The sequence below is a fragment of the uncultured Clostridium sp. genome, from assembly GCF_963515715.1.
Taxonomy (GTDB): domain Bacteria; phylum Bacillota; class Clostridia; order Clostridiales; family Clostridiaceae; genus Clostridium_AW.
Window position 1 is genome coordinate 1 of sequence record NZ_CAUPZS010000025.1, and the last position, 57,671, is coordinate 57,671.

Sequence of the window (57,671 nt, forward strand, 5' to 3'; positions counted from 1 at the left end):
GTAGATAATCTAAATTTTAATTAATTAGACTGTCTACTTTGGAAGTATCATATCACTTTGAAACGTCTTTTAACCTTCCATTATTAACAGTGTTATCATTTAAATAGTTATCAAGTGGCTCATTAGCTAATAATCTTTGTCCAAACTGTCCTGCTAACATAAAAGTACGAGCAATTCCAGTTGCGCCAATAGCATCGAGTTTATCTGAATCAAAAAGTATTTTTGCTTCTATTGTTTTGGGCTCATTTCCCGTTCTAAATCTATGTGTAATAATGCAATGTTTTATCTTTTCAATTTTTTCTTCTTCATATCTCAAGCTTCTTAATATATCTTCTGCCATTTCAGCACCTAAAACAGCATGGTCAATTTCTCCACTGTTATCTCGACTTTCTTTTACTCTTGCGATATCATGCAGCAATGCTGAAGGAATAAGGATTTCTAAATCAACATCTTTCTCATATTTTGCAAGTAATAGACAAAGGTTATAAACTCTAAATACATGGTCTAAATTATGAGCAGAACAGGTTAATTCATCTTGAACAATTTCTATAATTTTTTTATATTTTATATCAATACTCATTTCTATTCTCCCGTTTATTAAAATGCCTTATTAATAGTTCTTTTCTATTTTAAGGAATATCTTTATTTGATCTGCTCCCAATCTTCTCTTAAAACTCCCATTAAAATATCATCGTAATATTTTCCATCCCTATATAATTCTTGTCTTAAAACACCTTCTACTTTAAAGCCACATTTTTTATAACTTTTCATGGCTCTTTCATTAAAGGAAAATACATTTAACTTAATTTTATTTAAATTCATCTGCTCAAATATAAATTTCACAAGGATTCTTATGGCATCTGTGCCATAGCCTTTTCCCCAATAATCCTTGTCCCCAATAAATATTCCAATCACTGCCACACTATTCTTCCAATCTATAGAATTAATACCACATCCACCGATGTATTTACTATCTTCTAAAGTCTCTATTGCAAAACTATATTCATCCTTTGTAGAAGAAAGACTTTCAACCCATTTCTCCTCATCTTCTAATGTTATAGGATAAGGTATCCCTGGATTTAAAAGTCTTTTTACTTCTGGATCATTAACATAATTTTGTGCAGCTTTTATATCCTCTTTTCTGTATTCTCTTAATCTTACTTTTTCACCGGTATACATTGTAATCTGCCCCCTTTTTATTAGTTCATAGTTAATCAAGAAATCTTAATTAAAAAAACTCCCCATTCCCACCCTCACTAAAGTCTATAATTAGTACATGGTAGTTACATTTACATTCTATTTGTACTCATGTCACATTTATGGGCCTAATTTGTTAACTGTGGATTCGAACCACCGGCATCGCCCCTATGCCTGCCACTATCCAACTTTCCCTGTTGGCGGGTTTGTACTCACCTTATAAATTTTAGCTACCTTCTTAAAAGTTATTCTATACTTTTATTAATAATCCCCTAGCTAACTATTTCTAATATTCCTATATGTTAATATATAACTATTCTATCTTTATTTATTATAGCAAATCTATATTCCAGTTCATTCCTTGAATCTTTGTATCCAGCAATCTAAATTCTTTTGATAATTCATCTATTTTCTTTTGAGTTTCGCTAACATTTATTGTGCTAGAAAATTTCACTTCTGATCTACTGTATCTGTCTTGTCTTACTGTAGCGGCCTCCACTAGATGAGTAAGTATAAGTCTTTTATCCCAAATTCTTTCTCTTTCTACTAAGGCATCTGCTAAAGTAATATTATCATTGAACTTTGTTTGTGAATTTGTCTTATTTATTCTTTTTATTATATCTGTCACTTCATATAAGCATCTATCTAGCTCCTGAAGTAATAACTCAGGAGATTCCATAGGCTCGTCCCCTTCTTGAACTTTAGCATTATTCGTAAGCCTATTTTTAATTTGCTCTATTCTTTTTTGATAATCTGATCTTAAAATTAAAGCTTCAGCAAGCTTCATAATATCACCCCTATTTTAACTTTTATTCCCAAGAACTTTTCACTTACATAAACTTTAAGTATTATATAAATTTCAACTATATTAACATTATTTTGAAAGAGAGTCAACTAGTTTGCTTATTCTATCCTTTACATGGTCAGGTAGCTCTTGTTTTGATGCTCTCTTTAATAGATCCATATGTTTTATGCCCTGTTTTAATAAATGATTTTCTATAATTTCCACCTTGTAATCCCTATTAGGAATTAGCTGATATGCAACATACCAATCCTCTAATGAGGTTAATGGAATGTTTATTCCATTTAAATCCATGGATGATGTTATTGAATTTTCATCAAAAATATATTCATACTGTCCATTTTCATGATTGATTATAAAACCACCCATAATGTCCACATATACATTATTTACTTTATATTCACCAAAATATCTTGTAAGATATGTAGTAGTTTTCCCTTTTTCTTCCCCTACTCCTAAATCTTTAAATATATTATCTACTTTTTCCTTATCCTCTAAGTCTATTAAAATATCTATATCATTAGGATTATCTACTAAGCCATAATGATTTAACAATATAGAAGCTCCTACTGCCCACTTCACTCCTTCGTGGTTAAGCTTTTCTCCTATGTATCTTAATGTTTCAAACATCATGTTATTCAAACCTTCCATTACATAACCTCTTTTCCAATAATGTTAAATAAACTCCCTCTTTAATTTCTATATCTTCTACTTTTTCAAATCCATTTTTTATATAAAGATTTACCGCCGGCTTATTTTCTTTTCCAGTAGTAACTATTATTTTACTGACGTCTTTCTGATTAGTTTGTATAAAATTTAATAACTTTTCTCCAATACCCATTCTAAAAAAATTAGGATGTATTGCAACTCTGTGGATATCTAAAATTTCTTCTTCAATCTTATATGAAATTATCCCTGCTAAAATATTATCTATATAGTATCCATAAAAAGTCTCTTCACTTTCTCTTATTGTTTCTATAGTATCTTTTAATGTTGGTATATCGTAAAACCCTATAATCTCCGCCTCTACCAAGTAAGAAACCTTTTGTATATCTAATATTTTTTCTATTATATATTTATCCTCTATATCTAATTTTCTAATCATTTTATTAATTTCCTTTACTAATATTTTACCAATATTCTACCATAAAAATATATGACTGTCCCCATCAATAAATATTAATGCCCATCCCCTAAAAACGTATAAGACTGTATGACTGTCCCTATTTAAATTAGTTGACTTCTCTTTAATTATTTAATTTTATTCCTTTGTTTATAAATTCCTTTAGGAAAGTTTTATCTCTTTCTTTTATAAATTTGCCCATATAATTATAGGGCTCGTCCTTTTCTAAAGAATTAATTGCTTCTTCTATACTCATCCACTTTAATTTAAAACCATTATTTACTTCTTCTTCAGTATAATTAGGTTTTCCTATTTCTCCTTTCACTTTTGAATAGTAGCAATAGGATATCTGAAGCTGTTTAAATTCATCTCTATATTCTATAATGATACCAACTTCCCCCAAGACTTCTATATCTGTCCCCACTTCTTCTTCTACTTCTCTTTTTAATGCTTCTATTATATTTTCCTCTTCTTCTATTCCTCCACCAGGTAACTTGTGATAGTCATCTTTTGATACATATAGTATTGCTATTTTACCTGATTCGTCAAATAAAATTGTTCTTGCTGCTTTTCTAATCTTATAATTTATATCATCTATTTTTTCACTTATTCCGATGTGTTTTTCGTAAATTTCTTTTAATAAATTCATTTTAAAATTCCTTTCTAATGCAATGTTTATACTCTTTTATTCTTAATTTAATTATATATGTATTAAAGCTGTTGATAAATAAGATTTTATCAACAGCTTAATTAGTTAACTTCTAAAATAATATAAATGTAGATATTACAGTAACAATGAGAGCCCCTAGCATTGGAATCAGTGTACGCTTTGCTACTTCAAAAGGTGAAACTTCTGAAATACCTGAAACCCCAACAATTACACTGGTTATAGGGGACATACTTCTAGCAATTCCTGCTGCTAATTGCATAGGCATCAACATTATAACAGAAGGTATTCCCGCTTTTACCGCTACTTCTGGTGCAAGAGAAGCAAATGCAAAGAAAGGTGCATTACCAGATCCCATTATAATTGCACATACGGTAATTATTAAAACCATTATTACTACCATAGCATTTGTGCCGAATCCTGAAGATTGCGCCGAAGAAATAATTACATCAATTGCTCCTATGGTTTTTAACCCGTGAGCAAAAGTTTGTCCTGCAACAATAAGGCTTACAACCTTGGCAAATTGAACTCCCATTTCATCGAAAAACACCTGTATGCTTGCAAAAACCTTTTTTACATCTCTATATCTTATTAATTCAAAAATCATACTTAAAGCTGTGCTCATAAGCATTGCAGTTACAACATCTAACTTTATGGTAGCTATAAGAAACTGGCTAAATATCAATAATATTATTAATGGTATTAGTGGAAGTATTGCATATATTTTAGGAACTTTTTTCCCCTCTTCTGATGCAGCCATTTCTGATTGTACAATTATATGCCCACTTTTTTTATCAAACCATTTTTGCACAAAATAATGTAATATAGATATAGTTATTACCACCGCTATTGCTACAGGTATTTGATATTTAACAAAATATAGAGATGCATTTAATTTTGCAATGTCTGCCGCAAGTATTGAATTCCCTGAAGCTGGCCCTAGGTCAAGACATGCACTTGTCCCTATCATAGCTGTAGCCGCTAATGGGCTTACTCCTAGGCTTACCAAAATTGGATACATAGTTACCATAAGTAATATGCCTAGCCCAGTAGCACTTGGTATGAATATATTTAAAAATTGTCCTACAGCGTATCCTAGAGCTAACACAAGATATGGAGCATTTAGTTTTCTAAGTGGCCTTATGGCGATCTTTACAAGTGCCTCACTAGCTCCAATACTACTCATGTATTTTGCGAATCCACCTACAGCCATTATGCTTAACCCTATACCTGCATTATTACTACTAAAAGTACTTCGTATATATTCAAACATATCGAACCAAACAAAACCTGTGGAAGACTTTTGTGGCATGATCTCTCCTGTTTTAAAGATTATACTTAGTGACATAAGTAAAATACCACCCAAAAATAGTACCGTTTGTGTTTTGTAACTTTTGAATATAAGGTATCCTATTAGCAATGTGACTAGTAGCGCTGCTACAACCTTTAACATATAACTCCCCCCATTTTCACTTTATCTTTATCTTTATCTTCATTTTTATCTAATTTCTAATAGTGGATTTATTAAATCTTTAATTCCCACCAAAGCTAATGCAGATAAGAAAATTTTTTGAGGTCCAAAATATGCTTCCTTTGGGTCAAACCATTCTTCTAGAGAGTGAATTTTTCCTGATTTTCCTCCTCTACCAACAGCCACCCCTGGAATTCCCATGCTTATTGGTACATTAGCATCACTACTTCCTGGGTTTGATAGTTCAGGAACCAATCCTATAACTTCTGTTGAAGCACAGATAGCTTGAATAATTGTAGATTCTTTTAGTTGAGTTCCTGCTGGTCTATTTCCAATGAGCTCAATTTCTACAGATATTTTTTTCTCTGAATCCCATCTATTATTCTCTTCCTCTGCGCCCTCTTTAATTTTATCAATCATTTGTTTTTCAAGCTTTATAATCTCCTCTTCACTATTTGAGCGAATATCTATCAACATGCTGGCCTCAGCTGCTATAGAATTTACTGAAGTTCCTCCATTCACAGTACCTACAGTAAAAGTTGTTTTTGGATTTTGTGGACATTCTAAATCAGATATTTTAGCTATTGCTCTTCCCATAGCATGAATTGCACTAGCTGTTCCAAACTCTGCATAGCTATGTCCTCCTGGCCCTTTATAAGTAATTTTGTATCTATGGCTTCCTGTTGCTAAATATATTATGGAAGAAACTCCTGTTCCATCTATTGATATAAAACCATCTATATCCTTATTCTCTTTAAATAGATGTTTTGTCCCTTTTAAGTCTCCTGTGCCCTCTTCACATACATTGGCAACAAAAATAATATCCCCTATAGTTTCAATGCCTGTATGATTAAAAGCTCTGATCAAAGATAAAATTTCAGCAAGGCCTCTTGTGTCGTCTGCTATTCCTGGAGCATAAAGTTTATCCTCCTTCTCCACTACTTTAGTATCAACAGTTTCAGGAAATACTGTATCCAAATGAGCTGCAATTACAAGCTTAGGGCCATGTCCTCCTCCTAATCTTTTCGCAATAACATTCCCCACTTCATCTAAATAGACTTCTTTTAATCCAAGTTCTTTCATTCTTTTCATCATTTCTTGTGAGCGTTTGCTTTCTTTGAAGGATGGCGCTGATATTTCACAAATTTCCTTCTGTTCTTTTATAGTATTTTCATGATCTTTTTTTATAAAATCCATACCTTTATTTACTTTTTCATTCTTCATAATATCTTCCAGTGCACTCTTTACAACCCCAGAAACATAATAATTATTCCCCTTATTCATTCTTCTCCCCCTCTATTTTTTATTTTATATAATCCATCCCTTCCATGATCAAATTTACTATCTACTAAATCTATTCAACCAAATTTTGTAAATCCCTTTTTATATACAAATATTATTTATTTTTACAAAACAAATGAATACATGCTTAATCTATTTGTTATTCTAATAAAATGCTTTTTCTTAACTTTTTAACTATTCTGTATAACCGTCTCCTTTTCAAGTTTTTAAATTTAGGTATAAATTAAGGGACAGTTATTAAATTACTTAATAACTGTCCCCTATTTTATACTATTACTTTTCTATTAAACACTCTGCAATTTGAATTGTGTTTAGTGCTGCACCTTTTCTAATGTTGTCTGCTACAACCCATAAATTTAATCCATTATCTAAGCTAAAGTCCCTTCTGATTCTGCCCACATATACTCCATCTTTTCCTGAAGCATCAAGAGGCATAGGATATACTAGGTTGTTTACATCATCTTCTAGTATAATTCCTTCAGCATTTTTATAAAGTTCAAATACATCTTCTAACTCAAAACTATTATTTAATTCTATATTTATGCTTTCACTATGAGCATTTAAAACTGGAACTCTTACAGTAGTTGCTGTTATTTTTATTGAGTCATCATGAAGTATCTTTCTTGTTTCATTTACCATCTTTATTTCTTCTTTTGTATATCCATTGTCTAAGAAAGAATCAATATGAGGAAGTAAATTTCCTGCTATTGGGTAAGGGAATTTTTTAGGTGCTTCCCCTTTATAACCTTCAACTAAATCGTTGTATCCAGATGCTCCAGCTCCTGATACTGCTTGATAAGTTGAGTAAACTATTCTCTTAATTCCATATTTATCATGTAAAGGCTTTAAAGCTACCACTGCTTGAATAGTTGAGCAGTTTGGATTAGCAATTATTCCTTTATGCTTTTTCGCATCTTCTGGATTTACTTCTGGAACTACTAATGGAACTTCTGGATCCATTCTCCAAGCACTACTATTGTCAATTGCTACTGCACCATATCTTGCAAATATAGGTGCATATTCTAAACTGATACTTCCACCCGCTGAGAATAAGGCGAAATCTATTTTTTTATTTTTTATGTTATCTTCCTTTAGTTCTTCAACGGTATAATTAGCTCCACTAAAGGTCATTTCTTTACCAGCTGATCTAGCTGAAGCAAATAGATATAGTTCATTAACGGGAAAATTTCTTTCTTCTAGTATTTCTAGAAATTTTCTTCCTACCATTCCAGTACATCCTACAAGGGCAACATTATATTTCATAATAAATTCCTCCTAAAAACTTATTTTTGTTATAAATTTAATTCTCTTGCTAAGGCAGCTACAGCTTTCTGCTTGTCCTTTGAATCTATAGTATATGATATGCTTATTTCTGAAGTAGTTACCTGTTTAAATTCTATATCATTATTCGAAAATATGCAAAATACTTTTGCAGCCACTCCCGATTGTTTCATCATACCTATGCCAATTACAGATATCTTCGTTATGTTTTCTTCTTTATAAACCTCAATGGATCTGATTTCCTTTTTTAATTCTTTAGTTATTTCATCAATGGTGTATATATCTTCTTTAGAAGTTGTAAATGACAGATTTACATATCCATCTAAAGGTGCTGTTTGGCTAATCATATCAATATTTACGTTATGTTTTGCTATTCTATCAAATATAGTTGCTATGTTTTTAGCTTTATAAGGCACATTATTAATAGTCACCATCAAAACATCATCGCTAGCAGTAAGTCCTGTAATCATTCTATCTTCCATAGTTTCATCATACTCCTTTATATATGTTCCTAGCTTTTCCCCATTATTTAACGCTACATAAATAGGTACGTTATATTTGCAAGCTATCTCAACGGCTCTTGCCTCCATTACTCCCGCCCCCAAGCTTGCCATTTCCATCATTTCTTCATAACTTATAGTATCTAATTTCTTAGCATTTGGATACATTCTTGGATCTACATTATATATGCCATCAACGTCAGTGTATATTTCACAAGTGCAGTTAAGCTTGGCTGCTAAAGCTACAGCACTTGTATCTGACCCTCCCCTTCCTAGGGTTGTTATATCTCCATTTTCATCTATTCCTTGAAATCCAGCTACAATTACTATTTTTCCATCTTCTAAATGTTTTTTTACATTTTCAATATTAATATCTTTAATACGGTTTTTAGTATGGGCACCTTCTGTGGTTATTCCCGCTTGAAATCCTGTAAGAGATATAGAAGGATGTCCTAATTCCTGAAGTGCCATGGATAATAATGCAATTGATATTTGCTCACCTGTGGACATCAACATGTCTAACTCTCTTTTATTTGGGTTTTGCGAAATCTCTTTTGCCATTCCTATAAGTTGGTCTGTGCTCTTTCCCATAGCAGATACTACAACTACTACCCCATCTCCACTTTCTTTTCGTTCTATTATCCTCTTTGCAACAGCCATTATCTTATCGATTGTGCCTACCGATGATCCACCATACTTTTGTACGATTAAAGCCAAGTTAATTACCTCCTTTTAAATTCCCAAAATTCTTTGTATTTTAAATATTAAAAAAACAGCCATAAGCAAAAGGGCTTATGACTGTATAATAGTATACTAAAACCTTTTGCCCCAACATGGCAAGCACCTCTTTAAAAAATTGGGCAATTCTTTAAAGACAGTACTATACTTATTCAGCATAGTCCCAACACATTTTCATTTATGTGCTTCGGCGATTACCCCCCTCCCTTATATAATAAATATAGGGTACTAATAGCAACCGCGCCTCTATACCACGTTGTTTATAAAAATATTTAATTTTTAAATTAAGATAAAACAAAAACAGTCATAAGCAAAAGGAGCTATGACTGTTATATAACAATAAAACCTTTTGCCCCAACATGATAAGCACCTTTTTAAAAAGTCGGGCAACCTTTTAAAGAGAGTACTATACTTATTTAGCATAGTCCCAACACATTTCCATTCATGTGTTTCGGCGATTACTCCCCTCCTTTATATAATAAATATAAAGTACTAATAGCAATCGCGGCCTCTGTACCATGTTGTTTATTCCGTTATTTATTTTTATACTTTTAATATCGTTATTAAAATATTAGCAGATGCACAATATTAAGTCAACTATTATTTACTTTTTATGTAGTTTTATTACTTTTTATATATTTACATAGGAAACTTTATTTCCACACCATTGAAGAAATTTCTCAAAATCTTTATAACTTATTGTTATAGTTGCTGTATTTACATTAGGATGAAAGCTAATATCTTCTAGGCTAGCTATATCTTTGTCTAACAACACTTGAACTTCTTTTTCGTCATCATTTATTAATCCAAAAGGAGTTACAGAGCCTGGCGTTAGACCCAAATATTTGTTTAATCTTTCTTCTGATGCAAAACTTAAACTTGTACTTTCTATTTGTTCTGAAAGTTTTTTTAAATCTACCTTTTTCCACTCTTGTATGACTAAAAGATAGTGTATATTTCCCTTCCTGTTTCTAACAAATAAATTTTTGCAATGATCTCCTTTAATGTCTATATCTAGTTTATCTGCCTCTTCAATAGTAAAAACTGCCTCATGCTCGTATCTTGTATATGGTATATTTAATTTAGATAAAACATCATATACCCTTTTTTCCTGTTCTTTAATCATACCCATATCCTCCGTTGTAATTATAATTTAGTCTTTTAATTAAAAGTGTGTTCTGTCATCCCTAATTTGATTTTTATCATCTATACTACACTATTATTTATAAAACTTCAACGAATTTATGGAATATTCTATGATTATTTTTGGAGACCTAGCATATCTTCAACCCTATCATTCATATATCTATATGCATCCTCAATTCCTTGATTATAAAATTCTCCTGCTAATTCCTCTACTATAAAATTTAGTACTAAGGTGGCCGCTAAGTCACCCATTTCTTCATCTCTTTCTTCTAAAAAATATTCTTTTATTGACTCTATCATTTCTTTTTTCTTGTCTTTGTCTAATACTATTTTCTTCATAAAATTATCTCCTTTACATTATAAACATATAAAACTAGCATTTTACATATAATGATTTGTTATTACTTTTTAAAGTTTTAAATCTTTTCAATTTCTACACACCAGTAGAACCAAACCCTCCAGCATTTCTCTCAGTTTCAATTAATTCTTCAACCTTTATAACATCCACTGGTATAACTGGTTTTATCACCATTTGAGCAATTTTCATACCTACCTCTACCTTGAATGGTTCTTTACCATGATTAATAAGTATTACTCCCACTTCACCACGGTAACCTTCATCTATAGTTCCTGGAGTATTTAAAACAGTTATTCCATTTTTTAAAGCTAGTCCACTTCTAGGTCTAACTTGTGCTTCCGTATATGCTGGAAGTTGTATACTTATTCCTGTTGAAACTAACTTACTTTCTCCCGGGTTGATTGTCAATTCAGAGGTTGAAAAAATATCTAACCCTGCATCTCCTATATGAGCATATTGTGGCAACTTTGCATCTTTATTTAATAATTTTACTTTCAATGTATATTTCATCTTATTGTTTCCTCCCTTATTTCAACTGTAAATTAAATTTTAATAATTATAATATAAACTTTTTTTATTATATTTTACTTTATTAAATGACTGTCCCTCAATAATTTACCAATAACTGTCCCTTAATTTTGTAATTTTATGTACTTGTCCACAATTCTTGCCTTCATCATCTTGCTTAATCCTTAAACATAGATAATTGTACAGGCTTAATTTGTTTATAGAAATTCATTTTTGTCATTATATTTTCTTTATAACATAGCTCTTTAAATTTACTATAAAGTCCTTCATAATTGGGAGCAGGACAAAAATATGAATTTTTATAATTATTCACATACCTTTCCTTAAGTCCTGGAAAGTTTCTATTTAGATGTTGAAAATAATATTCTCTTTGTCCTTCTCTTATAGTCATTCCAAACCAGGCTATTATATATTTTGCTCCTGCATCTTTTCCTCTTTTAACTATTTCTTCAATGTTATCATAGTTATCAGTAATATAGGGAAGTACAGGAGCCAACATTATTCCTGTATAAATCCCATCTTTCGAAAGTTTTTCTATTGCCTTAAACCTCTTTGAAGGAGAAGGAGCATTAGGCTCTATAATTGAAGCTAAACTATCGTTAGCCGTTGTTATAGTTATAGATGCCGCAGCATATACCTTATTTATTTCTTTTATAATATCACTGTCCCTTGCAATTAAATCTCCTTTAGTAATAATGTGAATAGGAAATTTGTACAGATTTATAACCTCTAAAGCTTTTCTTGTGATACACAATTCTTTTTCAATTGGCATGTAAGGATCATTCATACTTCCTGTGCCTATGGTTCCTATATTTTTTTTAGATTTTAATTCTTTTTGTAATAATTTTATTGCATTTTTCTTTATTAAAATATCCGAAAAATTTTCTATACCATAGCAGTTGCTCCTTGAATCACAATAAATACAACCATGTTGGCAGCCACGATATAAATTCATATTATAGCTCAGCCCAAAATATTTATCAGGTCCATTTTTTATTGTAGAAAGTATAGTTTTAGCTTCTATATTTTTAATCATTTATCTTTCACCCATAATATATTATATAATACTTTATAACTGTCCCCCAATATTAACTTTATTTAGCTCATCTAAAAATTCGTTAAATCCTATTATTTTTGAGAATCCTAATAAAAATCTCCCACTATTAAATAACCTTTTATCCTCTGTAACCAAAATATAATTTTCATTATTTTGGCAAATGCAAATTAATTCATAGTCATTCCTAGATATTTTATTACCATCTATAGTGTAAAAAAGCTTATACTCATCTTGAATTTTGCAGTAATCTTCACTAATTATATGATCTAGTAACTCTATAAATTTATTAGTCAATACAGGAACTCCATTGAAATCTTTAAATTCTTTTTGTGATAATTCTCCTGCTACATTATGAGATATCTTAAAATCTATACCCTCAGCTCTTTCCATATCTTCTAATATTTCTGGACATTCATTCCATATTTTTATGATAATATTGGAATCTAAAATATACACTTTATTAATCATATATTTTCCCCTTCTATGTTTATCTACTACTATATCATTTATATCATTTGCTTTTTATAATATATAAAATACATTATATTATAAAATTCATTAGGGTATTTTATGTATTCCTATTGCTAATATATTTCACACATGCAACACAGAAAAATATCTTTTATTACTATAATATAATGGTAAACTATACTCTAATTTTTAATATATATCTGTAATAACTCTAAAAGAGGATCCCTTAGTGTTTACCTTAGGCTTTATAAATAACTATCCCTTAGTTTTTATTGATTTCTATGGTTGTCCATTGATATATAAAAATAAATATATATCAATTCCTTCTAATGTATTTATATAATGATTTTTAATTTATAGCATTACTTTAAAGCTCCATTTATTTTTTCCATAGCATAATTAGCCTGGGCTAATTGAAAAACTTTATTTCCACCTTTATATGAAATTTTTATTCCTTCACATAATTCTTTAAAAAATACTCTATCAAATAAGGACCATTTATTAATTTCATTAGATATATCTATATCTTTCATATCATCCCTTTTAATTATTATACTTTCATTCTTTAGATTGTCTCTAAATGGATTGAACTTTATTTCTTCCTTTGAAATATATAAAGCCCCAAAGGTTGGTCCATCTAATTTTTTAAGGTTGCATATAAACATCAATGAATCTGTCTTTTTATCATAATTCTTTAAATCCTCATAAAATTTATCAACTTTCATTTTTGTTTCTTTATATAGATATCCTGGTTTTAGAAAATATATCAGTGCACTGACTGCAATTAATATTATAAAATCTATAACTACATTATTTTTCCCTGTAGTTATCAACGTTCGTATAAAGCACAGAACTCCCCATAATAATATCCACTTTATTCTTAAACTCTTGAAATAAATTTTGATAAATTCATTATCTTTTCTTTGATTAATATTGTAATGCATATTTTTCAACTCCCATTTATAAAGCAGAATCCTATTAAATATTTCCATGATATTCCCTATCATAGGTCACTTATACAAATAGACCTGAAGATTAAAACTGCCAAACTTAATTATATTCATCATTTAACGGCTTTGTAGCATCTGAATTTCTAATGACTAAAATATATTGAAAATAATCAGTAGTAACGCCATCTACTGGCTTACCATGGCCAAATGGCCACATTAATTCTTTATTAAATGGTGAGCCTTCACCGTTTAATTTATATATACTGTAATCTTTTTTCACTAAATCATTAAATAAATTTTTGATAGATTCATTATCATTCATTTTCCCTACTGAGTAGGTTCTATCATTGTTTTTTTTCATAACTTTACAATCTTCATAAGCATATACTATGGATAAAATCTTATCTTTTAATGGGGAACCTTCTTCATTCATAGCTGCTGCAATCCATTTAACATCTAATTGTTCTTTCTGAAATACATGGTTTAATCCCCACTGCCCGTAATATTTTCCTTTCGATGATTCTTCATATACTTTTTTAAAATTTTCATACATTCTTTTATCTCTAACCTTGTTAAAATACATAGAATCTTTATTATCTGCATAAGCTTCAAAAACATATAAAATATTATCATTTACAAGCTTAAATCCGGAAAAATCTTCTCTTAAATAATTTATATATATTTCTTCTTTTTCTTCCATATCCTTTTGAAGTCTTTCACAATAAGCTTTCAACTTATTACCATCTATATTCTTTTCCTGGTATATTTGCTTTAGCTCATTTAAAATACTGCTTAATTCCTTAGGTATTTCCTCATTAGGAAGTATTGAAGTCATATAACATAAAGCATTTATAGGTTGATGCTCTATGTCCATTCCTATAACCTGAATTCTTTTATCTTTAGGTAAGCTTTGATTATATTTATATAACTCTTTCCAATGATTGAAATTATCTTTATTCCATTCAAATGTGCCTTTAAGTGGTTCATAAATTTTTTTTAGAATGTTAATATCTCCCGCAGCTAAATATTTATTTAAAAAATACCCATCACTGTAGGGAAGCTCACATAAATAATATTTAAAATCTGTTTTTTCTTTAAGGTATTTTAAAAATTTCATTTTTAGCTTTCCATTTGCCTCTACTCCGTGGCTTTCTCCTGTAAAAAACACCTCTTTATCTTTCAAATCATCATCAATAATACTTAAATCTGAAAATCCATCCTCATTTTCTAAGTTGATTGCTTGATAATTAGACTTTAAATATTTATAAGTCTCCTTATTACTAGTATCTACTTGAGTATTTCTACTACAACCAGTAAATAAGGTTGTAGTGACTGCTAATATTAATACAAGAAATTTATAAATTTTCAAACTTTCTCCCTCCCCATTATTCATTACAGCTATGTTATATTTTCCATAATTAAATTTTACATTAATTTTCCATATTAAGCAAATATGCCTATAATCTTATCTCTACCCCACACAGTGGGCTTTCACCGTCAAACTGTCTCCCATGCTGGACGCAAAATAATAGGGAATAGAGTTAATCTCTATTCCCTATAAATAATCTAGTGCTTTGGATTTTTGCTTACAATTTCTATAGCCTTTGTTAATGCCCCTAATACATCAGCTTTAAACTGAATGCTTAATTCATTTGTTTTTGCAAATATATTTCCCTCTTCCGTCACAACATATAACGGTTTTAAACTATTTAACGTTATAGCTTTTATGTCATCAATACATTTTTCACATTTACAAATATCACTATATTTATCTAGAACAGTGGGCAGAAGATTTTCCACCATGATCTCCATATAGTTTTTAATCATCTTATCACTCTCTTTCGGCTATTGAATTTACAACTTTATATATTCTACGCTATTACCAAAAATCCTTTGTATTTTCTATTATTTTACTATGACTGTCCCTTAATATATGTATACTATAAAACAAATCTTGTCCTACTTCCTTCCTTTGTAGTAGAAACTTCTAATCTAGAATCTATTCTTTCCTTAAGCTCTGGAACATGAGATATTATACCTACAAGTCTACCGCCCTTCTGTAAATCTATCAATGTCTGTATAGCATTGTCTAAAGACTCAGGGTCTAATGTTCCAAAACCTTCGTCTACAAACATGGTATCTAGGCTAATCCCCCCTGCATAAGACTGTACTACATCAGCTAATCCTAATGCCAAGGATAAAGATGCTTTAAAACTTTCTCCGCCGGATAGAGTTTTGACATGACGAGCCTTTCCAGTATAGTTATCAAAAACTTCAAGTTCAAGTCCCTCTTGTTTTCTTCCTTTACCTTTTTCTTCTTTTCTTCTAAGAATAAATCTTCCAGCGGCCATCTTCCTTAACCTTACATTAGCTGCATCTATTATTTCATCAAAATAAGCCGCTAATACGTATCTTTCAAAAGTTATTCTTTCTGCATTATCTCCATTGGCTATTTTAGCTAATTCTCCAATTGTGCTATATTTTTTTTCTTCATCTTTTATTATTTCATTTAAATCTTCAACTTCTTTTAAAACTCTTTTATTGTTATTTAATCTTGCAAAAATATGGTTGTTTTTCTTCATTAATGATGTTTCATTAAGTGCTAATTCCTCTAAGGTAACTTTTAATTCATCAATACTTATAATGTTTAACCCTTCCGTATCTTTCACAGCCTTTTCATATCTGTCCCTTAATGATTTTAAATTCTGGTAATGCAATTGAATATCGCTTTCTAAGTTTTTTATATCCCATTCATCCATCTTAAGTTGAGAATATTGATTATAATCTTCAAATCCATACTCTTTAATCTTATTTATTAATTGTTTTTCCCAAATTTTTATCTCTTCTATAGTTTCTTCTAAATTTTTTTCTTTAGCTTCTTTATCTGCTTTTGATGATGCATAATCTTCTAAGGCTTTATTATAAGAACTTTGAGCGCTCTTATATGCTTCCTGAAGGTGCATAAATTTCTCTTCGCATTCTCTTATTTTCAATAGGAGCATAGAGGTAGAACGTATTTCTACTGGTATTTCATTTTCAATGCTTATAAGAAGTTCTTCTTCACTTCTTACCTTTCCATATTGTAGTGTAAATTCCCCTTCAGCATTTTCTATTGATCTTTCTTTTTCAACAATTTCTTTTTGAAGGTTTAAAATTGTCTCTTCTAAAACCGTTATATTTTTAATATCTTCTTTAAGACTGTCCCTTTGCTCATTTAAATTCTTTAATTTTAAATTAATTTCCTTTCCTTTAGATATTACATAATTTAAAATATCACTATATTCTATATTGTTAAGTTCATAATTTAAATACGGATTTAATTTATTCTTTTGTTTTACTATTATATCTTTATTGCTCTTTATTACGCCATTTAAATCCGAGAGTTCCTTTAACATCTCATCTCTTTTCTTCATTAAATTATCATACTGAGCTTTGGTTTCTTTTAGTTCTTCTTCTGTTGGTACCCCATCTATTAAATTTGCTAATTTAGGATGATGTATAGATCCGCATACTGGACACTCTTTACCTTCTTTTAAATCAATAGCTAAAATACCAGCTTGTCCTTTTCTAAAGTTATCTTCCATGGCTTCATATTTAATCTTAAAATCATTGTACTCTATCTCAAATTTATTATAACTGTCCCTACAACTATTGTGCTTAGCGAGAAACTTTTCATAATCTGTAATATAGCTATAGAATGCTCTCATTTCATCATAAACTAATTTATTTTCAGATATAATTTTATCTATCTTTTCTAATTCAGTTTGAGATTTTTGTAGTTGAATTAAATTGCTATTTGCTTTTTCTAATTTAATTCTATTATCACTAACCAATTTTTTATTTTTTTTCATTATTTCTTCTTTATTTTCAAGATTCTTTTTTAATTCTACTATGGATACTTTTTTTTCTTCATATGTTTTAACTCTGTGGATAAAATTCTTTAGAGTTGTTATTTCATCTGAAATTCTTTTTCTTTCCTCTTCTCTAGATTCTTCTATTTCTAATTTTTGTTTGTAGATAATTATGTTGTTTTCAGTTTGCTTCAATTTATTTTCAGCACTACAGTATTGGGATTGCTTTTCTTTTAAATTATTTTGTCTATCATTTAGCGAGTCTTCTACTATTTTTACTTCTAGACTCTTTCTTCCTTTATTGAGGATATCTTGTTTTTTCTCATACTCTAGTGCTTTTTTTATATGTAAACTATATTCTTTATATATTTCTTCTTTATCATATATTTTTTTATTAATTTCTTCTCCTTCAATAATTTTCTTTTGGAGGTTACTACTATCTAATTTCAATAAATTAATTTCATTATTAACCTTTTCTTGCTCTAATAAATCATTATTAATAATTTCATTTACCTTAGATATAATTTCTATTATATTTAAATCTTCAGCATTTATAAGCTTTACTAATAGTTCTTCATCCCCACATTCAATATTCTTTATATAAGTGTCCCTTTTTATTTTTATATTGCTGATGCCCTTATATAAACTTTTTTTGTGCTCATCTAAAATTCTTTGAATGCTCTCAAAAGCTTCTGTTCCAAATATCTTCCTAAATATTAGTTCCCTTTCCGAACTATCTGATTCTAATAGTTTCCTAAATTCCCCTTGTGGTAACATAACTATTTGTTTAAATTGATTTTTATTTATGCCTAATATTTCATTTATTTTTTCATCTACATTATTAATTTTGCTAACACTGTCCCCATTAGGTAGTTCCAAAAATGCTTCTGCGCTTTTAGTTATAAATCCATCCCCTCTGGATTTTTTGTGTTCCTGCTGAGGATATCTTGTAACTTTATACTTTTTACCTTTAAGTTGAAATTCTAACTCTACATAAGTATATAAATCTATGTGAGCAAAATCACTTCTAAGACTGTCCCTATCTCTACTACTTCCTGAGGCTTCTCCAAAAAGCGCATAACTTATGGCATCAAATACAGTGGTTTTCCCTGCCCCTGTTGGACCAGTTATTAAAAATATATTTTTATCCTTAAGTACCGTAAAATCTATAGTTTGCACATCAGCATATGGACCAAATGCACTCATTGTTAATTTTAGAGGTCTCACTTTATTCCCTCCTTTTTATCAACTGTTCCAATTATTTCTTTTATAATATTTAATTTTTCTTCGTTGAGTTCCTTGCCTGCTATAGAGCCATAAAATTCTTTAAATAGCTCTAATTTTGATTTACTTTTGTATCCTAAAGTGGCTGAGGTTCTACTTTCATCCTTATTAGATAATGTTTCTCTATTCAATCCCATTATATTAGGATAAACAGCTCTTAACTTTGATATGGGATCAATTAATTCCCCTTCATCAGTTAATATAGCAAATATGTAATCTTCAACATTAGTCCCTTTATATATTTCAGGATTTATAAGTTCTTCTAAGGGTCCTTTTATAACCCTCATATCTCTTTTAGGAATCAGTTCTTTTAGTTCTACAGATACTTGTCCATCTTTATCTAAGTTTATAATAGTTAATGACTTTTTATGTTCTACTTCTGATAAAGAATATTTTAGTAAAGCACCTGAATATCTAATTCTATCGTCTTTTACCTTTTGTGGTCTATGTAAGTGTCCTAAAGCAGTGTAATTAAAACAACTGAAACATTCAGCATTTATTATATCTGTCCCTCCGATGCTTAAAGGCCTTTCAGAATCACTAATTTCAAGTCCCGCTCTTATATACTCTTCAGTTTCTTCATTATTTTCTTCTTTTATATAGCTAACATATCCATGGGTTACCATTATGTTTTTTTCATTTTCATTTAAATCAACTTTAATCATATCCACTATCTTTTTCATAGCATCATCATGATTTGATATACTATCATCTTGCAAAAAGATCTTTAACTCTCTTGGGTCTATATATGGGATTAAGTAAAAATTTACATTTCCATACTCATCTTTCAAGGTTACTTTAGTAATATTTTTATTAAAAACTCCTGCTATATGTAATCCATTTTTAGTTAAAAGATTACTACCAAAAGACAATCTCTCCGCACTATCATGATTGCCTGCAATAGCTAAAATTGGCGTCTTTAAGTCAACTAATATATTAGTAAAAACTCTGTCCAATAGCTCCACCGCTTCAACTGGTGGAATGCTTCTATCATAAATATCCCCTGCTATAATCAATGCATCTGGCCTTTCATCTTCTATGGTCTTTATCAATTGTTCTAATATAAATTCTTGGTCTTCTATCATACTAAACTCATTTACAATTTTACCTATATGCCAATCTCCCGTATGAATTATTTTCATTCTCCCACCTCCATAATTTAATTATATAACAACTTACATAATTTGTAATTTGAGGACAGTTATAATTTCTTAATCATTATTTTGGGACAGTCATTGCCATTAACAGCTATCATTAGAGTAATTTCAAAGTACATAATTAAAAAAAATAATTATAGTACATATATATTATAGCTTATAAAAATATAAAAAAGTTAGGGACAGTTATATTACTAGTAAAATTACATTAAAGAATATTTATGTAATATATGGCAATGATTATGGATAAGTAGAATAATTAAAGATATAAATATTCAAGTTTATGAGTATACTTAGGCTTAAGAAATGATTCAAAAGGAATATTAGATGAGGATTTTATCATGCAACTATTTAGTAGTAATGTAAAAAATACTCGCGAAAAATACAAAAGATTTATTTATCTTTGTGACGACAAAAAATTAAAATATGAAGAGGAATATGAAAATACAAAAAAAGAATATAGTAGTGACCGTGAAATAATAACAAGAGATTTGAATCCTAAAGAAATATTAAAATTTATTTCTAATGAAATTGGAGTAGAATGTATTAGCTTTTTAAAGAGTAATAATTCTAATATAATTCATGCTAGAGCTGTTTCAGCTGTACTATTAAGAGGACTTTGTAATTTAACATGTTCTGATATTGCACGAATTTTAGCAGATATACCATTATATATGGTGTCAAAATTGTGCCATATCGGTGTTAAAATTCTTTATGAGCATGAACAATTTAAAAATACATTAAATAAATTTATACCATCATACTCATCATAATTTTTTAAACATTATTATAATTTTGTTAATTTTTTATCAATTACAATTAAAAAACAACAACCCATTGTTACACTTTTGGAAAATGCATACATAAATTATAAATTTTTTATATACTTCAGATAATAGTCACAATTATTTATTAGATAATGTTTCGAAACTTATTTTTTCTAGCTCTTTTATTAAAGTTTCTTGTACTTTATTAAGATAATAATGTATTCTACAACTATCAGTATTATTAGCATTGCAAAAATCACTATCGTTTAGACAACGGTTAATTGCAATAGGCCCATCTACTGCTTCAATAACTTGCCTTAAGTTTATATCTTCTCTTCTTTTATTTAAGGCATATCCTCCATTTACTCCTCTGTAAGATTTTATTATTTCTGCTTTAATGAGCTTTCTTAATAACTTTAGCAAAAACCTTAAAGGCATACTTCCTCTTTCTGCTATAGTTTTTGCATCTAGTTTCACTCCTTCTCCTTCTTTTGCTAATATACAAATAGCTCTAACGGCATAATCTGCTTCTTGAGTTATATTCATAATTCATCACCCTATATAATATTTTTTAAACATAATTATTTACATTTAAAATTGCGTATTCTTCTTCATATTATTATCTAATATAGTAATTGTCAATACTTGCGAACAATGATTGTTAAAAATATATTTATTATTTCTAAAAAGTTTTAGAATTTAAATAATTTATTTATATATATATTAATATTAAAAACCAATAAAAACACAACATATTGTGTGCAAGATAATGATATAATACAATATATGCCTAAAATTGAACTTTGATATTTTCAATATATATTATATACTAAAAAGGTATTATTAATAAGGGGGTATCTTAATTGGAATATTTTAATGAAATTGATTCAATACATAAGTTAATTAAAAGATATTATACTAAAGACTTAGAAAAAAACAGCAATCTAACAGTATATGATTTATTTAAATGGAAAAAAGTAGATGTATTTTTAAAGGATCATAAAAGTGGAAAAGTTTTAGTAGATATGAAGGAATTAGAGTTTCCTGATCATTATTCTCAAAACGCTTGCGATATTATAGCTTCAAAATATTTTAGAAAAGCCGGAGTTCCAAATGAATGTGGGTATGAAAACAGCATGAAAATGGTAGCTCATAGAATGGTTAACTTTTGGTGTGAAGCCTTATTAGATGAGGGTGTTATAAAGTCAGATAAAGAAAAGCAAATTTTCTATGATGAAATGGTTTATGCTCTACTTGCTCAAATGTATGCTCCTAACTCTCCACAATGGTTCAATACAGGTTTAGCTCAAAGCTATGATATAAAGGGCAGTAAGCAGGGAAATTATTATTACAATGAAAAACTAAATAAAGTTGTTGAAACTGAAGATAATTACTCTCGTACTCAAGCATCAGCTTGCTTTATTCTTTCTATAGAGGATAAACTTTTAGGCTCTCATTCAATCTCTGAACAGTACGTAACGGAAACAAAACTTTTTAAAGGTGGTTCAGGGACAGGTAGCAATTTTTCTTCCATAAGAGCTAAAGGAGAAAGACTCTCAGGAGGCGGTGTATCATCAGGTTTAATGAGCTTTTTAAAGGGTCTAGATAGAAATGCTGGAGCTATAAAATCCGGTGGAACCACAAGAAGAGCTGCTAAAATGGTTTGCCTTGATGTAGACCATCCTGAAATAATGGATTTCATAACTTGGAAAGCTCATGAAGAAGAAAAAGTTAGGGCTTTAGGTAAAATGGGATACGATATAGACATAGATGGTGAAGCATACGAAACCGTTTCAGGACAAAATAGCAATAATTCTATAAGATTTTCACATGAATTTATGAAAAAAGTTGAAAATATATCGAAGAATCCTGAAGAAACTATTGAGTTAACTGGTCGTGTTGATAGCTCATTCAATAAGACAGTAAAAGTTAGTACAATATGGGATGCCTTCAACAATAGCGCTTGGCAATGTGCAGATCCAGCTCCACAGTTTACAGATACTTTCAACGCTTGGCATACTTGCCCTGCTGGAGAAGATGGAGAATATAATGCAAATCACAATAGAATTAATTCAACAAATCCTTGTGGAGAATATGCATTTTTAGATGATAGTTCATGTAATCTTGCTTCTATAAATGTATTTAAATTTTATGATGATGATAAAAAAGCTATAGATTTATATGGATATACCCATGTTATAGGAATGGTACAGTTAATTTTAGAAGCTTCAATACATTGGGGCCAATTTCCAACGGAAGATATTGCAAGAAAAACTTACATGTTTAGAGCAACAGGTCTTGGCTTAAGTAACTTAGCTTCATTATTGATGGTTTTAGGTTATCCTTATGATTCAGAGGAAGCTAGAAATATATCTTCTGCTCTAATCGGGATATTAACTGGATATTCTTACTTTATATCATCACTTATGGCCAAAGAAGTGGGGACGTTTATTAAATACGATATCAATAAAGTACATATGTTAAAAGTAGTAAGAAACCATGCTAGAGTGGCTGGAGCAATACCTTTATTCAGTGACTTTAGTAACAAATCTGAAGATGAGGTATCTGACTTTGAAGGGCTTAATTATAAACCTCTAATGGTGGATCACAAAATTCTTGAGAAAGAATCTTTTTCTAATATAAGTAACCTTCTAAAAGAATGTTGGAGTGAAGCTTTACATTATGGCGAAGAATTCGGATATAGAAATGCTCAAGTTTCTGTAGTAGCACCTACTGGAACCATATCTTTTGCTATGGATTGCGGTGCAACTTCCATCGAACCATTTTTTAGTCATATAGTTTATAAAAAACTTTCTGGCGGTGGAATGATGACAGTTATAAACCCTGTTATCAAAATGGCTTTAAATAACCTAGGATATACTAAAGAACAGATAAAGGACATAATGGATTATGTTTTAGAAAAGGAACCTATAGATAGGGATGGTTATAAATACGAAAAACTATTGGATGGAAAAATTGAAGGAGCTCCTCATTTAAAGGAAGAGCATATATCAATATTTGATACAGCGAATAAATGCGGTAGTGGGGAAAGATTTATAGCACCAATGGGCCATGTTCTTATGGTAGCTTCCATAACTCCTTTAATTTCAGGAGCAATTTCTAAAACTGTAAATCTTCCAAAAGAAGCTACTATAGAAGAATTTAAAGATGTTGTTTTAACCTCTTGGAAACTTGGAATAAAGGGCATCACCCTATATAGAGATGGTTCAAAAGCAAGTCAACCTTTAAATACAAGTTTAAATTCTGATAAGGATCTTAAACTAGAAGATTTAACATATGATCAACTTTTAGCAAAAGCAAAGGAACTTCAAAAGGGAGTTAAATACTCTAGAAGAGATAAACCAGTAGGAATTAGAAGAGGAACCACCCATCCTGCTCAAATAAATGACGTAAAAATATATACTACAGTAAATAGAAGAGAAAGCGGGGAAATATCTGAAATATACATTACTACAGATAGAGAAGGAACAACAATAATGGGGCTATTGAACTCCTTGTCAAAGGCATTATCCGTCATGCTGCAGCATCATGTAGCTCCTCAAGATATTGCAAGAATGCTAAGGGGACAGAAATATGAACCTTATGGATTTGTTCAAAAACATCCATACATTAAATATGTAAGCTCAATATCTGATCTTATAAGTAAAGTTATAGATATTGAACTAGGTGATTTCTCTAAATGCCAAGTTAAACCTGAAAATTATGATATAAATACAAATAGAACAAATATTGTTTCTACATCGGATATAATTGAAGACCAGATAAGTACCAATAATGTTCATCAAACCTTTGATGGTAAAAAAATTGAAGGTGATAGAGTTTACGGAAGCACTTGCCCTAATTGCTCAAGCAGTAGAATGGTGAGAAATGGAACTTGCATGGTTTGTCTAGATTGCGGTTCAACAACTGGATGTAGTTAAGAATTATAACTAAAATTTAAAGACTCCACAACCTAAAATACTAGGCGTGGAGCCTTTTTTATCATATTAAATTTTATAATTAATATCCTCTTTTTATATTATCTAGTACTCTATAAATACCTATTGAAAGTTCGTTCCATGTTACATTTGACTTTGGTCTCAATTTATTATTTTTAACTTCTAATATTCCTAATCCTTTAGCTATAGCCATATATCCTAATTCATTACTCTTAATGTCCTTTACATCTGATACATTTAGAGAGAAAACATCTTTTGAATTGGCAAGTTTGTCATAACCTAAAAATTTAACCAATGTTTTTGCCATTTCAGCCCTTGTTACCTTTTCCTTAATATCAAATTTTCCCTCTTTGTTTTCTAAAATTCCATAATAAACTGCTAATTGAAGATACTTATAATTGACATCATTACTACTTACTCCACTTTCAAACTTCAAATTCATGGAATCCTTTAATAAATTTGGTCTATAACCTTTAGCATTAACAAGCATTTTTATAAAGTCCATTTTTGTTATCTCTTTTTCAGCTTGGAAATTTGTAGTGTCTATTATTCCATTGTTAGCTAATATAGTTAATTCCTTTTCATAAGGATTTCCCTTTATTTTCTCCATATATATATCTATATTTTCATCTATATCTTCACCTGATGCATTTAAAAGCTTACCTGTAAAAGCATCTACTCTCAATCCCGCAAAATTATACCTATAACTGTCCCCCATAGTGTAGATTAATTTTGTTTCCCATTGTGGTTTAGTATAGTCCTTAGATTTATTTATTTTTCTATATGATAATTGAGGTTTATCTTTACTGAATAATATATTTTTACCTTCCTCTTTTTGTACTAAATTTACAGGGGAATCAAATTTCATATTTTCATTCCAATTCACACTATATTCATATAACTGTCCCTTGTTTGCTCCTATCCATACATTAATGCCATTTTCATGGAAAGGTATGCCATTAACTACTCTAGGGAAATTAAAGTAATATCTTTTATCCTCTTGTTTTATTAAATCATCAATACTACTTTGATTAGTTATAGCTTTAGTGTTAATTTCATTAAACTTTTCTGGCGAGTACTTTGCTACAGAATCTATAGCTATTTTATATGCCTCTTCCCAACTAATATTAGCTTCTAATTTTTCATTTTCCTTATAATAATTTTTATAAAGATTAATTATATTTTCTGTTAAGGCATCAATAGTAATATTTCCGCCATCATATCCCTTATTTCCTTCAACCTTTTTATTGAAATCAATTGACCATGCATTAAAATTTCCATATATTTTATCTTCATTTTCATAATATCTAATATTTCCTATTTCATAACCGTCCCCATATAATTCTTTAATCGTAGACTTAGCTATTTCTAATGCTCTTTTTTCACTTATTTCTTTATCTAGAGGTTTTTTTATCTTAAGTTTTGAATTAATTTCCTTTCTTTCAGCCTGTGTTAAATCCTTTTCTATACTTTTATATAGATCTTTGTTCATAAATTTACCTTCATTAGCATCTAACATAGCATCATATGGGAGATTTATCATGTATACTAATTTAGTTCTTGTTGAGTCTTCTTCAATATCATACTTATCTCTATAAGTTATATATTTTAAATCTACCTGGCTGTCTTTTCTAAAAATATCTTCTGCTTCTTTTATTGATAAATACTTACCAGGTACAGCTAACTTAACTCCTTCTTCCCAACTTGAATAGTAGCTTATAACTTCACCTTTAACTCCATCTACTTCTACCACTAAACCATCGTCATTATACGGTATATCATTTATCTGTCTTGCAAACCTATAGCTATAAGAAGTGTTGATACTACCCTTTCCATAGATAGAGTACATAGATTCTTTTGTGTATTTTGTTTCTTTAAATTGTTCCGGATTTATCCTTTTTAAAAATTCCTGCGCCTTCTTTTTTCCTTCCTCTTCAGTAATCTTTGAAATACCGCTATTCTCCCCTTCTACGTCATATCTATTAGAAGCCCTTAAAACTTTTCCTGTATTTGCGTTAATAGATACATCCATATAAATATTGCTACTCATGCTATTTTTTCTCCAAGATATATCCCAAGAATAATTTTTATCTTCTCCATCATTGGAAAGTGCTACATAAACCTGATACTCTTTCTCATCAACTGTTTTATTAAAATAATCTTTAATTATTTTCTTAGATAAATCTTTAGCTTTTTCTTTTGATAATTTCACATCTTTTTCTGCAGATACGTTAGTTCCTATAGTTTCTATAGGAACAGTTATTGGATTTAGTTCTTTTTTTAAACTCATGGCTGAAACCGATGAAAGATTAGTGATCACAATTGATGAACTAATAACTAAAGAAATTATTTTTTTATTTTTCATATATTTTCCTCCGATACTTATATTTGTTAAGTTGTCATTATTAATTAATACGTTAAACTTTTCTAATCGTTATTATCCATCGGTAAAATATACATGTTCATGTAAAATTTTCAGAGATATAGCTATTCCCATAATTCAATTGCCAATAACTGTCCCTAAATCACAAATAATCAAATAACTGTCCCTACATATACTAAATAAGTAATTTCCATATATATATAAATAAAAAAACTCCGTTCCTTAATTTGAAATTAATTGTAAGAATTAAAATGATTGATAAGGAACAGAGATATATGTCATTTTATATTATTAAACTTAGGCTTTATTGGGGTTGTATATTGTCTGGAAGTAATAAAAAGTTTAAGTTTTTAAGACTATTTTTATAGGATATATCATTTGCTATATCTTTTGCTTCCTTTAAACTTCTTGCTTTAAAGGTAAAATGTCCACCTTCTTTATTATAGAAACCTCCCCCAATTAAATATCTTGAATTTCTATCTACTTCTTGCACATCTTGTCCATTTACATTATAGTATATTTTTATAAATAATTTATTATTCATAAAGTATACCTCCTTCTTATTACCTCTACTTTAGTTCTCTATAATAAATATATTCTCTCGTTATCATAATTATTACATTTTTTATTATAACGAACACATGTTCTATTGTCAACTAAAAAATAATTTATGCTACTAATCTAGCATAAATTATTAATTACAAAAATCCTAAAAACATAAACAACCCTAAAACATAAATAGTCCTAAACTAAACACCAACATAACTCTTTAATAGACTATTTCTTTTTAAATTAGAAAAATAAATCTCTTAATCTAGTAATTCTTTCATAAGCCTTCTTTACATATTCTTCAGGAGAACCTTCCTTATCTTTATCTCCCGCACATATTTCCATGCTTAAATAATTATTATAATCCTTTGGGAAATCTTCTTTAACTTTATTCCAATTTATATTTCCATCAAAGGGAGTCCAATGCCTATCTTTTAATCCATCATTATCAGATATATGAGTAGCAAACAATCTATTTCCATAAATCTTTAATAGATTTATTTCTCTATTTAAGGATATCTCGTTATGTGAAGTATCAAAACACAACCCAAGGTTTGGAGAATCTAAATTGCTCAAAATATAGTGAATTAAAGCATTGTTATCAGTATTTTCTATAGCAATCTTAACTCCATATTCTTCTCCAATTTTTACAATCTCATTTAAACTTTTAATTCCCGTATTAGTAGGTTCCTTTATTTCAAAACCTTCAGATATATGCATAACCATTGTTGGTATATTAAATTTACTACAATCCTTTATCCATTGTATATGCTTATTCACAACCTCTCTTCTGATAATCTCATCACTACTCCAAAGATTATTACTGCCACAGAAGGGAGCATGAATATTTTCGATGTAGAGACCTAAACTTTCTGCTAATTCAGGAATTTGTTCTTTTTTGGATACAGTAAGACCTTCTTCATCTTCCCACCAAATAGACACTCCAGTAAATCCAGAATCTTTAATTATTTTTAATCTCTCTTCAATAGGCATTATATATCCAAACCATGAGAATATACCTATTTTATCTTTTGTCATTTTTACCATCCCTTTACTTAAGTGTATCTTTTATTACTCTTTGAGCATTCTTATATAATATCTTCTCCATTTCATCAAAAGAAAATCCCTCTTTTTCTAAAACAAAAATCAATTTATCCATTTGTGATATATCTTCTATTTCTACTGGACTACTTATTCCATCAAAATCCGATCCTAAAGCAATGCAATCTATTCCACCCACATTTCTTATATGCTTAATATGAGCGACCATGTCCTTAATCATTCCTATATTATTTACATGGTTGTCCCCTGATATATGACTGTCCCCTGACATTCTCTCTCTTAAGAATTGGCTGTAAAAGTTTATTCCCATTACTCCGCCTTTTTCTGAAAGTACTTTAATCATAGTATCGGTCAAATTTCTTCTGTGGGGTGTAATTTCTCTAGAATTTGAATGGGACGCCACAAAAGGAGCTTTTGTCCTATCGGCAACTTCATAAAAGCCTCTGTCTGATAGGTGAGACACATCAATTAACATTCCTAACCTGTTCATTTCATCAACTAAATCCGTTCCAAAGAAAGTCAATCCCTTGTCCACATATTCATCTTTAGAGCTAGGAAATCCTATTTCATTAGGATAATTCCACGTTAAAGTAATAAGCCTTACTCCATTTTCAAAAAAGTAATATAGGTTTTCCATATTACCTTTTAAAGCTTCTCCTCCTTCTATGGTTAAAAATGCAGATATTTTTCCTTTATCTTTATTTTCTTGCATCTCCTTAGAGTTTCTTGCTAAGGATATGTGGCTACTATATTTATTTATCTCGGAATAGAACCTGTCCATTAGTTTTATACAACTTTCCTTTGCATCATCACACTGACCTTTATCTATAAAAAGAGCGAAGAATTGAGCTAGAGAACCTCCTCTTTTCAATTTTTCAATATCTATCGAAAAATTATTTTTATATAGGTCCCCTTCCTTCTTTTCTTCTAATAAATATATAGTGTCACAATGCAAATCAATTATATTCAATATTATCACCTCAAATACTAATATATTACAATATATTAAAAATATCCATACATTAAAATAAAGAAATCCCTGATTTAGGGATTTCTTTGGAATTTCTTTTATAATTAGAAATTATCTTTTATGAAATTATTCAATTCTTCTAATTTACATGTATGAGATTTTAAATTATGTTTTTCAAAAGCTGCTGTATATTTTAATCCACTTCCTGTGACAATACAAGCTACTCTATCATCTTCTTTTAAATATCCCTGTTGCCTTAATTTTTTAACAGCAGCTAATGGAACACAAGACTCTGGCTGAGCAAATATGCCCTTCTCTGCCATTTCCTTTTGAGCTATTATTATTTTTTCATCAGAAACTGCAATACAAGTTCCACCATTTTCTTTTAACATTTTCAATACAGCATTGCCGCTTGGTGGAAATGGATTTTCTATACCATGAGCTATAGTATCAGGGTTTTCAACTCTTTCAACTTTATCTTTACCTTCTATAAAAGCATTATAAATTGGTGAACATCCTGCTGCTTGAGCTACAATCATCTTTGGCACTCTATCGATTATTCCTGCTTCTTTGAATTCTAAAAATCCTTTATATATACCTCTAACGTTTCCTCCTGCACTTGTTGGCACAACTACATAATCTGGTACGTCAAAGTTTAATTGCTCACACATTTCAAAGGCAGCTGTTTTATAACCTTCAACTCTATAGGTAACGTCTGAGTTTATAAAATAAATACCTTGCTTTCTTCCTATATTTAAGCTTTCATAATAAAGTTTACCATAGTCACCATCTACCTTAATTAAATTAGCTCCATATATTGCAATAGGGTTTAATTTTTCTGCCGGTATATTTTTTCCCACAAAAATAAAGGTATCAAATCCAGCTCTTTTACCATAAGCAGCAACAGATACAGCCATATTTCCTGTTGAGACAGCCCCTACTTTTTTATATCCTAAGCTATAAGCATGCTGAATTCCAAATAAAGTTCCTCTGTCTTTAAAAGACCACGTTGGGTTTTGGCTTTCATTTTTAAAATATAGATCTTTTAATCCTATTCTCTTAGCAATTCTAGGGATTGATACTAATGGCGTAAATCCTTCATTAAGAGATAGGTCATTTTTTATTTCATTAAATGGGAAAAAATCTGCATATCTTTCTAATATAGTATGTTGTAGTGGATTACCTTGTTTTATTTTCCCTGTTTTTACAAGCTCCATTTCTAATGGCTCATTACAATCATCGCATCTTGGATCTACTCTTTCAATAGAATATTCTTTTCCACAAGCTGTACAAATTAATTTAAAATCTTTCATATCAATTCTCCTCTTTTACTTTACTATTACTATTCTACTATTGCTACAACTTCTATTTCCACCATGGCATTTCTAGGTAGCCTAGCAACTTGTATGCAAGATCTAGCTGGTGGATTTATTTTAAAATATTCTCCATAAACCTCATTTACAGCATTAAAGTCATTCATATCTCTTAAGAAAACAGTAGTTTTTACAACATTCTCTAAGGTGGTTCCTGCCTCTTCTAAAATAGCTTTTACATTTTCTAAAGCTATTTTAGTGGCATTTTTTATGTTATCCTCCACTAATTCTCCTGTTTTCAAATCACTAGGAGTTCTCCCTGATACAAATAAAAGATTTCCAACCTTAACTGCATGTGAATATGGTCCCCTAGCTGATGCTGCTTTTGTGCAATGGATAATTTCCTTTTTCATCTAATCTCTCCTTTATAATTGAAAAAATAATTTAAAAAGTTATTATAAATAAATTTTTCTTAATTATAAGAATCTTATTTTATATTCATTCTATAAAAAATTCTAAAATCCTTTAATTTTATCGAATAAAATCAAATTTTATATAAAAATTTATATATTAATAAAGAAGATGTTAGTTTATACCAACATCTTCTTTATTAATATGTTCTTTACTTTATTTTTTATTTTTCTTTATTATTCTTTACTCTATTTGGTTTAGCTTTTGGCTTTATCTTTACATCACTCTTTTTTTCCTTCTTCATATCTAGTCTATCATCGTTAAATAAATCCACAAACCACAATACAGCCATTGCAAAAATTGCTGATGCAGCTAATCCAGGAAGAGTGTTATAACTTATTTTCGCCATATTTGTACTTGTCAAAACAGCTATAGCTACGGCAAATATAATCCACTTATTAGGTTTATATTTTGACAACACAAAAATTTTCAATAAATTGTAACTTATTATTACAACTAAGGTAAAAGCTAATAACTTTAAAAAATAAGTCCAACTCAATTGTTATTCCCCCTTTAAAAAACTTTTCCTCTATATATTATTCTATATTTTTGAAAATATATCAACAGAATTTTAAATGTTTTGTATAATATATATATATATTATTAATTTGAGGTGATTAATTTGGATTTTAACAAAAGCCAACAGCTTGATTCCCTGGATTTAGAAATATTAGGTATATTAATAAAAGACTCTAGAACACCTTATTTAGAAATTGCAAGACAATGTCATGTTAGCGGAGGAACTATACATGTTAGAATAAAAAAAATGGAGGAACTAGGAATAATAAAAGGTTCTAAGCTAATAATAGATACCGCTAAATTAGGATATGATATTGTTTGCTTTATAGGAATAAATCTTGAAAAAGCTTCTTACTTAACCAACGTTTCAGAAAATCTTGAAAAAATACCTGAAGTTGTAGAATTGTATTACACTACTGGAGAGTACTGTATATTTTTCAAGCTAATTTGTCAAAATATATCTCATCTCCAAAAACTATTGGCAGAGCAGATTCAAATAATAGATGGTGTTCAAAAGACCTCTACAGCGATATGTTTACTTCAAAAATTAGATAGGAATATTATATTCTAGCGGAAATTCAAACTTTTAGTTTGAATTTCTTTTTTTGTTATATTTTTTTATTTTTTGGTCAACAATATAATTATAGTATAAAATTAACAAAGGAGATGTAAATATGAGAGCATTGGATTTAACGGCACTAATATTAGTTATTATAGGCGCAATTAATTGGGGACTTATAGGATTTTTTAACTTTGATTTAGTTGCTACTTTATTTGGAACAATGTCTGCCTTCTCAAGAGTTATTTATGCTCTAGTTGGCATAGCAGGATTGTATGCTATTTCATTCTTAGGCAGAGACAATGAAGTAAGAGAAGAAAAACAATAAATGGATAATATACTCAAAGTTTATTTTGCAAAAAATTTTACTAGAGTACAAAATCCGTTGAAAAATAAAAGGAAATAGATTTTCTATTTCCTTTTATTTTGCAGAAAGCATTAATTATTAGATAGTACTAATAATTAATGCCAATATTTTTATATTAAATTTATACAACCTTTTTTTCTAATACTTCATTCACTCCAACTGCTTCTACAGGTTTACCAATTATAAATAATGTTGCTACTGTAGCAACTGCTGCTACTGGTAAAATAATAGTTATTGGTAAATTTAACCCTGCTGGTAAATACCCAAATAATATAGTAATAACTCCTACAGTTAAAGAATACCACATCTGAGTATTTACATGATCTATATGGTCGCAAGCTGTACCCATTGAAGATAGTATTGTTGTATCTGATATTGGTGAACAATGATCTCCAAATATAGCTCCAGTTAAAACAGCACTTGCACTAACGATCATGTACTGAGGATCTTCTCCTCCAAGAGTATAAGCTATTGGAATTGTCAATGGCATAAGTATACCCATGGTACCATAAGAAGTTCCTGTGGCAAAGGATATTATTGATCCCATTATAAATATTAATGTCGGTAATAAGAAGGCTGGAAAAGCACTCTGTTCAAGTATAGTAACTAAGAATTTAGCAGTTCCTAATTCTTTTATAACATCACTTAAAGTCCAAGCTAGTAACAATATAACTCCTGTAATAATTAAAGATTTCATACCTTCAATCCATGTATCGATAGCTTCTCCTAGTGTAAATACCTTTTGAAAAATCCCCATAATAATAGTAACAATACTAGCTAATAATGCCGCTTGAAATAAAACTATACTAGCATCTGATGAACTAAAAGTTTCTCTTATAGCAACAAATGATAGTGGGCTATTCATTAATGTAGCCTTTAAAGCTTCACTTTCTCCGCCCATTATAGCTTTATATCCATCAAAATAAAATCCTCCAAAAGCACCGATTAATAATACACCTATTGGTATAATAGCATTCCAAACGCTTAATTTGATTCCTTCTTTAGGCTCTAAAGCTGTAGCTTCTGATGATACCATCGGTTTAGCTCCATCTCTTAAAACTTTACCTGTAGTTCTTGCTCTTCTTTCTGCTTTTAACATAGGTCCAAATTCTCTTAAAGTTAGAGCTGAAACAACAATAAATAGTAATATTAATATATTATAAAATCTATATGGTATTGTTTGAAGAAACAATCCATAAGCATTTACTTCTTGTCCAATTGAAGCATAAGCATCTTTTATTAAACTTATTTCATATCCTATCCATGTGGAAATTAACGCAATACCTGAAATTGGCGCTGCCGTAGCATCTACAATAAAGGCTAGTTTTTCTCTTGAAATTTTCATTTTATCTGAAACTGGTCTCATTATAGGTCCTACAATAAGTGAGTTTGCATAGTCATCGAAAAATACAAGCAGTCCTAATAGCCAAGTAATAATCTGAGCACTTACTGGTGACTTAGCTTTCTTAGCCAAACTTTCCGCAACTGCTTTTGCTCCTCCTAATTTTGAAACTAACGCTATAAGACCTCCAATTGTCATACATTGCAGTATAATTCCAGCATTCCATGGATCTGCCAAAGAATCTCTTACTTTGTTAGTTATATCTAGAAACCCATAAAAAAATGCACCAAAAAAATTATGTCCAGTTAACTGTAATAAAAAAGTACCTGAAAAAATTCCGATAAACAGTGAGATAACAACATTTTTTGTAATAAATGCCAATACAATAGCTATGAAAGGTGGTATTAATGTTAATAACTTAAATCTTTCAGCATTTGCTACTTGTGGATCTACTTCTGCCCCAAATACTGTAGTAGCAAATAAAAATATGAACATTAAAGTTAAAATAGTAATAATATTTTTCCTTTTCATCTTTTCCTCCTAGATATCTTATACTATTTTAAGTGAATAATATGGGGAAGATGAAGTACATCTCAACAAAAATACCCTTAAGTCTTATCACTCAAGGGTATGTATACACTAAGCATATTGATGTGTATGCATATTGTTTGAATGATAGCTCTCCACAAATTAATTTTGTGACAGTCTTACTCATGTTTTGGGTAAAACCAGTCATACAGTCTTAAAGCGTTAACTGTATACTTCGGCAATATTTCCTTTCACTACACATCATCCTGCTTACATCTGCGTAGGTACTATTAAACACTGCACCTCTATCGTCCACATTCACTTACGTTAAATTGTAACACTTTTTGTATACTTAATCAAGTAATAGTCCTTAAAAAGAATAAACCACCTTTCGGTGATTTATTCAAAACTTCTGTATTTATCTTATATACTTTATCTTGTGTACTTTATGCTTTACATTTTATACTCTGTACTTTATTTCTATTTTAAAATATACTTAAGTCCAATTTATGAGATAAGTCTTTTAGCACTTCTACTCCAGCTATACTATTTCCTTTTTCATCTAATGCTGGTCCTACTATGCCTATACCCATTTTCCCTGGGGCTACAGCCAATATACCGCCACCTACTCCCGATTTAGAAGGTAGTCCTATATTTACAGCAAATTCCCCTGAGGCATCATACATACCACAAGTTGTCATTATAGTCTTTACTATTCTAGTTACTTCTTTTGGAATAACCCTCTCTTGACTCCAAGGTAATACTCCCTCATTAGCAAAAACAAGAGCTATTTTTGATAAATCTTTGCTAGTAACCTCTATGGAACATTGTTTAAAGTATACGTCTAAAACTTCTTCAACATCCTTTTCTATTATGCCTGTACTTTTCATAAAATAGGCCAATGATCTATTTCTACTTCCTGTGTTTTTTTCTGAAATATAAACGCTTTCATTGACTTTTAAATTTTCATTTCCACATAGCTTCTTTGTAAATTCTAATATCCTACTAAATACTTCATCCTTATCCTTACCTTTAATCATAGAAACTGTAGCTATAGCTCCAGCGTTAATCATAGGATTTAAAGGCTTGTTTAAATTTTTCAATTCAAGATCAATTATTGAATTGAATGCATCTGTAGTAGGCTCCACCCCTACTTTAGAAAATACGTAATCCTTTCCATTATCCATAATAGCTATAATTAGAGATATTATTTTAGATATACTTTGAATGGTAAATTTTATTTCGTTGTCACCTGCATAGAATTCCTCTCCATCAAGAGTAGTAACAAATATTCCCAAAGCATCCTTATTCGCCTTTTTAAGTTCTGGTATATATGACGCTAATTCTCCTTGTACAGTATATTTTCTATTGCTCTCTATTATATTCTCTAGCAGCTTTTCCATCCCGATATTCCTCTCTTTTATATCTTGCATACAAGGCATGTCCTTCTTGTCATATCTCAATTTATTCATATACTAAATATTAAATATGATTTATGTGAATAATTTAACTTGCTTGTTTTGATATTTCCTTAACTTCGTCACTATTAAAATATCTTTCAGTCTCATAAACAACGTCTTTTCTAAGTTTTAGAAGTACTATTAGATTTATTATAACTTCAAAAGCCATGAAGAAATCGAATAATCCCCATATTACCTCAAGTCCTCCAACTGCTCCATATATTAATCCTAAACAGTAGAAAATTCTAAAAGGAATCAAAAATTTAGTAGTTTTAATTGAATAAATAAGTCCTGTTTCTGAATAATATCCGTCAACTAATACTGTAGTGAATGCAAATAATACTATACATATAGTTACAATCAAGTCACCACTAAATCCTAATGAATTTCTAAAAGCTGTAGCTGTCAATGCGGCTCCACCTTTACCTGTTTGTAGTACCCCACTTGTAAGTATTACAAGTGCTGTCATGGTACAAATTACTATTGATGACATAAATACTTCAAATAATCCCCATATTCCCTGTTTTGCTGGATATGAAGTTGTTGCTGATGAGTGAGCAACTGGTGCTGTACCCATACCTGACTCGTTTGAATAAATTCCTCTTGCAAAACCATTTCTCATAGCTGCAAGTATTGTTGCTCCTGCGAATCCACCTGCTGCTGCACTACCTGTAAATGCGTCAACAAATATACTCTTAAATGCTGGTATTATTCCGCTTGCATTCATAACTATAATTATAAGGCTCGCTCCTACATATAGTACCGCCATAACTGGAATTACCTTTTCAGCAAATTTTCCTATAGTTTTTATACCACCTATAATTACTACACCCGATATTATAGCTAATATTATACCAACTGTTAGCTTATTGATTTTAAAGCTTTCGTATACTACTTCTGCCATTGAGTTAGACTGAACAAAACCACCTATAAACATCATAAAAGTAAATACTACAGACCAACCTATTGATACCCAATTATATTTTTTGCCTAAACCATTTTTTATATAATACATTGGTCCACCCTGGAATTCACCATTTTCAGGGTTCTTTTCACGATACTTCACCGCTAAAGTTATTTCAGCATACTTAGTAAGCATGGCTATAAAAGCAACTGCCCACATCCAAAACACAGCTCCTGGGCCACCTATTGCAACTGCAACACCAACACCTGCTATACTGCCAACTCCTAATGTTGCAGCTAGTGCCGTTGAAACGGCTTGGAATGGTGTTACCGTACCTTCTCCTGAAGTATCTTTTTCAAATATTTTACCAAAAGTATTTTTCATTATAAATCCAAATTTTCTAAACTGAAGAAACTTAAGTTCAAAACCATATACCAGGGATACTCCAAATATTAATATTATCAGTGGCCATCCCCATAGGAAGTCAGTTATCGTTTGCATTAAATCCATTATTATTCCTCCTAATGTTGTATTTTCACAATATTAAATCAACTGTTTTGCTTATTAAAATTGCGCGCATATATTAATTTAATTATATTATATTTACATAGGCCAAATAGTTCAATTTTTTGAAAATATCGATGTCATAATAGTATAGCTTTGAAATTAACAATTTAATAATAGCACTATGTATGTATTGTTATTTTTTTATCATATTTTAATTATATTGAATAAGTTGCTATTTTTTTATTATGTTTAATCATTTTAAAATATAATGAAAAACATAATTTTTCTGAAAAAATAAACAACAAAAATCCCTATAATTTTTTCATAGGGATTTTGCATTAGTAAATTCTAAAATATATTTAAGTCTAATTCTTGTGATAAATCTTTTAGCACTTCTACGCCGCCTATACTATTTCCTTTTTTATCTAAGGCTGGTCCTACTATACCTATACCCATTTTTCTTGGAGCTACAGCCAATATACCGCCACCTACTCCTGATTTAGAAGGTAGTCCTATATTTACAGCAAATTCCCCTGAACCGTCATACATACCACAAGTGGCCATTATAGTTTTTACTATTCTAACTATTTCTTTTGGAATAATTCTTTCTCTGCTCCAAGGCAATACTCCTTCATTAGCAAAGACTAGAGCTATTTTAGATAAATCTTTACAGGTAACCTCTATAGAACATTGTTTAAAGTATACGTCTAAAACTTCATCAACATCCTTTTCTATTACGCTTGTACTTTTCATAAAATAAGCCAGTGCTCTATTTCTATTTCCCGTTCTGGCTTCTGAAGTATAAACACTCTCATTAACCTTTAAATTTTCATTTCCACATAGCTTCTTTGTAAATTCTAATATTCTACTAAACGCTTCATCTTTATCCTTACCTTTAACCATAGAAACTGTAGCTATAGCTCCAGCATTAATCATAGGATTTAAAGGCTTGTTTAAATTTTTTAATTCAAGATCAATTATTGAATTAAATGCTTCTGTAGTTGGCTCCATACCTACTTTTGAAAATACGTAGTCCTTTCCATTATCTATGATAGCCAGTGTCAATGTAATTATTTTAGATATACTTTGTATTGTAAACTTAGTATGATAATCTCCTGCAAAATATTCCTTTCCATCTAAACTGCTTATATATATACCTAAAGCATTTTTATCGGCCTTTTTAAGCTCTGGAATATATGAAGCCACTTCTCCTCTATCTAAATGTTTTTTGTTATCTGATATTATTTTCTCTAAAAATTCATTCATTTTTCTCCTCCACTACTTAACATTGTTATTAATATTACTACATATTATTAATTATTTTGCTTAGTCTGTTTAAAGCTTCTTCTAGAATTTTTCTTGGACACGCAAAATTTATCCTTCCAAAACATTCACCATTTTTACCAAATATAGACCCTTCATTTAAAACTATTTTTCCTTCTTCTATTAAAAATTTATTTAATTTTTCCTCACTCATGCCTAATTCTTTAAAGTCAATCCAAGCTAAATATGTCCCTTCTGCTTTAGTCACTTTTAATTTTGGTATATATTTATCTATATAATCTTTTAGATAGTTATAATTATTTTCAATATACTCCATCATCTCTTCATACCATATCTCACCTTTTTCGTAAGCTGCAATTAATGCTGTCATTCCAAATATATTAATACTTCCCATGGCATTTAATTTTAATGTGAGATTAAATTTTTCTCTTAACTCTGGATTTGGTATGACTATGTTTGACACATGAAGTCCTGCCAAATTAAAAGTTTTTGTTGGAGCTATACAAGTAATTGAATTCCTCGCGAATTCCGGACATATTGACGCAAATGCTGTATGCTTATATTCTTTAAAAACAAGATCACAATGTATCTCGTCAGAAACAATTAAAATATTATTCTTTAAACATATATCTCCTAATCTAGTCAATTCTTCTCTAGTCCAAACTCTACCTACTGGATTGTGAGGATTACATAAAATTATCATCTTAACAGTTGAATCAATTTTGCTTTCTAAATCCTCGAAATCCATATAATACTTTCCATCCACTTCCTTTAAGGGATTCTCCAATATCACTCTATTATTATCTTCAATAGCCCCTTTAAATCTATGATATACAGGAGTCTGAATTATAACTTTATCACCTACTGATGTATAGGTTTGTACAATCCAATATAAAGCTGATACTATTGTAGGTGCAGAAAGTATCCATTCTTTATTTATGTCAAAATTATGATGCTTTTTCATCCAACTCATAATAGAATTAAAATACTGTTCATTTAAATCTGTATATCCAAAAATTCCATGTTCTGCCCTAGCTTTGATTGATTCTACAACTTCTCTTGGAACTTTAAAATCCATATCTGCTATCCACATCTGTATAGCATCATCATGATTTCCCGCTTTTTTATTACAATCCCATTTCACACAATCTGTATTTCTTCTATCTATTATTTCATCAAAGTTATACTTCATAAAACCCTCCTTAAATTTATACCATTTTATCTATATTATATTAACTTATTACTCTTTGTTCAAATTTTCCAAAATATTTATATATTAATCAATTAATAATTTATTAATCAATTTATTAATCTTATATAGTCATAATTAAAATATTACTGTTAATTAAAAGGTATATTATAAATTCGTTATTTTTATGAAATTCTAAGTATATTATTAAAAGCATCATTTAAAACATCATTAAAGAAAAATAAACCACTGATCTTGTGGTTTATTTTTCTTTGATTCATATTTTTATAAATTTAATTGCTAATTTAATAAAAAATAAAGGAAGTAACTTTACTTCCTTTAAAATATTCTTTTAACTTATATATTTGCTTAATTCTTTATATCCATCGCTGGATTCTATGGTATCTGGTTTTTTCTGTAACTTTTCTCTATCTTTTTTAACCCCTTCAATTTTTTCCCTTATACCGTCCATTTCCTTTTGAAGCTCTCCTTGGCTTCTCAAGTGAAAGGTAATCATTTTCATGTTATTTTCCTTCTTATATTTTTCTAAGATTTTTTCCAAGCCCTCATACCTAGAGTTTAATCCTGACAATAAATTAAATAGCTTTTCAATTTCTTTATCGTAGTCATTCATCTGGTTTTTATATGATGTCACCTTAGCATAAGCTTTAGCATTATTTTTCATAGTTTCTTTTAATGTTTCTTTTGCTTCATCAGATATGTTCATCTTATCTAAAAGTTCTCTATTAGATTTCATAAAATTATTTATATTGTTTTCAGCATCTTTTATATTGTTAGTAAAAGGAAGCTTATTCATATTATTTAAAAATGCAGTTATATTTTTAATATCATCTAGGGACATCTTTTCTAAAGAGTCTCCGGTTTCGTTAGTTGCTTCTCCTTTTAAACTTTTTTCTAAAGCAGACATAAAATGTTTTTTAAATTCTTCTTTATTAAAAGTTTTTCCATCATTAGTCATGCCATATCCATCTAACATTCTAGATGAATAATTAAAGAAAGAATCAAACTCATCTGCTATAGTATTAACACCCCAATTTAACACCTCATCAAAGCATTCCTCCAATAAAGCTTTTTCCTCTTCCCCTATATTTTCCGCTATTTTCTTATATTCCTCTACTATGTTCTCGAAAAATTCTCCATTCTTTTTGCCATTCTCAAAAGCTTCCCTCAGCTTTTGCGTTACATCATACTTTAAAAATGCCTTTTGAGATATTTGCAAATCATTGTTTTCTTTATTTAAAGCATTTACTTTAGATTGAGAAGATCCATTTAAGTTTTTAAAACTGCTATTCTTATTGATAAAATCAATAAATGTACCTTTTGTGTTTACTATTGATATACCTTTAATATCCATAAAAAAATCCCCTTTACCAATATATGATATTATATATATCGTAATCTCTATGAAATCCTTTTGGAAAATATTTGTTTTTATTCTTAATCGTGCCTATTTATAAATGACTGTCCCTTTTCATTAATGACTGTCCCCCTTTACTATTATAAAAAGAAACACAGGGTCTAATTAAATTATTCCATGTGTTTCTTTTTACTTCTTCTCATATTATTTAATTATTTCTTTTTTTATTCCTCTTTTCAAGGTGTTTTCATAATCGATAAAGTCATAAATGTCTCTATCAAATGCTGGGCTAAATTTTTGAAGTTCTTCTAGAGCTAAGTCTTCTATTGTCTTACCTGTCCCCTCACAATAAAGTACTATTTCGCCTATTATTTCATGAGCATCTCTAAAAGGAATACCTTTAGTTACTAAATAGTCCGCTCCCTCTGTAGCATTTAAAAAACCCTTTTTCACAGCTCTTTTAGTATTTTCTTCCTTTACTTTTAGGCTCGAAAGCATGCCTTTCATTATTTTAAGACAGCTTAACACCGTATTAACTCCATGAAAAAATCCTTCTTTGTCTTCTTGCATGTCCTTGTTATAGGCTAGAGGAATACCCTTCATAGTAGTGAGTAGGGAAATTAAATCTCCATAAACGCGGCCAGTTTTTCCTCTAACTAGCTCTGCTGCATCGGGATTTTTCTTCTGAGGCATTATAGAGCTTCCTGTAGAAAATTCATCGCTCACTTCTATAAAGTCAAATTCCTTACTACTCCAAAGTATTATCTCTTCACTAAGTCTACTTAAGTGCATCATTATTATAGAACATGCTCCTAAAATTTCAATGGCAAAATCTCTATCACTTACTCCATCTAAGAAGTTGTCTACTGGCTTTTTAAAACCCAATTCTTTTGCAGTAAATTTTCTATCTGTATCATAGGTGGTTCCCGCTAAAGCACAGCATCCTAATGGGCTTTCGTCCATTATATCCAATGCATTTATCATTCTTTTTTTGTCCCTTGAAAGCATGCTATGGTACGCCATAATATGATATTTAAAAGTAACTACTTGGGCCCTTTGAAGGTGAGTGTATCCTGGCATAATCACATTATTCTTTTCTCCAAGCTCCACTATAACTTCCTTAAGCTCCCCAATTTCATCTATAATCTCTTTAGCTTTATCTTTCGCATAAAGTCTGAAGTCTACTGCAACTTGATCATTTCTACTTCTTGCGGTATGAAGTTTTTTACCCACATCTCCAATGCGAGAAATCAAGTTCATTTCCACAAAGCTGTGTATATCTTCATAGTCCCCTTCTATTAATAACTGTCCCTCATTAATGTCATTTAATATAGAAGAAAGACCCTCTATGATCTTATCTCTTTCATCCTCTGTTAATATTTCACATTTAGCTAGCATTTTCACATGAGCAATACTGCCTTTTATATCATATTCATATAGTTCCTTATCAAAGCTCAAGGAACTATTGAAATCTTCCATAAGCTTACTTTCTTTATCTTTAAATCTTCCACCCCAAAGTTTCATCTTATATCACTCCTCAAAATATCTAGTGTATAATCCTATACACTGATCGATTTTATGCACTATAAATATCATTTAATCAGCCATACTATATTTCTTTAATCAGACCTTGTTAATTTATTTAGTAAAAGTTAAAGATTAAAAATGAAGAGTTAAGGAAACTTATCCAAAACTCTTAACTTTTAATTATAAGATTTTAATTCTTTTTCAGTGCTTTTATTTTTGATGGAAGACTAAATAATTTTATAAATCCATCAGCATCTTTATGACTATATAAGTCGCTTGCTCCAAAGGAAGATATATCTTTGTCATATAGAGCATTTTCTGTAAATACTCCAGCATTAGTTACATTTCCTCTGTATAGTTTTAACTTAACTGTCCCCGTAACATTTTCTTGTGTTTTATCTACAAAAGCATCTAATGATTCCTTTAAAGTCGTAAACCATAATCCATCATAAACAAGTTCGCCATATTTTAAAGCTAGCCCTTGCTTATAATGATAAGTTAATTTATCTAAAGTCAATCTTTCTAATTCTTTATGCCCCTCATAAAGAATTGTTCCACCTGGCGTTTCATATACTCCTCTAGACTTCATTCCAACAAGTCTATTTTCAATTATATCGATTATACCTACTCCATTTTCTGCCCCAACTTTATTTAAAGTAGTTATTAGTTCTACTCCATTTAGTTCTACTCCATTTACTTTTTTAGGTTCTCCCTTTTCAAAGTAAATTTCTACGTAAGTAGGTTCATCTTTGGCCTTTTCTGGCGCTGTTATGGTAGAGTATAAATCTATCTTATGTTCATTTTGCGGATCTTCTAAATCTCCACCTTCATGACTAACATGCCATATATTTTTATCAACGGAATATATCTTTTCCTTTGTTACAGGAACATCTACTCCTTTAGCTAAGGCATAATCTATGGCATCTTCCCTTGAGGAAATATCCCATATTCTCCAAGGAGCTATGATTTCGATAAATGGATCAAAAGATGCAATGGCCACTTCAAATCTTACTTGGTCATTTCCTTTTCCAGTGCAGCCATGACATATATATTTTGCCCCCTCAATTTTTGCTATTTCAACTAGCTTTTTAGCGATAAGTGGTCTTGCAAGAGATGTTCCAAGAAGATATTTATCTTCGTAAATTGCCCCAGCCTTTAATGCTTTATACACATAATCCTTTACGAACTCTTCTTTTACATCCTCCACATAAACCTTTGCTGCTCCAGTTCTTATGGCCTTTTTTTTCACTTCTTTCATATCATCATCTTGTCCCACATCTATACACACAGCTATAACTTCTAAGTCATAGTTTTCCTGTAACCATGGAATTATTATAGATGTATCCAATCCGCCTGAATATGCTAATATAACTTTTTCTTTATTCATAATTTAGCCCCCTATTATTTAATGTTTATCTTCTATGCAGTCATATAATTAATTTTTATACTTCCAGATTTTTAGTTAGATGTTTGATTTCCCCAATCCAACATCTAACTATATATTCATCTGAACATCTAAAAATCTAATCATCTAAATTAAATTACCTTCTTTAAAAATTCTTTTGTTCTATGCTGCTTTGGATAAGCGAAAATATCATCTGGTACCCCTTCTTCCACAATTTTTCCACCATCCATGAATATAACTCTATCTGCTACATCTTTAGCAAATCCCATTTCGTGAGTTACCACCACCATAGTCATCCCTTCACTGGCTAGGTCTTGCATAACATTTAAAACCTCTCCAACTAATTCTGGGTCTAAGGCTGAAGTTGGTTCATCAAAGAGCATTATATCCGGTTCCATAGCAAGAGCTCTTGCTATTGCCACCCTTTGCTTTTGTCCTCCTGAAAGCTTAGAAGGATAGTAATCCATTTTATCTCCTAATCCAACTTTTTTTAGTAATCTTTCAGCTTTTAATCTTGCTTCATTCTTATTTTCTTTTTTCACTGTAACAGGTGCTTCCATGACATTTTCTAGTGCTGTCATATGTGGGAAAAGATTAAAGTTTTGAAATACCATACCCATCTTAGTGGTTATTTTTCTTACCAAACTTTTATTTTTTCCATCTAACTCTTCACCTTCAATTATTATCTGTCCATCGTTTATGCTCTCTAGGTGATTTAAACATCTTAGAAAAGTACTTTTACCTGAACCTGAAGGCCCAATGATAACTAAAACTTCTCCCTTTCTAACATTTACATTTAAATTTTCAAACACTGTTAAATTGCCAAATTTCTTGGTAACATCCATAGCTTCTATCATATACATAGTTATATTTCCTCCTTACTTTTAATATCTAGATAGTTTCTTCTCCCAGATTGCAAATGCGCCAGTAAACACAGTAGTTAAAGCTAAATAAATACATGCTGCAATGAAAAATGGTTCCATTGGTCTAAAATTAGCTGAGTATATTTGCTGTGCAGTTCTCATCAACTCTTCCATGGCTATGGCAGAAACCAATGATGTATCCTTTAAAATTGTTATAAATTCATTACCTACTGGTGGTATTAGTATTTTAAAAGTTTGAGGAAGTATTACTCTTTTCATAGTTTGACCATAGGTAAATCCCAAAGCCTTACAAGCTTCAAACTGCCCTTTATCTATAGCTAAGATACCACCTCTAATTATTTCAGCCATATATGCCCCTGAGTTTAAACTCAAACCAATTATAGCTGCCGACATAGGCTCTAATTTTATTCCCATAAAAGGTAATCCATAGTAGAAGAAAAATAATTGTAATAGCATAGGAGTACCCCTAATTATCCATGTATACAGTGAAGCTACTGAACATATCAATTTATTCTTTGACATTTTAAGTAATGCTACCACTACACCGATTAAAGTTCCTAAGACTACAGAAATTACCGTTAATAATACAGTCATTCCTGTTGATTTTAATAATATTGGAAATATTTGTTTCAATAGATTGATATCCAAAGCTTCGCCACCCCTTTTTATAAAACTTCATTTCTAGTTTAACTATTTTTTATAAATATCTTCACCAAACCATTTTTTTGATAGTTCAGACATAGTTCCATCTTGTTTTAATTCTTCTATAGCCTTTTTAACTTCTTCTTGTAACTCTTTATCGCCCTTTTTAAACGCTATAGCTATTGGTTATTCTTCTAAAGTTGTTGCAACTTTAAACTTTCCTTCTTGTTTAGCTAAATAATATCTTCCAACAAATTCATCAACGACAACTGCTTGTATTCTTCCTATCTCTAAATCTTGAAAAGGTTGAGTTGCTTTATCATAGGTTTTTACTTCTTTTAGCCCTTCAATTTTCTTAGCTGCTTCTTCTCCAGTGGTGCCTAATTGAACTCCAGCAATTTTGCCTTTTAAGTCCTCAACTTTTGTGATATCTGTATTATCATTCTTTACTATAACAGCCTGACCACCTGTAACATATGGTTCTGAAAAATCTACTTCTTTAGCTCTATCTGGATTTACACTTATAGCTGATAATGACATGTCAAATTTCCCTGAATTTAGAGCCATTGTTAGTCCACCAAACTCTGTGATTACATATTCAGTTTCTACTCCAAGTTTTTCACCGATAGCATTTGCTAGATCAATATCAAATCCTACAAGTTCATTTTTTTCATTTCTAAATTCCATTGGAGGATAAGTATCTTCAAGACCTATTTTTATTTTTTTCTCCTGCTTTACTTTTTCTAAAGTATTAGCCGCCGTTCCATTTCCTTTATCTTTTCCTCCGCAACCTGCAAGAAGACTTCCTATAATAGTAAATATCAATAATGCCTTTACTGCCTTTTTCATTAAATATCTCTCCTTTTAATTTATATATTAAAAATTATTTTTCAAAATTGGTGCCCCAATGAAGTTTTACCTTTCACAGGGGCTTTATATGAAATTTTTATAAAAAGGGGTCTTAGTTATTTGTAGGAATCATATCCAAACCATTTCTCTGATAGCTTTGACAAAGTACCCTCTTCTTTCAATTCATTAAATGCTTTTTGAATCGCATCTTTCAGTTCTTTATCCTCTTTTCTAAAACCAATACCTACATTTTCTTCTGAAAGCTTAGCATCGAGAAGAACTAAGTCTCCTCCTCTTTTCTTTAAATAATATCCTCCAACCTGTCCATCTGCTATAACTGCATCAACTCTTCCAACAGATAGATCATTAAAAGCTTCTGTTATACCATCGTATTTTTTAATCTCTTTTATTCCATCAATCTTTTGTGCAGCCGTTTCACCAGTTGTACCTAGCTGTACTCCTACTACCTTATCCTTTAAATCTGGTGTATCTTTTATAGAGGTATTTTCCTTCTTAACAACTATTTTTTGTCCTCCTACTATGTATGGATCTGAAAAATCTATTTCTTTTTTTCTTTCTTCAGTTATAGTCATAGCGGAAAGTACCATATCATATTTTTTAGATTTAAGTGATAGAATTATTCCTTTCCAATCGTTTTTTATAAACTCTGCCTTAACCCCAATTTTTTTGGCAAGTTCATTTCCTAAGTCAATATCAAATCCTACCAAATTATTATTTTCATCCCTAAATTCCATTGGAGGATAAGTGTCATTTAGCCCAATCAACAACACTCCTTCTTTTTTAACCCTCTCTAAGGAATTAATGTTTTCTACTTCTTCTTTCTCATTACCGCATCCTACTAATGTAGAAAAGCCTATTAATAGTATTACAATTAATGCAAGAATTTTTTTCATAGCCCCATCTCCTTTTGTTTGCCTTTCGTTATTATGATTATACAATCAATTTTATAAATATGCAATATCATTTTTATAAAATTTAAATATTTTTTTATCTATTTTTCTAAAGACCTTTATTTGCAACGTCTTCATAGCACTTATTATAATTACATCTATTCATATTTTCAAAATATTCCATATACTTAATGCATATTTATTCATTCATGCATGCATAATAATTACTTTCTCTTTGATTTACCATTGTAAAGCGTTAAATTATTAAAGTATATCAACACTCTAATAAAATTTATATTTATACATAAAACAATTCTTATTTTTATATAAAATTCAATTATGCTGTTGCTTTTTAGCATATCAAGCCTTATAGTTTGTTAATTATGAGGCAAAAATCCAACAAAAAAAAGAAGGGGCTAAAAACAAATGTAGAATTCCACATTTGCCCCTCCTTCTTTACTATTATATACTTTTATTTCTCCTCCATGTTTTTCAACTATTAATTTTGAAATATAAAGCCCCAAACCTGAATGCCCTTTTTCTTTTGAACGACTCTCATCACCTTGGTAAAACTTTTTAAATACATTTTTCAAATCTCTTGGAGAAAAACCTTCTCCATCATCACTTATTTTCATAGTGACTTTATTTTCTTCTATTGTAACATGTAAAAATATATTTCCTTTTTCTTTTATAAATCTAAAACTATTAAAAATAATATTATCTAAAATTTGAGAAATTCTATCCTTATCGATATTTATTAAACCCTTACTTTTTCTTTTGTCTTCTATTAAATTTTTAAATTCAATACTTTTTTTACTACATAATAAAGTATATTCTTCACTTTTTTTATTTATAAAATCTATGATGTCTACTGGAGTAAAGTTTAGTGTAAATTCTACACCCTCTATTTTAGCTAACATATTCATATCTTCTATTAATTTAATAGCTCTTTTCGTATTATCATCCATAATATCTAGATATCTTAATAGTCTATCTTTATTTTCCACTCCTCCATCTTGAAGAATTTCTAAATGTCCTTTTATTATAGTCAGTGGAGTTCTTAGATCATGAGCAATAGCTCTTACCATTTCTCTTCTTTCATTTTCTATTTCCCATTGGCGAGTTAAAGAGTCACTAAGTCCTTTTCTCATTTCTTCGAAGGACTCTACTAATTCTCCTAGCTCATTTTTAGAATTATAATCAATAGAAAAATCTAAATCTCTTTCCTTTATCTTTTTTGAAGCCTGTATTAAATCTTGTATTGGCTTATTTATATTTTTGCTAAATCTCCTAGAAAATAATAATGCAAAAAGCACTACATATATAATAGGAGAAAGAAATATAAATATCTCTGGTGGCACTAAAAAATTATATTTAGGATTTTTAGCCCTGGGAGTAAGAACATATTCTAATATAATATTACCTTCTATTTTATCCCCATTTTTAATCGGATGATATATAATAACTCCCTGTTGAAAAACATCAAATTTTTGATTGAAATTACTACGTTCTTTTCCTTCCTTTATATCTTCAATGTTTTTCTCACTTAATTTTTCAATATTTCCATATAGTAATTTGATATTTTTATCAACTACACCATACTTCATACCATCTACAGGTATTATTTTTTCTAAATCCTCTCTCTCACTTTCATCTAAAATCTCAGCACCTTTTTTATCAATGTAATCCATTATAGGAGATACCTTTTTTTCATAATAGTTGCTAGGTAAAATTAATCCCATATTAATAAAACTTAAATATACCGTATAAGTTATAATGCTAAAAATAATACTAGCAATTATTATATACATAAAATTATATATGAATTGTTTTTTAAAAGAGGAATTTTTACTCAATTAAATCTCTCCCATTTATACCCTACTCCCCACACCGTCACAATATAATCTATTTCTGAAGATAAGGCAGCTATTTTTTGACGAATATTTTTTACATGTTCCGCTACATTAGAAGAATCCCCTTCTCCCTCATATCCCCATATTTTTTCATAAATTTGCTCCCTTGAAAATACTTGACCTGGATGGAGGGATAGGAGCTCTATTATATCAAACTCTCTTTTTGTAGTATTTATTATTTCATTTCCAATATATACTTCTCTTGATAAAAGATCTATACTCAACTCTTTAAAGTACAACCTAGAAGGATTATTACTTATAGCTCTTTTTTCTCTCCTTAGGTGAGCAGAAACTCTAGCTTTTAATTCTCTTATACTAAAAGGCTTTACTATATAATCGTCTCCCCCCAACATCAATCCCTTTATCTTATCTCCTTCTTCTCCCCTTGCACTTAAAAATATTATGGGACAATCTACTATATTTCTTATGGATTCACATACTTTAAAGCCATCTTTACCTGGCATCATAATATCTAAAAGGATTAAATCTGGTTTTATTTTCACGCTTTCTATGGCTTCATCTCCATTTTGGGCAGTGAATACCTCATACCCCTCATCTAAAAGAGCATCCTTTATGAAGGATATTATATGTTCTTCATCATCAACAATTAATATTTTTTCATACATATTAAATTCTTCCTCCATAATATTGTAATATCAATATCTATTATAATTAATTTTACCCTATACTAAAATAGCCAATCTTTTTTCACCCATAAAAATATGCTAATTATTGTTGGAATTACTATTGTAGAAAATAATATTATATATATATTATTTGAAGCCACTCCATTTAAAATTTTGAAGATATTTTCTGAGCTGCTTAAAAATAAAATAAAATTGTCACTAACATATATTCCTCCAACAAAGATTCCTATAGTTCCTAAAATACACAATATAGCATTAGGGATTATAGAAGCCACCATGCTCATCACCGAAAGTAGTGCTGAAATAATAATAAATTCCATAAAATAAAACTTTATGCCATATATAAGTGCATCTTTAAAATAAAAAATCTTTTCTTGATTCATAAAAGTTGTATATTCTACCTTTTGCACAAAAAAGTTCCCACATATGCTTGATATTATAAATAAACTGCTTATTATAATAAAAGTAACTATTATTTGTGATATTAACTTAGCGGCTATAAACTGCCATCTTTTATAAGGTCTTGTGGCGATATTTCTATAGCACCCTGTCGCCTTTTCTTCACTTAAAGCATCACCATATAACATAGGTAGTATTATAAACATTAAAGGTAAATGAATGTCCCTTAATATAAACATAGAAAAGTTCAGTGAATTTAATGTGGTAGTGTTATTTTGATCATAAAATCCTACATTCCACCCACCCATTAATTTTCCCCATAATACTGTTATTAAAATTAATAATATAAAGGATACTTTGGTTTTAGGTCTATTGATGACACGCTCTAATTCGCTTCTTATAAGTCTTTTCATTTTTCCTCTCCCCCTCTACACGTATTTAGATGTCTTATTAAAAATAAGGTAGGACAATATTCCAAAAACTATAATATACAGTGCTAAAACAATCAAAATAAAGCTACTAAAAAAACCTTTTTCTCCAAGCATCATAGCAATACCCATGTGTTGAATATGAGTTATTGATAAAAGTTGATATGTCATTACTTTATCTGACATTTCTCTAAATGCAATCATTAAAATTTGTGGATATATAAGTGAAGCAAATAAAAAAGTAATACTCATTCCAGCAGCTGAAGTTATACTTTTACTTACCATAGCTATAAAGCCTATTACAAAAGCCATGGACATTAGAGTTAAATAGGCAACAGTATAATATTTAATTCCATATAAAATACTCTCTTTTATAGTAAATTTACTACTGTGATAAAAAATACTCACCTTCTCTAATTTAGGCATTAAAATATAACCAATAGGTAAACTTAATATAAAATAAGCCATTACAAAAACAAACATAGTTATAGCTATAGAACATAATTTACTAAAAAATATTTCCCAATAATAAACTGGTCTTATAAAAACCATCCTTATGCTTCCGCTGGTGAATTCATCTGTAAAAACTAGTATGCACAAGAGTATTAGCACTATATTAAAAAATAGTATTAATTGTTCTTGTATAACCGCATTAGTAAAATTACCAAAGGAAGTGTACTCAGGACTATCTATAGTCATACTTAAATTATGTCCTAAATAATATCTTGCCGAAGCATATATAACCAAAGGAATAGATAATAAGATGAGCCAAGTGCTTTTCTTACTCCATATCCTTTCTAATTCACTTAATATTAAAGCTTTCATCTTTTATCTTTCTCCTCCATACATAAGTTTTACAAAGGCATCTTCTAAAGAATTATTTACTCCTTTATCCTTTAATAGTTCCTCTGTTGACCCTTGCCACAACATATTACCTTCTTTAATTATTATTAATCTATTACATATTTGCTGTAGTTCATCTAAAAGATGGCTAGAGATAAAAAATGTTATTCCTCTTTTTTTGTTCAAAGTCAGTATTAATTCTCTAAGTTCTCTAATACCTAAAGGGTCTAATCCATTAGCTGGTTCATCTAGTATTATAACCTCTGGATCATTTAAAAGAGTTTGAGCAATACCTAATCTCTGCTTCATTCCTAAAGAGTAAGTCTTTACTTTGTCGTCACCCCTAGCTTGAAGTCCAACAATTTTTAAAGCTTCTTCCACTCTAATTAACTGCTCTTTCCTATCCATATTAGGATTTAACCTAGCTAAGTTTTGTAGATTTTTTCTTCCAGACATATAAGCGAAAAATATTGGAGATTCTACCATAGCCCCTAATTTAATTAAAGCAGCTTTACGATCCTTTGTAATATCCTCTCCATTTATAAGCACACTTCCATTGGTTGGCTTTATCAATCCAGTGATCATTCTTATTGTGGTAGTTTTTCCTGATCCATTAGGTCCTACAAATCCGCATATATCACCTTTATATACGTCAAAGGTAAAATCATTTATTATCTTCCTTTTACCTATATTTTTATTTAATTTTATTACTTCTAATTTTTTATTTTCCATATTACTTCTCCTTAATTTTAAAATTTAATTTTAGCCCTCATTTAAGGATAAAACTAAATTTTAAGGAATTTATAAAGAAAATAAAAAAAGATTAAACTGTGTGAAGTTTAATCTTTATAAATTTATCCTCTATTCTTGTTACTACTAAGCTATAATTTTTATCTTTTAAAATTTCTTCTAAAATATTAGAAGTATCTTTATCCAATACTTTTATATCTTCTCCCTCTTTTGTTTGAACAATCCATAGTCCACTCTTTTTATTTATATAAAGATTGTCCCATTCTTTTATACCATGACCTTTGTCTATTACAGTAAATGTTATTCCCCTATGAAAAAATATATCTTTCGTTCTTTTAAATTGTTCTTTTATAGAGTTATTTTCACTCTCTATATCTTCTAATTTCATCTGCTCACTTTGGACAAATTCCTTCATCTCTTTAATCTTTTCTTCTAACTCTATATTTTTTCCCTCTATCTCTTTAATTTTTTTCTTATTTCTTTCTGTATAAAATTTATTGAAGTTACTTAAAAAATTTTTTTCTTTATTCATTTGCCAAACTCCTTGTATAACATTTTATATAAGGTAAAATTATATTATAAGATTTTTTTACTAGGGAGGTTAAATTTTGGATAAACTAGATAAATTATTAGATATCTTAGATAAAGTTATAGATAAAACAACAAAATATATACACAAATTAAGGAAACAATGTATTAAAATAATTAACATAGTACACAGTAAGGTAAAATCATTTATCGAAAAAAGAAAATCTATAAAAAATACTTACAACCCTTTATTAATGGAATTATACAATAAAGAAGATGAGCTAAAAAAAGAATTAAAAGAATTACAGAAGACTCATGATGAATTAAAATGTAAAATGTCTTCAATTAAAAATGAAAATGATGATTTGCTTAGTAAAATAAATATTTTAGGAGAACTACTTACAAAGAATATGTAGTCAGCTTTGATTTTAATAACCAAAGCTGATTTTTTCTATTTCATTCCTTTAGCTATAGTTTCCTTTACTATTTCTGATAAATTATTTAATGATTCCTTATCCAATTCTTTTGTATTTATAGGCTTGTGTATAACTATACTAACTTCTGCCCCTTTTATTCTTTTGTTTTTATTACCTTCTCTTATTTTATAAGTACCATCAATGGTAATAGGAACTATAGGTGCACCAGCCTTTGTACCTAATTTCATACTTCCTTTTTTAAACTCTAATAATTCACCGGTTTTTGTTCTAGTTCCCTCTGGGAAAATGGCTAATGAATACCCATTTTTTAATATTTCTGCTCCTTGATTTATAGATTTTAATGATTCTCTTACATTTTCTCTATCCATAAATATACAATGAATTGCCTTCATCCAATCACTAATAATCATTTTGCTCTCTAATTCCTTCTTAGCTATAAATCCCATTGGAACTCTTGTAGCTGACAATAAAACTGGTACGTCAAATAAACTTTGGTGATTAGCTACATAAAGAGCGCCTTCTTTGGGTAAGTTTTCCATACCTTTTATATTTATTTTTACCCCTGCTTTATTAACTATAAAATCTGCCCATTCTATAAGATATTCATTAATTACTTCTTCCGCTGCCGCTTCCCCTTTTTCCTTTCTAACCTTTTCAACTTCTCTTTTTTTAAATGTGGATCCTATCATAAAAATCCCTAACTTCATATACAATAAATAAGTGTTCATAAATTTCTCTCCTATCCTACTGGAAATAAATATGTATTAATTAATTATATCACATTAAATATATGTTTTAAATAAAGCCCATTGGGTAGAATAGTAGATAGTTTTATCGTAAAGGAGGGAAAAATTGAGAAAATATAATATATTAACTTTATTATTATCAATTCTAGTGATATTCTTTCCTTTTGGAACTAACCTTAAATCTGATCCTATTGAAAAAGGTATATTAAAAGTTCATTTTATAGATGTAGGTCAAGGAGATAGTACTTTAATAACTATTGATGATAAAAGCTTGCTTATTGATAGTGGAGGACATGCTGCTAGTGAAAAGATATTGAACTATTTAAAAAAAGAAGGAATTAAAAAAATTACCCATGTAGTAGCCACACATCCCCATGAAGATCATATGGGAAGTATGGAACTTATCATAGATAATTTTAAAACAGAAAACTTTTGGGCACCTAAAGTTACTTCTAATGCTAGTTATTATAATCGTATGATTAAATCATTGAAAAGAAAAAATCTTAGAATAAGCGTGGCTAAAGAAGGTAAAATAATAAATTTACATCCTAAATTAAAGTGTGAAATACTCTCCCCTACTAAAGATAAATATGATAATTTAAATAACTACTCAGCGGTAATCAAATTATCCTATAATAAGTTTAGCTTTTTATTTATGGGAGATGCTGAGGTCCCAGTTGAGGGAGAACTTATAGAAAGAAATGATTTAAGATGTGATGTATTAAAATTAGGTCATCATGGAAGCAATACCTCCTCTGGAGAAAAGTTTCTAGATAGTACTTTACCACAACTAGCTATAGCCAGCTGTGGTAAAAATAACTCCTTTGGTCATCCTAATAAAAAAGTAATAACTAGACTAGAAAATAGAAATATTAAGCTTTATAGAACTGACCTTCATGGAGACATAATATTTAGTTGTGATGGAAAATCATTGATGAAAATTAATTGATTTTACCATTCTCCTGTTTCTATATCTATAGATCCTATTTTAACATCTACATTTAATTTTCCTGCACCATTTCCAAGAGTCTTTGAAAGATTTGAATTTACCTTGTCCTCGTCATTTAATCTAATTTTTCCTTGATTAATTTTCAAAGCTGCAGTTAGATTATTATCTGAAGTATTTATATTTACAGATCCTAAATTCATATCAATATTTAAATCTTTACACTGTTTATTATCAACATTTATCTCACCATTGTTAACTTTTATAGTTCCTTCTCTAACATCTCCATTAAAGCTAACTTTACCATTATTCATTATTACATTTGCAACGTTTGAATTAGCCCCTTCAATTAATCCATTATTTGCTTTGATATTTAAATTTTTTGAATCCCCTAAGTGAATACCAGCATTGTTGCAATCTATTTTTAAACTATTTGCTGTTTTATAATCTTCACTATCAAATTTTAAGTTATTTGCTTTTATATCTATATCCATATTTTCGGGGATATATATTTCTCCACTAACACCTTTAACTGAAGATTCTGTTATAGAAAATTCATATCCATCCTTTAATTTATTCTCTTTTATTTCATAACTATCTCTTTTATCATTTTTGTTTACATAAACATTAAGTTCTAATCTAACTTTTCCGTCCTCAGATTTTTTCACTTCAATATCAGCGTTATTTGTGTCAAATACAATTTTCTTACCAAAGGGTTCTAGTACCTTCTCTGTTTTTATCCCTCTTTCATTGTTCGTAAAATCTATATCATCAAATACTACACTTAGTCCATCTTTAAATATATTAGAATCCTTTGGGATTTTACTCTCAACAAAAACAAAAGAATTTATTCCTATAAAAATTATGGTCAATGGTATGATTAAAAAATTAAATCCTACTTTTTCATTTTCCCTTTTCATATTGTTTAAAATTATTATTTCTGCACCAAATAGGATTATCAATACTGGCCACCATTTTATCATTTCCACACTAATGTCATAGGAAAAATTTCTTAACATGAGCCAAATACCTATAAATATAAATCCTACTGATGAAGTTATAGTTCCAACTTTTCTCATATTTTACCTCTCCTTAAATATTTATCGTATATATATATTTTAACTCAAATACAGTTTTAAGACCTTAATTTTATATGAAGATTATATAAAGATTTCCTCAGTGTTAAATTCTTATAATATATTTATAAATCATCTTTACTTTTAACTTATAGATCTTACTTGCAAATAAACTTATGATTCCGCTTTCCATTAAAATAAAAACTCCCAACCCTATGAATATTATTGGAACAAAAATATGCTCATACTTTTCAATACTTCTCTGTACAAAAGGGTGCTCTGATAACTTTATACCAATGAAACACCAAAGTGTCGTTAGAATCAAAAATATTATCACCGTTATCAATATATCCATTAAATTCATCCTTGCAAAAAGAGGTATATAAATTCCTATATTATCTCCACCGTTAGCAAAAGTTACAATAAATACTTTTACAACGCTTGGATTAATAAAATTCTTGATAAAAGTTGCTATACGTTTCTCTTGAATATCAGTTGTTTCTTCAATTATTTCTTCTACTTTACCATTCTCACTTTTTTGAAGTTCTTGCTGAGCTGTATTCTCATTATCCTTGATTTCTTTTTTATGATCAACATACGCTTTTATTCCTAAATATATAGGTACTAACCCGAGTAGACCAATATATTCATGGGGAATTACTGATGCACCCAAAGCCCCTATAATGCTTATTGCAATTAAAGCCCCTATTCCCAAATAATGCCCAATAACAATGTGCCGTGTTTTCATAACATTATTTATTTGAGATGAAAGCAGCATGAGTATAAATATATCATCAATATTGGTACTGATAAATGCAACAAAAGCCGTTATTACTGTACTAATCAATAAATTCCCCTCCATCTCACCTATTCAAAATAATAATAGAAGTCTTAATGCGTAACAGAATACAGTTCTGGATTAAAAATAATCAAAGGCTATATTCACAGTCTTATTTTATGAGTACTGTATAAAAAAAGCAATACGCAAATCCTTTTACTATCTTAGATTGTTTCATTTTCTATCATGTAAGCAACTTACTCTATATTTCAAACCTTTCGTATACATTAATCTTAAAATTTTTGGAGTAAGAATGAAATATCCTACATCTTATATCTATACTCGTTATCATTATATTTATAATTTTATGGTATGTTCTTTGTTAAATGTATTATCTTTGTAGAAATTTACAATTTTAAAAATATATTTGTAAAAAACAAAAGAGCTAAGCATGTAGTGAAATAGCGACTTTTTCTGGAGGGGCTTCACTATGTGTTTAGCTCTCTATTTGTGAAACTAAATTATAATTGTACAAATTTATAAATGAGGAAATAATTCTATAAAAGTA

General features: G+C 29.5%; 55 protein-coding genes, 1 pseudogene and 3 riboswitches. Of the genes and pseudogenes, 6 read left to right on the plus strand and 50 right to left on the minus strand.

The features are described from left to right. Positions 1-55: 55 nt before the first annotated feature. From RYO54_RS15260 to RYO54_RS15355, 20 genes and pseudogenes are all read right to left on the minus strand, one after another. Positions 56-580: pseudogene (locus RYO54_RS15260) on the minus strand (HD domain-containing protein); the annotation flags it as partial. 62 nt (positions 581-642) lie between these two features. After that, positions 643-1,179: a GNAT family protein gene (locus tag RYO54_RS15265; protein WP_315120606.1), complete on the minus strand. Its 537-nt coding sequence runs from the start codon at positions 1,177-1,179 to the stop codon at positions 643-645. Positions 1,180-1,528: 349 nt separating this feature from the next. Continuing rightward, positions 1,529-1,984 carry a DIP1984 family protein gene (locus RYO54_RS15270; protein WP_315120609.1) on the minus strand — a complete coding sequence of 152 codons (456 nt, stop codon included), beginning with the start codon at positions 1,982-1,984 and terminating at the stop codon, positions 1,529-1,531. A gap of 87 nt (positions 1,985-2,071) precedes the next feature. Continuing rightward, positions 2,072-2,650, minus strand: coding sequence for a hypothetical protein (locus tag RYO54_RS15275; protein ID WP_315120612.1), 579 nt, complete (start codon positions 2,648-2,650; stop codon positions 2,072-2,074). Then, positions 2,634-3,104 carry a GNAT family N-acetyltransferase gene (locus RYO54_RS15280; RefSeq protein ID WP_315120615.1) on the minus strand — a complete coding sequence of 157 codons (471 nt, stop codon included), beginning with the start codon at positions 3,102-3,104 and terminating at the stop codon, positions 2,634-2,636. Before RYO54_RS15280 ends, RYO54_RS15275 begins: the two co-directional genes overlap by 17 nt. A gap of 142 nt (positions 3,105-3,246) precedes the next feature. Continuing rightward, positions 3,247-3,771: an NUDIX domain-containing protein gene (locus RYO54_RS15285; protein WP_315120618.1), complete on the minus strand. Its 525-nt coding sequence runs from the start codon at positions 3,769-3,771 to the stop codon at positions 3,247-3,249. 112 nt (positions 3,772-3,883) lie between these two features. Then, positions 3,884-5,242 (minus strand): C4-dicarboxylate transporter DcuC, encoded by a 1,359-nt coding sequence (gene dcuC / locus RYO54_RS15290; protein WP_315120621.1) that lies wholly within the window; start codon positions 5,240-5,242, stop codon positions 3,884-3,886. 45 nt (positions 5,243-5,287) lie between these two features. Then, positions 5,288-6,544 carry a M20/M25/M40 family metallo-hydrolase gene (locus tag RYO54_RS15295; RefSeq protein ID WP_315120623.1) on the minus strand — a complete coding sequence of 419 codons (1,257 nt, stop codon included), beginning with the start codon at positions 6,542-6,544 and terminating at the stop codon, positions 5,288-5,290. A 291-nt stretch (positions 6,545-6,835) separates the two neighbouring features. Beyond that, on the minus strand, positions 6,836-7,825 hold the full coding sequence (locus RYO54_RS15300; RefSeq protein WP_315120625.1) for an aspartate-semialdehyde dehydrogenase: 990 nt from the start codon (positions 7,823-7,825) through the stop codon (positions 6,836-6,838). 29 nt (positions 7,826-7,854) lie between these two features. After that, entirely contained in the window at positions 7,855-9,060 is a 1,206-nt protein-coding gene (locus tag RYO54_RS15305; RefSeq protein WP_315120627.1) for an aspartate kinase, read from the minus strand. 113 nt (positions 9,061-9,173) lie between these two features. After that, positions 9,174-9,339: riboswitch (Lysine riboswitch) on the minus strand. 98 nt (positions 9,340-9,437) lie between these two features. After that, positions 9,438-9,604: riboswitch (Lysine riboswitch) on the minus strand. Between the two features lie 108 nt (positions 9,605-9,712). Next, positions 9,713-10,204, minus strand: a complete 492-nt coding sequence (locus tag RYO54_RS15310; protein WP_399549598.1) for a prolyl-tRNA synthetase associated domain-containing protein — start codon at positions 10,202-10,204, stop codon at positions 9,713-9,715. A gap of 137 nt (positions 10,205-10,341) precedes the next feature. Then, a complete protein-coding gene (locus RYO54_RS15315; RefSeq protein WP_315120632.1) occupies positions 10,342-10,566 on the minus strand; it encodes a DUF2164 domain-containing protein in 225 nt (74 codons plus the stop codon). Positions 10,567-10,660: 94 nt separating this feature from the next. Then, positions 10,661-11,095 (minus strand): dUTP diphosphatase, encoded by a 435-nt coding sequence (gene dut / locus RYO54_RS15320; RefSeq protein ID WP_315120635.1) that lies wholly within the window; start codon positions 11,093-11,095, stop codon positions 10,661-10,663. 175 nt (positions 11,096-11,270) lie between these two features. Further along, the gene (locus tag RYO54_RS15325) at positions 11,271-12,149 is read right to left on the minus strand and encodes a radical SAM protein (RefSeq protein WP_315120637.1); all 879 of its coding nucleotides are present in this window, start codon (positions 12,147-12,149) and stop codon (positions 11,271-11,273) included. Between the two features lie 33 nt (positions 12,150-12,182). After that, positions 12,183-12,638 (minus strand): hypothetical protein, encoded by a 456-nt coding sequence (locus RYO54_RS15330; protein ID WP_315120640.1) that lies wholly within the window; start codon positions 12,636-12,638, stop codon positions 12,183-12,185. A gap of 365 nt (positions 12,639-13,003) precedes the next feature. Next, positions 13,004-13,585 (minus strand): hypothetical protein, encoded by a 582-nt coding sequence (locus RYO54_RS15335; protein ID WP_315120644.1) that lies wholly within the window; start codon positions 13,583-13,585, stop codon positions 13,004-13,006. 106 nt (positions 13,586-13,691) lie between these two features. After that, positions 13,692-14,960, minus strand: coding sequence for an erythromycin esterase family protein (locus tag RYO54_RS15340; protein ID WP_315120646.1), 1,269 nt, complete (start codon positions 14,958-14,960; stop codon positions 13,692-13,694). Positions 14,961-15,157: 197 nt separating this feature from the next. Next, the gene (locus RYO54_RS15345; RefSeq protein WP_315120649.1) at positions 15,158-15,418 is read right to left on the minus strand and encodes a late competence development ComFB family protein; all 261 of its coding nucleotides are present in this window, start codon (positions 15,416-15,418) and stop codon (positions 15,158-15,160) included. Between the two features lie 113 nt (positions 15,419-15,531). Continuing rightward, complete coding sequence (locus tag RYO54_RS15350; RefSeq protein ID WP_315120652.1) at positions 15,532-18,669, minus strand: AAA family ATPase; 3,138 nt, start codon at positions 18,667-18,669, stop codon at positions 15,532-15,534. Then, positions 18,666-19,868, minus strand: a complete 1,203-nt coding sequence (locus tag RYO54_RS15355; RefSeq protein ID WP_315120655.1) for an exonuclease SbcCD subunit D — start codon at positions 19,866-19,868, stop codon at positions 18,666-18,668. The genes RYO54_RS15350 and RYO54_RS15355 overlap by 4 nt, the downstream gene beginning before the upstream one ends. 356 nt (positions 19,869-20,224) lie before the next feature. On the opposite strand from RYO54_RS15355, the gene RYO54_RS15360 reads away from it, so the two are divergent. After that, a complete protein-coding gene (locus tag RYO54_RS15360) occupies positions 20,225-20,656 on the plus strand; it encodes a hypothetical protein (protein ID WP_315120658.1) in 432 nt (143 codons plus the stop codon). A 132-nt stretch (positions 20,657-20,788) separates the two neighbouring features. Here the strand turns inward: RYO54_RS15360 and RYO54_RS15365 are convergent, their stop codons facing one another. Beyond that, positions 20,789-21,196: an Rrf2 family transcriptional regulator gene (locus RYO54_RS15365; protein ID WP_315120661.1), complete on the minus strand. Its 408-nt coding sequence runs from the start codon at positions 21,194-21,196 to the stop codon at positions 20,789-20,791. Positions 21,197-21,531: 335 nt separating this feature from the next. Here RYO54_RS15365 and RYO54_RS15370 point away from each other — a divergent pair, with 335 nt between their 5' ends. Continuing rightward, a complete protein-coding gene (locus RYO54_RS15370; protein WP_315120749.1) occupies positions 21,532-24,591 on the plus strand; it encodes a vitamin B12-dependent ribonucleotide reductase in 3,060 nt (1,019 codons plus the stop codon). A gap of 79 nt (positions 24,592-24,670) precedes the next feature. On the opposite strand, the gene RYO54_RS15375 is transcribed toward RYO54_RS15370, so the two are convergent. From RYO54_RS15375 to RYO54_RS15405, 7 genes are all read right to left on the minus strand, one after another. Beyond that, the gene (locus tag RYO54_RS15375) at positions 24,671-26,974 is read right to left on the minus strand and encodes a YcdB/YcdC domain-containing protein (RefSeq protein WP_315120663.1); all 2,304 of its coding nucleotides are present in this window, start codon (positions 26,972-26,974) and stop codon (positions 24,671-24,673) included. Between the two features lie 322 nt (positions 26,975-27,296). Then, positions 27,297-27,536, minus strand: a complete 240-nt coding sequence (locus RYO54_RS15380) for a hypothetical protein (protein ID WP_315120666.1) — start codon at positions 27,534-27,536, stop codon at positions 27,297-27,299. A gap of 248 nt (positions 27,537-27,784) precedes the next feature. Continuing rightward, the gene (locus RYO54_RS15385) at positions 27,785-28,579 is read right to left on the minus strand and encodes a sugar phosphate isomerase/epimerase family protein (protein ID WP_315120669.1); all 795 of its coding nucleotides are present in this window, start codon (positions 28,577-28,579) and stop codon (positions 27,785-27,787) included. Between the two features lie 13 nt (positions 28,580-28,592). Next, positions 28,593-29,573 (minus strand): dipeptidase, encoded by a 981-nt coding sequence (locus tag RYO54_RS15390; RefSeq protein WP_315120672.1) that lies wholly within the window; start codon positions 29,571-29,573, stop codon positions 28,593-28,595. 104 nt (positions 29,574-29,677) lie between these two features. Continuing rightward, positions 29,678-30,886 carry a threonine synthase gene (gene thrC, locus RYO54_RS15395; RefSeq protein ID WP_315120674.1) on the minus strand — a complete coding sequence of 403 codons (1,209 nt, stop codon included), beginning with the start codon at positions 30,884-30,886 and terminating at the stop codon, positions 29,678-29,680. 29 nt (positions 30,887-30,915) lie between these two features. Then, entirely contained in the window at positions 30,916-31,299 is a 384-nt protein-coding gene (locus RYO54_RS15400) for a RidA family protein (protein WP_315120677.1), read from the minus strand. A gap of 221 nt (positions 31,300-31,520) precedes the next feature. Then, positions 31,521-31,856 (minus strand): hypothetical protein, encoded by a 336-nt coding sequence (locus tag RYO54_RS15405; protein ID WP_315120679.1) that lies wholly within the window; start codon positions 31,854-31,856, stop codon positions 31,521-31,523. A 123-nt stretch (positions 31,857-31,979) separates the two neighbouring features. Here RYO54_RS15405 and RYO54_RS15410 point away from each other — a divergent pair, with 123 nt between their 5' ends. After that, positions 31,980-32,447 carry an Lrp/AsnC ligand binding domain-containing protein gene (locus RYO54_RS15410; protein WP_315120681.1) on the plus strand — a complete coding sequence of 156 codons (468 nt, stop codon included), beginning with the start codon at positions 31,980-31,982 and terminating at the stop codon, positions 32,445-32,447. Positions 32,448-32,550: 103 nt separating this feature from the next. Next, the gene (locus tag RYO54_RS15415) at positions 32,551-32,763 is read left to right on the plus strand and encodes a DUF378 domain-containing protein (protein WP_315120683.1); all 213 of its coding nucleotides are present in this window, start codon (positions 32,551-32,553) and stop codon (positions 32,761-32,763) included. A gap of 160 nt (positions 32,764-32,923) precedes the next feature. Here RYO54_RS15415 and RYO54_RS15420 read toward each other — a convergent pair whose 3' ends face one another. The 19 genes from RYO54_RS15420 to RYO54_RS15505 form a co-directional block, all read right to left on the minus strand. Next, on the minus strand, positions 32,924-34,675 hold the full coding sequence (locus RYO54_RS15420) for a Na+/H+ antiporter NhaC family protein (RefSeq protein ID WP_315120685.1): 1,752 nt from the start codon (positions 34,673-34,675) through the stop codon (positions 32,924-32,926). Between the two features lie 137 nt (positions 34,676-34,812). Then, positions 34,813-34,988, minus strand: a riboswitch (Lysine riboswitch). A gap of 169 nt (positions 34,989-35,157) precedes the next feature. Continuing rightward, the gene (gene glsA / locus RYO54_RS15425; protein ID WP_315120752.1) at positions 35,158-36,075 is read right to left on the minus strand and encodes a glutaminase A; all 918 of its coding nucleotides are present in this window, start codon (positions 36,073-36,075) and stop codon (positions 35,158-35,160) included. A 103-nt stretch (positions 36,076-36,178) separates the two neighbouring features. After that, complete coding sequence (locus RYO54_RS15430; RefSeq protein ID WP_315120688.1) at positions 36,179-37,546, minus strand: sodium:alanine symporter family protein; 1,368 nt, start codon at positions 37,544-37,546, stop codon at positions 36,179-36,181. Positions 37,547-37,891: 345 nt separating this feature from the next. Then, entirely contained in the window at positions 37,892-38,809 is a 918-nt protein-coding gene (gene glsA, locus RYO54_RS15435; protein WP_315120691.1) for a glutaminase A, read from the minus strand. A 37-nt stretch (positions 38,810-38,846) separates the two neighbouring features. Further along, complete coding sequence (locus tag RYO54_RS15440; RefSeq protein ID WP_315120694.1) at positions 38,847-40,019, minus strand: MalY/PatB family protein; 1,173 nt, start codon at positions 40,017-40,019, stop codon at positions 38,847-38,849. 349 nt (positions 40,020-40,368) lie between these two features. Then, positions 40,369-41,391 carry a hypothetical protein gene (locus RYO54_RS15445; protein WP_315120697.1) on the minus strand — a complete coding sequence of 341 codons (1,023 nt, stop codon included), beginning with the start codon at positions 41,389-41,391 and terminating at the stop codon, positions 40,369-40,371. 207 nt (positions 41,392-41,598) lie between these two features. Then, a complete protein-coding gene (gene argH, locus RYO54_RS15450; protein WP_315120700.1) occupies positions 41,599-42,918 on the minus strand; it encodes an argininosuccinate lyase in 1,320 nt (439 codons plus the stop codon). A 193-nt stretch (positions 42,919-43,111) separates the two neighbouring features. Continuing rightward, positions 43,112-44,308, minus strand: a complete 1,197-nt coding sequence (locus tag RYO54_RS15455) for an argininosuccinate synthase (RefSeq protein ID WP_315120703.1) — start codon at positions 44,306-44,308, stop codon at positions 43,112-43,114. Positions 44,309-44,457: 149 nt separating this feature from the next. Then, positions 44,458-45,189, minus strand: a complete 732-nt coding sequence (locus RYO54_RS15460) for an amino acid ABC transporter ATP-binding protein (RefSeq protein ID WP_315120706.1) — start codon at positions 45,187-45,189, stop codon at positions 44,458-44,460. A gap of 21 nt (positions 45,190-45,210) precedes the next feature. Then, entirely contained in the window at positions 45,211-45,858 is a 648-nt protein-coding gene (locus RYO54_RS15465) for an amino acid ABC transporter permease (protein WP_315120708.1), read from the minus strand. 42 nt (positions 45,859-45,900) lie between these two features. After that, positions 45,901-46,035 carry a transporter substrate-binding domain-containing protein gene (locus RYO54_RS20215; protein ID WP_399549600.1) on the minus strand — a complete coding sequence of 45 codons (135 nt, stop codon included), beginning with the start codon at positions 46,033-46,035 and terminating at the stop codon, positions 45,901-45,903. Between the two features lie 3 nt (positions 46,036-46,038). After that, positions 46,039-46,701 (minus strand): ABC transporter substrate-binding protein, encoded by a 663-nt coding sequence (locus RYO54_RS15470; protein WP_399549593.1) that lies wholly within the window; start codon positions 46,699-46,701, stop codon positions 46,039-46,041. Between the two features lie 116 nt (positions 46,702-46,817). Next, positions 46,818-47,615, minus strand: coding sequence for an ABC transporter substrate-binding protein (locus tag RYO54_RS15475; protein WP_315120710.1), 798 nt, complete (start codon positions 47,613-47,615; stop codon positions 46,818-46,820). Positions 47,616-48,028: 413 nt separating this feature from the next. Further along, positions 48,029-49,468, minus strand: coding sequence for a HAMP domain-containing sensor histidine kinase (locus RYO54_RS15480; protein WP_315120713.1), 1,440 nt, complete (start codon positions 49,466-49,468; stop codon positions 48,029-48,031). Beyond that, positions 49,465-50,151 carry a response regulator transcription factor gene (locus tag RYO54_RS15485; protein ID WP_315120715.1) on the minus strand — a complete coding sequence of 229 codons (687 nt, stop codon included), beginning with the start codon at positions 50,149-50,151 and terminating at the stop codon, positions 49,465-49,467. The genes RYO54_RS15480 and RYO54_RS15485 overlap by 4 nt, the downstream gene beginning before the upstream one ends. 62 nt (positions 50,152-50,213) lie before the next feature. Further along, positions 50,214-50,984, minus strand: coding sequence for a hypothetical protein (locus RYO54_RS15490; RefSeq protein ID WP_315120717.1), 771 nt, complete (start codon positions 50,982-50,984; stop codon positions 50,214-50,216). A 15-nt stretch (positions 50,985-50,999) separates the two neighbouring features. Beyond that, positions 51,000-51,824: an ABC transporter permease gene (locus RYO54_RS15495; RefSeq protein WP_315120718.1), complete on the minus strand. Its 825-nt coding sequence runs from the start codon at positions 51,822-51,824 to the stop codon at positions 51,000-51,002. A 3-nt stretch (positions 51,825-51,827) separates the two neighbouring features. Further along, entirely contained in the window at positions 51,828-52,574 is a 747-nt protein-coding gene (locus RYO54_RS15500; protein ID WP_315120721.1) for an ATP-binding cassette domain-containing protein, read from the minus strand. Positions 52,575-52,665: 91 nt separating this feature from the next. Then, positions 52,666-53,124 carry a hypothetical protein gene (locus RYO54_RS15505; RefSeq protein WP_315120724.1) on the minus strand — a complete coding sequence of 153 codons (459 nt, stop codon included), beginning with the start codon at positions 53,122-53,124 and terminating at the stop codon, positions 52,666-52,668. 76 nt (positions 53,125-53,200) lie between these two features. Between RYO54_RS15505 and RYO54_RS15510 the strand changes: the two genes are divergently transcribed. Next, positions 53,201-53,536 (plus strand): hypothetical protein, encoded by a 336-nt coding sequence (locus RYO54_RS15510; protein ID WP_315120726.1) that lies wholly within the window; start codon positions 53,201-53,203, stop codon positions 53,534-53,536. Between the two features lie 35 nt (positions 53,537-53,571). Here the strand turns inward: RYO54_RS15510 and RYO54_RS15515 are convergent, their stop codons facing one another. Next, positions 53,572-54,285 (minus strand): lysophospholipid acyltransferase family protein, encoded by a 714-nt coding sequence (locus RYO54_RS15515; protein WP_315120729.1) that lies wholly within the window; start codon positions 54,283-54,285, stop codon positions 53,572-53,574. Positions 54,286-54,409: 124 nt separating this feature from the next. On the opposite strand from RYO54_RS15515, the gene RYO54_RS15520 reads away from it, so the two are divergent. After that, complete coding sequence (locus RYO54_RS15520; protein ID WP_315120731.1) at positions 54,410-55,252, plus strand: ComEC/Rec2 family competence protein; 843 nt, start codon at positions 54,410-54,412, stop codon at positions 55,250-55,252. Positions 55,253-55,254: 2 nt separating this feature from the next. Here RYO54_RS15520 and RYO54_RS15525 read toward each other — a convergent pair whose 3' ends face one another. Beyond that, positions 55,255-56,328 (minus strand): LiaI-LiaF-like domain-containing protein, encoded by a 1,074-nt coding sequence (locus RYO54_RS15525; protein WP_315120734.1) that lies wholly within the window; start codon positions 56,326-56,328, stop codon positions 55,255-55,257. Between the two features lie 103 nt (positions 56,329-56,431). Next, complete coding sequence (locus RYO54_RS15530) at positions 56,432-57,172, minus strand: cadmium resistance transporter (RefSeq protein WP_315120738.1); 741 nt, start codon at positions 57,170-57,172, stop codon at positions 56,432-56,434. Between the last annotated feature and the right edge of the window lie 499 nt (positions 57,173-57,671).

Bases quoted from the DNA above. Each gene is read 5' to 3' on its own strand.
- RYO54_RS15265 (WP_315120606.1), bottom strand. From the start codon at position 1,179: ATGTATACCGGTGAAAAAGTAAGATTAAGAGAATACAGAAAAGAGGAT.
- RYO54_RS15270 (WP_315120609.1), bottom strand. From the start codon at position 1,984: ATGAAGCTTGCTGAAGCTTTAATTTTAAGATCAGATTATCAAAAAAGA.
- RYO54_RS15275 (WP_315120612.1), bottom strand. From the start codon at position 2,650: ATGGAAGGTTTGAATAACATGATGTTTGAAACATTAAGATACATAGGA.
- RYO54_RS15280 (WP_315120615.1), bottom strand. From the start codon at position 3,104: ATGATTAGAAAATTAGATATAGAGGATAAATATATAATAGAAAAAATA.
- RYO54_RS15285 (WP_315120618.1), bottom strand. From the start codon at position 3,771: ATGAATTTATTAAAAGAAATTTACGAAAAACACATCGGAATAAGTGAA.
- dcuC (WP_315120621.1), bottom strand. From the start codon at position 5,242: ATGTTAAAGGTTGTAGCAGCGCTACTAGTCACATTGCTAATAGGATAC.
- RYO54_RS15295 (WP_315120623.1), bottom strand. From the start codon at position 6,544: ATGAATAAGGGGAATAATTATTATGTTTCTGGGGTTGTAAAGAGTGCA.
- RYO54_RS15300 (WP_315120625.1), bottom strand. From the start codon at position 7,825: ATGAAATATAATGTTGCCCTTGTAGGATGTACTGGAATGGTAGGAAGA.
- RYO54_RS15315 (WP_315120632.1), bottom strand. From the start codon at position 10,566: ATGAAGAAAATAGTATTAGACAAAGACAAGAAAAAAGAAATGATAGAG.
- dut (WP_315120635.1), bottom strand. From the start codon at position 11,095: ATGAAATATACATTGAAAGTAAAATTATTAAATAAAGATGCAAAGTTG.
- RYO54_RS15325 (WP_315120637.1), bottom strand. From the start codon at position 12,149: ATGATTAAAAATATAGAAGCTAAAACTATACTTTCTACAATAAAAAAT.
- RYO54_RS15330 (WP_315120640.1), bottom strand. From the start codon at position 12,638: ATGATTAATAAAGTGTATATTTTAGATTCCAATATTATCATAAAAATA.
- RYO54_RS15335 (WP_315120644.1), bottom strand. From the start codon at position 13,585: ATGCATTACAATATTAATCAAAGAAAAGATAATGAATTTATCAAAATT.
- RYO54_RS15345 (WP_315120649.1), bottom strand. From the start codon at position 15,418: ATGATTAAAAACTATATGGAGATCATGGTGGAAAATCTTCTGCCCACT.
- RYO54_RS15355 (WP_315120655.1), bottom strand. From the start codon at position 19,868: ATGAAAATAATTCATACGGGAGATTGGCATATAGGTAAAATTGTAAAT.
- RYO54_RS15360 (WP_315120658.1), top strand. From the start codon at position 20,225: ATGCAACTATTTAGTAGTAATGTAAAAAATACTCGCGAAAAATACAAA.
- RYO54_RS15365 (WP_315120661.1), bottom strand. From the start codon at position 21,196: ATGAATATAACTCAAGAAGCAGATTATGCCGTTAGAGCTATTTGTATA.
- RYO54_RS15375 (WP_315120663.1), bottom strand. From the start codon at position 26,974: ATGAAAAATAAAAAAATAATTTCTTTAGTTATTAGTTCATCAATTGTG.
- RYO54_RS15380 (WP_315120666.1), bottom strand. From the start codon at position 27,536: ATGAATAATAAATTATTTATAAAAATATACTATAATGTAAATGGACAA.
- RYO54_RS15385 (WP_315120669.1), bottom strand. From the start codon at position 28,579: ATGACAAAAGATAAAATAGGTATATTCTCATGGTTTGGATATATAATG.
- thrC (WP_315120674.1), bottom strand. From the start codon at position 30,886: ATGAAAGATTTTAAATTAATTTGTACAGCTTGTGGAAAAGAATATTCT.
- RYO54_RS15400 (WP_315120677.1), bottom strand. From the start codon at position 31,299: ATGAAAAAGGAAATTATCCATTGCACAAAAGCAGCATCAGCTAGGGGA.
- RYO54_RS15415 (WP_315120683.1), top strand. From the start codon at position 32,551: ATGAGAGCATTGGATTTAACGGCACTAATATTAGTTATTATAGGCGCA.
- RYO54_RS15420 (WP_315120685.1), bottom strand. From the start codon at position 34,675: ATGAAAAGGAAAAATATTATTACTATTTTAACTTTAATGTTCATATTT.
- glsA (WP_315120752.1), bottom strand. From the start codon at position 36,075: ATGGAAAAGCTGCTAGAGAATATAATAGAGAGCAATAGAAAATATACT.
- RYO54_RS15430 (WP_315120688.1), bottom strand. From the start codon at position 37,546: ATGGATTTAATGCAAACGATAACTGACTTCCTATGGGGATGGCCACTG.
- glsA (WP_315120691.1), bottom strand. From the start codon at position 38,809: ATGAATGAATTTTTAGAGAAAATAATATCAGATAACAAAAAACATTTA.
- RYO54_RS15440 (WP_315120694.1), bottom strand. From the start codon at position 40,019: ATGAAGTATAACTTTGATGAAATAATAGATAGAAGAAATACAGATTGT.
- RYO54_RS15445 (WP_315120697.1), bottom strand. From the start codon at position 41,391: ATGGATATTAAAGGTATATCAATAGTAAACACAAAAGGTACATTTATT.
- argH (WP_315120700.1), bottom strand. From the start codon at position 42,918: ATGAAACTTTGGGGTGGAAGATTTAAAGATAAAGAAAGTAAGCTTATG.
- RYO54_RS15455 (WP_315120703.1), bottom strand. From the start codon at position 44,308: ATGAATAAAGAAAAAGTTATATTAGCATATTCAGGCGGATTGGATACA.
- RYO54_RS15460 (WP_315120706.1), bottom strand. From the start codon at position 45,189: ATGTATATGATAGAAGCTATGGATGTTACCAAGAAATTTGGCAATTTA.
- RYO54_RS15470 (WP_399549593.1), bottom strand. From the start codon at position 46,701: ATGAAAAAGGCAGTAAAGGCATTATTGATATTTACTATTATAGGAAGT.
- RYO54_RS15475 (WP_315120710.1), bottom strand. From the start codon at position 47,615: ATGAAAAAAATTCTTGCATTAATTGTAATACTATTAATAGGCTTTTCT.
- RYO54_RS15485 (WP_315120715.1), bottom strand. From the start codon at position 50,151: ATGTATGAAAAAATATTAATTGTTGATGATGAAGAACATATAATATCC.
- RYO54_RS15490 (WP_315120717.1), bottom strand. From the start codon at position 50,984: ATGAAAAGACTTATAAGAAGCGAATTAGAGCGTGTCATCAATAGACCT.
- RYO54_RS15495 (WP_315120718.1), bottom strand. From the start codon at position 51,824: ATGAAAGCTTTAATATTAAGTGAATTAGAAAGGATATGGAGTAAGAAA.
- RYO54_RS15500 (WP_315120721.1), bottom strand. From the start codon at position 52,574: ATGGAAAATAAAAAATTAGAAGTAATAAAATTAAATAAAAATATAGGT.
- RYO54_RS15505 (WP_315120724.1), bottom strand. From the start codon at position 53,124: ATGAATAAAGAAAAAAATTTTTTAAGTAACTTCAATAAATTTTATACA.
- RYO54_RS15515 (WP_315120729.1), bottom strand. From the start codon at position 54,285: ATGAACACTTATTTATTGTATATGAAGTTAGGGATTTTTATGATAGGA.
- RYO54_RS15525 (WP_315120734.1), bottom strand. From the start codon at position 56,328: ATGAGAAAAGTTGGAACTATAACTTCATCAGTAGGATTTATATTTATA.